This window comes from Streptomyces sp. NPDC051322 (assembly GCF_040689485.1).
GTDB lineage: Bacteria > Actinomycetota > Actinomycetes > Streptomycetales > Streptomycetaceae > Streptomyces.
Genome location: NZ_JBFBAK010000018.1, coordinates 1 through 57,671 on the forward strand (window position 1 = coordinate 1; position 57,671 = coordinate 57,671).

Annotated in this window: 39 protein-coding genes and 10 pseudogenes (1 of these 49 running past the window's edge); 30 read left to right on the forward strand and 19 right to left on the reverse strand. The window is 66.7% G+C overall.

The window, feature by feature from the left end:
• The first annotated feature begins 215 nt into the window (after positions 1-215).
• Positions 216-1,577, forward strand: a pseudogene (locus AB0436_RS29050) (IS1380 family transposase).
• 1,271 nt (positions 1,578-2,848) lie between these two features.
• Here the strand turns inward: AB0436_RS29050 and AB0436_RS29055 are convergent.
• The 3 genes from AB0436_RS29055 to AB0436_RS29065 form a co-directional block, all read right to left on the reverse strand.
• On the reverse strand, positions 2,849-3,475 hold the full coding sequence (locus AB0436_RS29055; protein WP_366470929.1) for an MBL fold metallo-hydrolase: 627 nt from the start codon (positions 3,473-3,475) through the stop codon (positions 2,849-2,851).
• A complete protein-coding gene (locus tag AB0436_RS29060; protein WP_366470930.1) occupies positions 3,475-4,560 on the reverse strand; it encodes an S-(hydroxymethyl)mycothiol dehydrogenase in 1,086 nt (361 codons plus the stop codon). Before AB0436_RS29060 ends, AB0436_RS29055 begins: the two co-directional genes overlap by 1 nt.
• 267 nt (positions 4,561-4,827) lie before the next feature.
• On the reverse strand, positions 4,828-5,484 hold the full coding sequence (locus AB0436_RS29065) for an SDR family oxidoreductase (RefSeq protein WP_366470931.1): 657 nt from the start codon (positions 5,482-5,484) through the stop codon (positions 4,828-4,830).
• Positions 5,485-5,838: 354 nt separating this feature from the next.
• Between AB0436_RS29065 and AB0436_RS29070 the strand changes: the two genes are divergently transcribed.
• The 5 genes from AB0436_RS29070 to AB0436_RS29090 all read left to right on the forward strand — a co-directional run bounded on the left by AB0436_RS29070 (position 5,839) and on the right by AB0436_RS29090 (position 10,175).
• A complete protein-coding gene (locus tag AB0436_RS29070; protein ID WP_366470932.1) occupies positions 5,839-7,017 on the forward strand; it encodes a cytochrome P450 in 1,179 nt (392 codons plus the stop codon).
• Between the two features lie 65 nt (positions 7,018-7,082).
• Positions 7,083-7,832: a CoA transferase subunit A gene (locus AB0436_RS29075; RefSeq protein ID WP_366470933.1), complete on the forward strand. Its 750-nt coding sequence runs from the start codon at positions 7,083-7,085 to the stop codon at positions 7,830-7,832.
• On the forward strand, positions 7,829-8,479 hold the full coding sequence (locus tag AB0436_RS29080) for a CoA transferase subunit B (protein WP_366470934.1): 651 nt from the start codon (positions 7,829-7,831) through the stop codon (positions 8,477-8,479). Before AB0436_RS29075 ends, AB0436_RS29080 begins: the two co-directional genes overlap by 4 nt.
• A gap of 251 nt (positions 8,480-8,730) precedes the next feature.
• Complete coding sequence (locus tag AB0436_RS29085) at positions 8,731-9,405, forward strand: TetR/AcrR family transcriptional regulator (protein WP_366470936.1); 675 nt, start codon at positions 8,731-8,733, stop codon at positions 9,403-9,405.
• A gap of 185 nt (positions 9,406-9,590) precedes the next feature.
• Positions 9,591-10,175, forward strand: a complete 585-nt coding sequence (locus tag AB0436_RS29090) for a TetR/AcrR family transcriptional regulator (RefSeq protein WP_366470937.1) — start codon at positions 9,591-9,593, stop codon at positions 10,173-10,175.
• Between the two features lie 101 nt (positions 10,176-10,276).
• Here AB0436_RS29090 and AB0436_RS29095 read toward each other — a convergent pair whose 3' ends face one another.
• From AB0436_RS29095 to AB0436_RS29125, 7 genes and pseudogenes are all read right to left on the reverse strand, one after another.
• Positions 10,277-10,711 carry a cupin domain-containing protein gene (locus tag AB0436_RS29095; RefSeq protein ID WP_366470938.1) on the reverse strand — a complete coding sequence of 145 codons (435 nt, stop codon included), beginning with the start codon at positions 10,709-10,711 and terminating at the stop codon, positions 10,277-10,279.
• Positions 10,712-10,799: 88 nt separating this feature from the next.
• The gene (locus tag AB0436_RS29100) at positions 10,800-11,621 is read right to left on the reverse strand and encodes an SDR family NAD(P)-dependent oxidoreductase (protein ID WP_366470939.1); all 822 of its coding nucleotides are present in this window, start codon (positions 11,619-11,621) and stop codon (positions 10,800-10,802) included.
• Between the two features lie 50 nt (positions 11,622-11,671).
• Complete coding sequence (locus tag AB0436_RS29105) at positions 11,672-13,027, reverse strand: APC family permease (RefSeq protein ID WP_366470940.1); 1,356 nt, start codon at positions 13,025-13,027, stop codon at positions 11,672-11,674.
• Positions 13,028-14,118: 1,091 nt separating this feature from the next.
• Positions 14,119-15,348: a serine hydrolase domain-containing protein gene (locus AB0436_RS29110; protein ID WP_366470941.1), complete on the reverse strand. Its 1,230-nt coding sequence runs from the start codon at positions 15,346-15,348 to the stop codon at positions 14,119-14,121.
• A 40-nt stretch (positions 15,349-15,388) separates the two neighbouring features.
• Positions 15,389-15,696, reverse strand: a pseudogene (locus tag AB0436_RS29115) (SDR family oxidoreductase).
• 40 nt (positions 15,697-15,736) lie between these two features.
• A pseudogene (locus tag AB0436_RS29120) lies at positions 15,737-16,123 on the reverse strand (SDR family NAD(P)-dependent oxidoreductase); the annotation flags it as partial.
• 726 nt (positions 16,124-16,849) lie between these two features.
• Positions 16,850-17,509 carry a TetR/AcrR family transcriptional regulator gene (locus AB0436_RS29125; protein WP_366470942.1) on the reverse strand — a complete coding sequence of 220 codons (660 nt, stop codon included), beginning with the start codon at positions 17,507-17,509 and terminating at the stop codon, positions 16,850-16,852.
• A 507-nt stretch (positions 17,510-18,016) separates the two neighbouring features.
• Here AB0436_RS29125 and AB0436_RS29130 point away from each other — a divergent pair.
• Positions 18,017-18,931, forward strand: a complete 915-nt coding sequence (locus AB0436_RS29130; protein WP_366470943.1) for an alpha/beta fold hydrolase — start codon at positions 18,017-18,019, stop codon at positions 18,929-18,931.
• Between the two features lie 275 nt (positions 18,932-19,206).
• The gene (locus tag AB0436_RS29135; RefSeq protein WP_366470944.1) at positions 19,207-19,356 is read left to right on the forward strand and encodes a hypothetical protein; all 150 of its coding nucleotides are present in this window, start codon (positions 19,207-19,209) and stop codon (positions 19,354-19,356) included.
• A 30-nt stretch (positions 19,357-19,386) separates the two neighbouring features.
• Here the strand turns inward: AB0436_RS29135 and AB0436_RS29140 are convergent.
• Positions 19,387-20,360 (reverse strand): annotated as a pseudogene (locus AB0436_RS29140) (site-specific integrase).
• A gap of 206 nt (positions 20,361-20,566) precedes the next feature.
• A pseudogene (locus tag AB0436_RS29145) lies at positions 20,567-21,487 on the reverse strand (IS256 family transposase); the annotation flags it as partial.
• A gap of 547 nt (positions 21,488-22,034) precedes the next feature.
• On the opposite strand from AB0436_RS29145, the gene AB0436_RS29150 reads away from it, so the two are divergent.
• The 5 genes from AB0436_RS29150 (at position 22,035) to AB0436_RS29170 (ending at position 26,636) form a co-directional block, all read left to right on the forward strand.
• Positions 22,035-23,210, forward strand: a complete 1,176-nt coding sequence (locus AB0436_RS29150) for a cytochrome P450 (RefSeq protein WP_366470945.1) — start codon at positions 22,035-22,037, stop codon at positions 23,208-23,210.
• A complete protein-coding gene (locus AB0436_RS29155; RefSeq protein ID WP_366470946.1) occupies positions 23,207-23,428 on the forward strand; it encodes a ferredoxin in 222 nt (73 codons plus the stop codon). Before AB0436_RS29150 ends, AB0436_RS29155 begins: the two co-directional genes overlap by 4 nt.
• Positions 23,425-24,210, forward strand: coding sequence for a glucose 1-dehydrogenase (locus AB0436_RS29160; protein WP_366470947.1), 786 nt, complete (start codon positions 23,425-23,427; stop codon positions 24,208-24,210). Before AB0436_RS29155 ends, AB0436_RS29160 begins: the two co-directional genes overlap by 4 nt.
• A 67-nt stretch (positions 24,211-24,277) precedes the next feature.
• Positions 24,278-25,966, forward strand: coding sequence for an FAD-dependent oxidoreductase (locus tag AB0436_RS29165; protein WP_366470948.1), 1,689 nt, complete (start codon positions 24,278-24,280; stop codon positions 25,964-25,966).
• Positions 25,967-26,039: 73 nt separating this feature from the next.
• Positions 26,040-26,636 carry a TetR family transcriptional regulator gene (locus AB0436_RS29170; RefSeq protein WP_366470949.1) on the forward strand — a complete coding sequence of 199 codons (597 nt, stop codon included), beginning with the start codon at positions 26,040-26,042 and terminating at the stop codon, positions 26,634-26,636.
• Positions 26,637-26,740: 104 nt separating this feature from the next.
• Here the strand turns inward: AB0436_RS29170 and AB0436_RS29175 are convergent, their stop codons facing one another.
• Positions 26,741-27,859 (reverse strand): IS110 family transposase, encoded by a 1,119-nt coding sequence (locus AB0436_RS29175; protein WP_366470950.1) that lies wholly within the window; start codon positions 27,857-27,859, stop codon positions 26,741-26,743.
• Between the two features lie 710 nt (positions 27,860-28,569).
• Positions 28,570-28,890: pseudogene (locus AB0436_RS29180) on the reverse strand (IS110 family transposase); the annotation flags it as partial.
• Positions 28,891-29,280: 390 nt separating this feature from the next.
• Here AB0436_RS29180 and AB0436_RS29185 point away from each other — a divergent pair.
• A complete protein-coding gene (locus AB0436_RS29185; protein ID WP_366470951.1) occupies positions 29,281-29,703 on the forward strand; it encodes a transposase in 423 nt (140 codons plus the stop codon).
• 149 nt (positions 29,704-29,852) lie between these two features.
• Positions 29,853-30,167, forward strand: coding sequence for a putative quinol monooxygenase (locus AB0436_RS29190; RefSeq protein WP_366470952.1), 315 nt, complete (start codon positions 29,853-29,855; stop codon positions 30,165-30,167).
• Positions 30,168-30,169: 2 nt separating this feature from the next.
• Here the strand turns inward: AB0436_RS29190 and AB0436_RS29195 are convergent, their stop codons facing one another.
• Positions 30,170-30,430, reverse strand: a complete 261-nt coding sequence (locus tag AB0436_RS29195; RefSeq protein ID WP_366470953.1) for a hypothetical protein — start codon at positions 30,428-30,430, stop codon at positions 30,170-30,172.
• Positions 30,431-30,956: 526 nt separating this feature from the next.
• Between AB0436_RS29195 and AB0436_RS29200 the strand changes: the two are divergent.
• A pseudogene (locus tag AB0436_RS29200) lies at positions 30,957-31,046 on the forward strand (hypothetical protein); the annotation flags it as partial.
• Between the two features lie 266 nt (positions 31,047-31,312).
• Positions 31,313-31,552, forward strand: a complete 240-nt coding sequence (locus tag AB0436_RS29205; protein WP_366470988.1) for a hypothetical protein — start codon at positions 31,313-31,315, stop codon at positions 31,550-31,552.
• A 575-nt stretch (positions 31,553-32,127) separates the two neighbouring features.
• Here AB0436_RS29205 and AB0436_RS29210 read toward each other — a convergent pair.
• Positions 32,128-32,499: pseudogene (locus AB0436_RS29210) on the reverse strand (IS110 family transposase); the annotation flags it as partial.
• A 431-nt stretch (positions 32,500-32,930) separates the two neighbouring features.
• Here AB0436_RS29210 and AB0436_RS29215 point away from each other — a divergent pair.
• Positions 32,931-35,339 (forward strand): SpoIIE family protein phosphatase, encoded by a 2,409-nt coding sequence (locus tag AB0436_RS29215; RefSeq protein ID WP_366470954.1) that lies wholly within the window; start codon positions 32,931-32,933, stop codon positions 35,337-35,339.
• 161 nt (positions 35,340-35,500) lie between these two features.
• A pseudogene (locus AB0436_RS29220) lies at positions 35,501-36,777 on the forward strand (NF041680 family putative transposase); the annotation flags it as partial.
• Between the two features lie 43 nt (positions 36,778-36,820).
• On the opposite strand, the gene AB0436_RS29225 reads toward AB0436_RS29220, so the two are convergent.
• The 3 genes from AB0436_RS29225 to AB0436_RS29235 all read right to left on the reverse strand — a co-directional run bounded on the left by AB0436_RS29225 (position 36,821) and on the right by AB0436_RS29235 (position 40,802).
• Positions 36,821-37,108, reverse strand: coding sequence for a transposase (locus tag AB0436_RS29225; protein WP_366470985.1), 288 nt, complete (start codon positions 37,106-37,108; stop codon positions 36,821-36,823).
• 153 nt (positions 37,109-37,261) lie between these two features.
• The gene (locus AB0436_RS29230; protein ID WP_366470955.1) at positions 37,262-38,788 is read right to left on the reverse strand and encodes an APC family permease; all 1,527 of its coding nucleotides are present in this window, start codon (positions 38,786-38,788) and stop codon (positions 37,262-37,264) included.
• A gap of 868 nt (positions 38,789-39,656) precedes the next feature.
• On the reverse strand, positions 39,657-40,802 hold the full coding sequence (locus tag AB0436_RS29235; RefSeq protein WP_366470956.1) for a Gfo/Idh/MocA family oxidoreductase: 1,146 nt from the start codon (positions 40,800-40,802) through the stop codon (positions 39,657-39,659).
• A gap of 196 nt (positions 40,803-40,998) precedes the next feature.
• On the opposite strand from AB0436_RS29235, the pseudogene AB0436_RS29240 reads away from it, so the two are divergent.
• The 11 genes and pseudogenes from AB0436_RS29240 to AB0436_RS29290 all read left to right on the forward strand — a co-directional run.
• Positions 40,999-41,217: pseudogene (locus AB0436_RS29240) on the forward strand (SDR family NAD(P)-dependent oxidoreductase); the annotation flags it as partial.
• 224 nt (positions 41,218-41,441) lie between these two features.
• Positions 41,442-43,199 carry an IlvD/Edd family dehydratase gene (locus AB0436_RS29245; protein WP_366470957.1) on the forward strand — a complete coding sequence of 586 codons (1,758 nt, stop codon included), beginning with the start codon at positions 41,442-41,444 and terminating at the stop codon, positions 43,197-43,199.
• The gene (locus tag AB0436_RS29250; protein ID WP_366470958.1) at positions 43,181-44,239 is read left to right on the forward strand and encodes a D-2-hydroxyacid dehydrogenase; all 1,059 of its coding nucleotides are present in this window, start codon (positions 43,181-43,183) and stop codon (positions 44,237-44,239) included. Before AB0436_RS29245 ends, AB0436_RS29250 begins: the two co-directional genes overlap by 19 nt.
• Before the next feature lie 242 nt (positions 44,240-44,481).
• Complete coding sequence (locus AB0436_RS29255) at positions 44,482-45,852, forward strand: APC family permease (RefSeq protein ID WP_366470959.1); 1,371 nt, start codon at positions 44,482-44,484, stop codon at positions 45,850-45,852.
• Positions 45,853-46,021: 169 nt separating this feature from the next.
• Positions 46,022-49,072, forward strand: a complete 3,051-nt coding sequence (locus tag AB0436_RS29260; protein WP_366470986.1) for an FAD-binding and (Fe-S)-binding domain-containing protein — start codon at positions 46,022-46,024, stop codon at positions 49,070-49,072.
• A gap of 260 nt (positions 49,073-49,332) precedes the next feature.
• Positions 49,333-51,120, forward strand: a complete 1,788-nt coding sequence (locus AB0436_RS29265; RefSeq protein ID WP_366470960.1) for a helix-turn-helix domain-containing protein — start codon at positions 49,333-49,335, stop codon at positions 51,118-51,120.
• Between the two features lie 215 nt (positions 51,121-51,335).
• Positions 51,336-52,283: a C-terminal binding protein gene (locus tag AB0436_RS29270; RefSeq protein ID WP_366470961.1), complete on the forward strand. Its 948-nt coding sequence runs from the start codon at positions 51,336-51,338 to the stop codon at positions 52,281-52,283.
• Between the two features lie 18 nt (positions 52,284-52,301).
• Positions 52,302-53,579, forward strand: a complete 1,278-nt coding sequence (locus AB0436_RS29275) for an aminotransferase class III-fold pyridoxal phosphate-dependent enzyme (protein WP_366470962.1) — start codon at positions 52,302-52,304, stop codon at positions 53,577-53,579.
• Between the two features lie 13 nt (positions 53,580-53,592).
• A complete protein-coding gene (locus tag AB0436_RS29280) occupies positions 53,593-54,471 on the forward strand; it encodes a fumarylacetoacetate hydrolase family protein (protein ID WP_366470963.1) in 879 nt (292 codons plus the stop codon).
• Positions 54,472-54,547: 76 nt separating this feature from the next.
• Positions 54,548-56,644 (forward strand): hydantoinase/oxoprolinase family protein, encoded by a 2,097-nt coding sequence (locus AB0436_RS29285; RefSeq protein ID WP_366470964.1) that lies wholly within the window; start codon positions 54,548-54,550, stop codon positions 56,642-56,644.
• Between the two features lies 1 nt (position 56,645).
• Positions 56,646-57,671 carry the 5' portion of a hydantoinase B/oxoprolinase family protein gene (locus tag AB0436_RS29290; RefSeq protein WP_366470965.1) on the forward strand. 735 nt of this gene lie beyond the right edge of the window, so only the first 1,026 of its 1,761 coding nucleotides appear in the window; its start codon is at positions 56,646-56,648; its stop codon lies off the right edge, out of view.

Sequence of the window (57,671 nt, forward strand, 5' to 3'; positions counted from 1 at the left end):
AGCCTCACCGACCCCGTCGCCAACATCGTCGCCGCCGCCAACTACGCCGCCGACAAATACGGCTCCATGGACAACGTCAACTCCGCCTACTAACCTGGGGCTTTCACGAGGTGGGTGGTCCGTTGCTTGATCAAATAAGCGGCGAGCGCTCCTGACCTGCAGCGATGGGACTTGTCTAGGGTCCTTTTGGCTGCATGGAAAGAAGCACTCTCCAGGTGAGTAAGCGTATCGGGTTGTACCCGCGTGTCCGCGTCGAGGGCGGTGGCAGCGGGGCGGTGCTGCTGGCCGAGACGGTCCGCGAGTGGGGCCTGGACACCGCGATATCGACGGCGTTGGCGCCGTGGCGCAAGCCGCGGGCGGTGCACGATCCGGGCAAGGTCTTGCTGGATGTCGCGCTCGCGACGGCTCTGGGCGGGGACTGCCTCGCCGAGGTGGCCATGCTGCGGTCCGAACCCGACGTGTTCGGCCCGGTGGCATCCGACCCGACGGTCTCCCGGCTCATCGACGCCCTTGCCGCAGCCGGGCCGAAGGCACTCACCGCGATCCGCTCGGCGCGGGCCGAAGTACGCTCGCGGGCCTGGGAACTGGCCGGGGCGAACGGTCCGGCCACCGACGGCTCGGTGATTGTGGACATCGACGGCGTGCTGGTCCTTGCGCACTCCGAGAAGCAGGACGCCACCGCGACCTGGAAGAAGACCTTCGACCATCATCCGCTCGTCGCGTTCGTCGACCACGGCCAGGCAGGTTCCGGCGAGCCGGTGGCCGCGCTACTACGGCCAGGCAACGCAGGCTCCCACACGGCCAGTGATCGCATCGAGACCGCCCAACTCGCCCTGGCCCAACCGCCCAGAGCCTTGCGGCGAGGACGAAAGACCCTGATCCGAACCGACTCCGCCGGCGGCACCCACGCATTCCTCGACTGGCTCTCCAAGCCGGGCCGGTGGCTGTCGTATTCCGTCGGAATGACCATCACCGACGCCATCCACCAGGCCGTTCTGAAGATCCCGAAGAAGGGATGGACACCGGCCTACGACGCCGACGGCACCGAGCGGCCCGGCGCCTGGGTCGCGGAGATCACCGACATGCCCGACCTCTCTCCCTGGCCGAAGGGTATGCGGCTGGTCGTCCGCAAAGAACGACCACACCCCGGCGCCCAGTTGAGATTCACCGACCTCGACGGACTGCGGCTCACCTGCTTCGCGACCAACACCAAAGGCGGCCAGCTCGCCAACCGCGAACTGCGTCACCGCCGCCGGGCACGCTGCGAGGACCGCATCCGAAACGCCCGCAAGACCGGCCTGCGCAACCTGCCCCTCCACGACACCGCCCAGAACCAGCTCTGGCTCGAGATCGTCTCCCTCGCCCTCGACCTCCTCGCCTAGATGCCGATGCTCGCCCTGACCGGCACCACCCGCCGCTGGGAACCCAAACGGCTTCGCCTACGACTGTTCTCCGCCGCCGCCCAACTGGTCACCACCGGCCGCCGCCGCTTCCTCCGCTTCACCGCCCGATGGCCCTGGACGGATGTGATCATCCACGCGATCCAGCGACTCGCCGCCCTGCCGAACCCCGACTGACCAGCAACTCCGATCGCCCCGACGAGCCATAGCAACATCCCGGAACAGTGGAACCCGGCGCCCACCCGACGCGACAGCCGGGCCGCCAACCTGCCCCAACCCCGAAAGACCGCACCTCGCAAGCACAAAGCCCCCGCCAGCGAACCGACGAGGACTCATGAACGATCGAGGCTAACCCGCCCAACCGACCACACACCACCCCAACCACCTGAGTCCGAGGGACGGCTGACCTCCAGGAACAGCAGGACTCAGGTTCTGACGAGGGCCGGAACCGGTACACCCACCCGTTCGGGCCCTCGCCCATTTTCCTCCCCGCCACCCCCCAGCTCTTCCGTTCTCGTTGCTCCGCTCCCGAGTCCACCGTTACCCGGCACGCAGCGCAGCGGTACTTGCCAAGCGGCATTGAGGCCTTCAGCTGCCGAGCTGGGTCGACGCGCCCTCGCGGCTGAACCAGCAGACGGTCCGCGTAAGGGAGCGGTCGTCCACATGCAGGTGCCCTGGAGAGTGAGCCGGGTCGTGAACATCGCGCGTTCCCTTGCTAGTTGTACGTGTAAACGGGCCAATCACGGCTCGCAATCGGGCCTGGGAGAATCTGGGGAGTTCGGTCCCGCCAGCTCGTGCACCTGATCTGCGAGCAGGCTATCGATCGCCCGTCGCCCCTTGCGACCCGCCTCCGGCATGAAGTGCGCGTAGTGATCGAGGGTGATGGTGGGTGACGCGTGCCCCAGCCACCTGGCCAAGGTCACCACCGACTCCCCTGCCTCAAGGACGAGGGAGGCGTACGCGTGCCGCAGCACATGGAAGCCGTCCCTGGGCGCCGCCTGCCACTGCCACGGCTTGGCCCCCTTGGCGCGTGGCGGGATCACGCCGGACCTGGCCAGTGCCGGCTTCCAGATCTCCGTGTTCCAGGTGTTCGCCGACGACGGCGTTTCCGTACATCGTGGTGAGAACGAGGGCGTGCTTCTTCATCTGCCGCTCCGGCTCCGGGCCGCCCCAGGGGAGCTCAATCTCCACCGATGGGTATGCCTTGGCGTGCTTGGCCAATTCGCCCGCAACAGATGCCGGCATGTCCACCAGGCGCGTCTTGCCTCCCTTCGGGAGCGCGAAGTATTTGTGGCCGTTGATGATCTGTACCTGCCTCTTGACGTGTATGACACCGCGCAAAAGGTTCCAGGGCAGGAACCGGGCCGCAGCAGCACAAGGGATCCGCGGAGCACGTCTTCGACGGACGGAGGCCGGCCGGTGGACGGCCGATCGCTGGACGGGGCAGCTCAGTGGCGGGCTTGCCACTCCGGCAGGTGCGGGGTTTCCGCACCGATCGTCGTGGAGTCGCCGTGCCCCGTGTGGACCACGGTGTCCGGCGGGAGTGTCAGCAGAACGTCGCGCACCGACCGAATGATGGTGGGGAAGTCGGAGAATGACCGGCCCGTGGCCCCCGGCCCACCGGCGAACAGTGTGTCCCCGGTGAAGACGGTGCCGAGCTCGGGCGCGTACAAGGAGACCGCCCCGGGCGTGTGTCCCGGAGTGTGCAGCACGGTCAGTTCGAGGCCTGCGACGCTCAGCCGGGACCGATCGCTCAGGAAGCCATCGGGGGCACGGTCGGGATAGGTCCGCTTCCACAGCAGCCGGTCGTCGAGGTGCAGCAGGATACGTGCCCCCGACCGTGCGGCCAGGGCAGGCGCGGCGCCGATGTGGTCGTCGTGCGCATGGGTGCACACGATAGCGGTCAGGCGCCGCCGGCCGACGGCGGCTTCGATGGCATCGGCGTCATGGGCGGCGTCGATGACGATCACTTCGTTGTCGTCGCCGACGATCCACACGTTGTTGTCGACGTCCCAGGTGCCGCCGTCCAGGCTGAACGTGCCACTGGTGACGAGGTGTTCGATCCTCGCCGCCATCAGAGCAGCACCACCGAACGCAGCACATCACCCTCGTGCATTCTGGAGAACGCCTTCTCCACGTTGTCCAGCCCGATGGTCTCGGTCACGAAGGCGGCGAGGTCGAGACGGCCCTGCAGATGCAGGTCGACCAGCATCGGGAAGTCACGTGAGGGCAAGCAGTCGCCGTACCAGGACGACTTGAGCGCGCCACCACGTCCGAAGACGTCCAGGAGGGGCAGCTGGAGCTTCATCTCGGGGGTCGGCACCCCGACGAGCACGACCGTGCCGGCCAGGTCGCGGGCGTAGAAGGCCTGCTCATAGGTCTCGGGACGGCCCACGGCGTCGATGACCACGTCCGCGCCGTGCCCGCCCGTCAGATCACGGATCACCTCGACGGCGTCCGTCGTACGGGAGTTGACGGCATGGGTGGCGCCCATCGCCCGCGCGGTGGCGAGCTTGCCGTCATGGACGTCGACAGCGATGATCTTCGCGGCTCCGGCCAGACGCGCTCCGGCGATCGCGGCGTCCCCCACGCCTCCGCACCCGATCACGGCGACGCTGTCGCCGCGGCCGACGCTTCCCGTGTTGATGGCGGCTCCGAGGCCGGCCATGACGCCGCAGCCGAGCAGGCCCGCCACCGCGGGTGCCACCGCGGGGTCGACCTTGGTGCACTGTCCGGCCGCGACCAGCGTCTTCTCCGCATATGCGCCGATCCCCAGGGCCGGCGTCAGTTCGGTGCCGTCCTTGAGCGTCATCTTCTGCGACGCGTTGTGGGTGTCGAAGCAGTACTGCGGTCGGCCCCGTCGGCACGCACGGCACTGTCCGCACACGGCACGCCAGTTGAGGATGACAAAGTCTCCCGGGGCGACCTCGCTCACCCCCGCGCCGACCGACTCCACGATGCCTGCGGCCTCATGACCGAGCAGGAACGGGAAATCGTCGTTGATCCCCCCGTCCCGGTAGTGCAGGTCGGTGTGGCACACGCCGCACGCCTGGACCTGGACCACGGCCTCACCGGGTCCCGGATCGGGCACGACGATCGTCTCAACCCGCACCGGCTGCCCCTTGCCGGGTGCCACTACGGCGCGTACTTCCTGACTCATGACGGTGATTCCCCTCAGCACGAAGGCGGAACGACGGCTGTACGTACGACGGCGAAATTCAGCGTGCGGACACACGAGGTCGCCAGATGCGGGGCTACACGCGCCCCGGGTGGACCCTCGAGGAACGGCCTGACGGCGCAGGCGCTCCGGTCAGATCGGGTTACGCGCCCCAGCCAGCCAGCCGCCGTCGACGACCATGGCGCTGCCGTGGATGAACTCGGCGTCCTCGCCGGCCCGGGAGACCGCCATGCGGGCGATCTCCCGGGGCTAGCCCCAGCGCCCGGCCGGCGTGCGGGCGATCTCGGCCTCGCTGTCCGGCAGCGTGTCGGAACCGCCCTCCGGGGCCGCGAGATTGGTGTAAGTGGCACCGGTACAGATGGCGTTGACGCGGATGCCGTGCTTGCCGTAGTCGAACGTCAGCTGCCGGGTCAAACCGAGCACGCCGTGCTTGGCGGCGGTGTAGGCGGTGCCGCCACCGGCCGCACTGAACGACGAGATAGAGGCGGTGTTGATGATGGCACCCTCGGAATGGGGCAGCACGCTGGTGCGGATGACCGCGCGTGACGTCAGGAACGGGCCGGTCAGGTTGACCGCGAGGGTCCGATTCCACTCGGCCGTGTCGATTTCGTGGGCCGGACGGAAGCTGTCGATGATGCCCGCGTTGTTGCAGAGGACGTCGATGTGGCCTGCCCATGCGAGGATCTCCGCGACACCCACGTCGACGGAGGCCTCGTCCGCGATGTCCACGGTCACGGCGATCGCCCGGTCACCGACCGCGTGCTCCTCGACGACCTTGCGGACGTTGGCCGCGTTGATGTCGACGGCGGCGACGCGCGCTCCTTCGCGGAGGAACTCGTCCACCATGGAGCGCCCCATGCCCGAGCCCGCGCCGGTCCCTACGACGATCTTGTCCTGAAGGGACATTGTGGCGTACACCTGCCGTTCATCTGCACAGTCGAGGGAAAGCCGGCCGCGGATGCGGACGGTGTCGCGGAAGGGCCCCGCTCAACAGCGGGAAGCCCGAGACGAACGCTCACTAACTAACATTAGTTAAACGACTCCCGTCAAGACCTCTCGCAACATCTGCGTAACGCGACATCGGTCATCACGAGTGATCCACGCCACATCGCGGCCCCGCAGGCTTGCCCGCCCCGGCCACGACGTGGTCCATTGCACTAACTACCGGTCGTTAGCGAAGGTTTCCGTCGTCCGACCACCCGGCTCCCCCTCACGTTCCCCAACAGCCTGATATCTCCGGCGCTACCCAGGAGGCGACCCGTGAGCCTGTTGAGCGAAGACACGTATCTGCCGTGGCAGAACCCTCAGTTCAGGACCGATCCCTACCCCTGGTACCGCAGACTGCAGCACGACCACCCCGTCTACGCGCTGGACGGCGGCTACGTCGTCAGCCGCTACGAGGACATCGTCCGGTACCTGAAACTGCCGATCATGAGCGTCGAAACCGCCTGGGCCAGCCAGGGGCCATGGTCGTACGTCGGCGACACGATGCTCGGCGTCGACCCGCCCCGGCACACCACCCGGCGACGGCACACCAACAAGTGGTTCACTCCCAAGCTGGTCCGGCAGTGGGCGAAAACCACGGCCGAGGCGGCCGGGCTGGCGCTGGACCGTCTCGGCGAGGACGGCGTGATCGAGGCCTGGACGGACCTCGCCGCGATCCCGGCGCACGCCACGATGTGCCGCGTCCTCGGCTTCCCCGACGACGACGCCCACAGCATCGTCGAGGCGATGTTCGGCGCCATGCAGATGATGAGCGCCGCCCCGAACCCCGGCGACGAGGAACTGGCCGCCCAGTCCTTCACCTACCTCGAAAAGCGAGTGCGCGAGATGCTCGCGGACGTCCGGTCGGTGGACGACAGCGGGATGGCCAGGGCCCTGCTCACCGCCTCCGAGGCGGGACAGCTCACCCCGCAGCAGGCGCTCGCCACCATCACGGTCTTCTACGGCCTGGGACACATGGACGTCGGCTATCTCGTCGCGGCCGGACTCGACCAGTTCGCACAGCGGCCGGAGGTCTTCCACGCGTACAAGCACAACCCGGAGCTGCGCGGCGCAATCGTCGACGAGATCGTCCGCATCGATCCGCCCGAGCTCTCGGTCGTGCGATACCCCACCGAGGACGTCGAGATCCGCGGTGTGCACATCCCGGCGAGCACTCCCATCCGCTTCATGATCGCGGCGGCCAACCGCGACCCGGAGGTCTTCATCGACCCGGACACCTTCGACTACACCCGCTCACCCGAGGCGGGCCGCAACCTGAGCTTCGGCCTGGGCGCGCACAGCTGTGCCGGACAGGTCATCTCCCGGGCCGAGGCCGAGGCGGTCTACACCGAGGTCGCGACACGCTTCGATCACGTCGAACGCGCCGGTGAACCCGTCCGCGCCAACCACGACTTCGCACGCTTCTACTGGTCGCTCCCGCTGCGACTGTCCTGAGGCCAGGGCGCGACGTCACGAAAGGACAGAGGAACCCGAATGTACGACAGTAAGAGGCGGTGGCCATGTCGGCGAAGCTGAGGATGTCGGCCGCCGACGCGGTGGCCGACATCCCAGACGGAGCGTCACTTGCCGTGGGGGGCTTCGGCCTCTGCGGAATTCCCGGCCGCCTCATCCAGGCCGTGGCGGACCGGGGCACGACCGACCTGGAGGTCTACTCCAACAACTGCGGCGTGGACGACTGGGGGCTCGGCATCCTCCTGGCCGCGGGCCGCATCCGCCGTGTCACCGCCTCGTACGTCGGCGAGAACAAGGAGTTCGCCCGGCAGTACCTCGCCGGTGAACTGGAGGTGGAACTGACGCCGCAGGGCACGCTCGCGGAGCGCCTGCGGGCGGGCGGCGCGGGCATTCCCGCCTTCTACACACCGGCCGGCGTGGGAACCTTGGTCGCCGACGGTGGTCTGCCCTGGCGCTACGACAACACCGGCGCGGTGGCAGTGGCCTCACCCGCGAAGGAGACCCGCCGCTTCGGGGACCGTACGTACGTCCTGGAGGAGTCCATCGTGGCCGACTACACGCTGGTCCACGCCACGGCGGGCGACACCCACGGCAATCTCGTCTTCGACAAGACCGCCATGAACTTCAACCCGCTCGCCGCGATGGCCGGACGGATCACCGTCGCAGAGGTCGAGACGCTGGTGGAGCCGGGCGAACTTGACCCGAACACAGTGCACGTACCCGGGGTGTTCGTGCAGCGAGTGGTGCACGTGGGAGTGCAGGAGAAGCGGATCGAGAAGCGGACGGTGTCCCGATGAGCTGGTCCCGTGACCAGATGGCCGCGCGGGCCGCGGCCGAGATGACCGACGGAGAGTACGTCAACCTCGGGATCGGGCTGCCGACTCTGATCCCCGGCCATCTGGCCGACGATGTCCATGTCGTCCTCCACTCCGAGAACGGGATCCTGGGCACCGGCCCGTACCCGACGAAGGACGGGGTCGACCCCAACCTGATCAACGCGGGCAAGGAAACCGTGACGGTCAACCCGGGTGCCGCCTTCTTCGACTCGGCCCTGTCGTTCGGGATGATCCGCGGCGGACACATCGACACGGCGGTCCTCGGCGGCATGCAGGTCTCCCGTACCGGCGACCTGGCCAACTGGATGGTTCCGGGCAAGATGGTGAAGGGCATGGGCGGCGCCATGGACCTGGTGCACGGGGCCCGTCGGGTGATCGTGCTCATGGAACACACCGACCGCGACGGCAACTCGAAGATCGTCGACGAGTGCACCCTGCCGCTCACCGGCCAGGCCGTGGTGCAGCGCGTCATCACCGACCTCGGAGTCATCGACGTGACCCCGAACGGGCTGATACTCCGGGAGCTCGCCCCTGACGTCTCAGTCGAGGAGATCGTCGCGGCGACCGACGCGGAACTCACGCTCGACCTGGCGGCCCCCGACCACTGACGTACGGCGCAGGGGCCAGGCGGCCACTGCCACTTGTCGAAGGCCAGGCCGTCCCGCCGAACTCCCCTGGGAAAGTGGCCCACCGGACTTCCTGGTGGGCCACTTTTCGTAGGTTCCGAACTAGCTAACGTTAGTATTCGAGCGAAGGCGCAACACATCGGAACCTGAGACCTACATCGGCAGCGCAGCCGTCCCCTCCGCAAGCGGTCGGACATCCATCCCGGGGCGACGCCGACATATTTGAAGTGGTGATGGAAACGGAAACAACACCGTGCGCGAGGGCCACCGAAGAGCTCCGGCGCTACCTCGAGAAGCTGAACTGGTCCGCCCTGACGCCCGGCCGCCGTCGCATTCTTGACGCGTTCATTGAACTCGCATCGGTGGAGGGCTACGCCGCGGTCTCGATGCGAAGCTTGGGCAAGAAGGTCAACATGAAGGCCCCCAGCATCTACTCCCACTTCCCCGGAGGCCGGGACGAAGTGCTCGCCGAGGCCTTCCGCTGGCACTTCTCCCAGTTCGCCGGGGCGGTACTGAAGGCCGTGGAAGGCGCGAAGAGCGCGGCCGACTTCTGGAACGCCATGGTCCGGGTCCACCTGACCAGGCAGCTCCAGTCCCCGGAGTACGACGCGTGGGACATCCTGCGCGCCCTCGACCGCCTCAACCCGTTCCTCGAACCGGAGACACGCAGCGAGCTGGACGAGTGGGTCGCCCTCTACGAGCGGATGTTCGCCGCCGCTGCACACGAGCTCGGCCACGAGCACGGGGAGGGCGAGAAGCTGGCACGGGTCGTGGTGAAGATCCTCGACAGCGCCAACAGCTGGTGCGGCTGGGACGGGCAGGAAGACCACCTGGACGTCTGTGTCGGCGAGGCCGTCCGGATCACCCGGGCGTTGATCACGGTCGACCTGCGCGCACCCCGGACCTGATCACGAGATGCCGGTCGGGGAGGGGCAGCAGCACCCACATTTCATGAACGTTAAGGTAATTGAGAACACTCGGTGACCTCGGCCAGACTCAGCAGGACATGGACCGATCCGACGCGGAGCAGGGAGATGGTGTGGCGGCGAAACGGGCGGGGCGCCCAAGGGAGACGGTCGGCCGAGATCGGGTCATGGAAGCCGCCCTGCAGATGTTCCTGCAGAACGGTTACGCCGGCACCAGCCTGAAGGCGCTGGCCCAGGAGCTCGGCATCTCCGCACCTGGCCTGTACTGGTACTTCTCGTCCAAAGAAGACCTGTACGCCTCCGTGATCGAAGCAGCCATGAACGACTTCGTGGCGTATGTCCGTCAGTCCATCACCGATGACGACCCGGTCGTCCGGCTCGGGCAGATCGTCCGCGCACACGTCACGTGGCAGCTGCAGAAGGCAGACGTCGCCCAGGCTTTCGACTTCGCGATGATGCGCAAGGGCCTGGGCCACGAGATCCCGAGCGACCGGCTGGAACCCATCGTGAAGATGGAGATCGAGTACATCAAGGAGCTGAGAGATGTCCTCGCGGCGGGCACGGATCAGAGTGTCTTCGAGGTCGATGACGTGAAGTCGACAGCTTTCGCGATCGTCACCATGTGCGAGTACGTCAACACTTGGTACCGAGCGGACGGCGAGCTGTCGATCGCCGCCGTGGCCAACCGGTACGACGGTCTGGTGAGGCGCATGGTGGGTGCGCACTCCTCGAATCAGGCTGATCGACGGTAGAGCCACGGACAAGCAATCCGTCTGCCCTGACGTCGTCGAACGACGTCAGGGCAGACGGCGGGACGGCTCGATGTGCCCGGAGCCCTCATATCGGGGTTCGGTCAGGCGCTGTCGTCCGTCTCCGTGGTGGTCCCGCTGTCGCCGATCTCCCAGTACTCCAGGTATTCGGAGGCGGCGCCATCGGGGTTCGGTCCGTAGATGGCCACCATGCGGGCGTAGTGGGGCGCCCAGTACCGGCCGGTGCTGCCCGCGGGCACGTCGATCCAGTCACCGGCACGGCCGACCACCTCGACCCCGTTCACTTCGACATGCAGTTCCCCGGCCAGGACGAGATTCGTCTCGTCGTGCGGGTGCAGATCCATGAAGCCGGCCGCGCTCAACTCCCACTCGGAGATCGCGTAGCTGTCCCAGCCACTACGCTCCGGCCTCTTGATCCACCGCGATCGCATGCGAGGTGTCTTCGACGAATGCGGCCGCAGTGGACCGACAGCCACCAGACCGGGCTGCGTCTCCTCGCCATCAACAGCTGCGGACATACCACACCCTCCTTCGGGTTCTGTTCGCTTCCGGGCCATGAGTGAGGTGCACGGGCCCATCGGTGCGGGCCCGCGCGGTCGGTGTCCGTCACGAGCCGAGCGGGATCGCCGGCTCGGGGAGCGTTTCCATGACGAAGAGATTGGCGGTCAGGCCGCCGTCGACGACGATGTTGCTGCCTGTGATCGCGGAAGCGTCGTCGGACACCAGGAACGAGACCGTCGCAGCGATCTCCTCGGGCTCGACAAGCCTCCGCATCGGGACCCGGGTGAAGTCGTGGAGCATGTGCTCCAGGACGTTGGGCGTCGAGGTCTTGTGGACCATGTCGGTGTTGACGAAGCCTGGCGCCACACAGTTGATCCGCACGCCGTGGGGCGAGAGTTCCATGGCCATGGTGCGCGCCATGCTGACGACGGCCGCTTTGCTCGCCGTGTACGCCGTCACCGGGCCGTCAGCTCCCAGAGCGTCGATGGACGAGATGTGCACGATCGAGCCGCGGCGGTTCTTCACCATGCCGCGGGCCACGGCCTGGGACATCAGGAAGGTGCCGATGACGTTGATGTCGAACGTCCGCCTGAACGTCTCGGCGTCCACGTCGAGAAACGGAGGCTCGTCGAAGACCGCGGCATTGTTGACGAGCATGTCGATGCGGCCCCAGCGCTGCACGGCCTCGTCGACGACGGCCGTGACGTCACCGACGTCGGAGATGTCGCCGGCCATCGCCCAGCCCTCGCCGCCTTCCGCCTCGATGGCCTTGACCGTGTCCTCCAGTGATTCGAGGGTGCGACCAACGACGAGCACCTGGGCGCCGTCCGCGGCCAGCCGCTGGGCGATGGACCGGCCGATGCCACGTCCGGCGCCGGTGACTATCGCTGTGCGGCCGCTGAACCGGGCGGTGGTGGACTTGCTCATGAGAGGGGGGTCCTTTCGAGAGGGGTGCTGTGCTGCTCTTGGTGTCTCGGCTATTGACGTCCGATACGCAAGTAGATGTCCGGTCGCTTGGCCCGGTAGACGAGTGCGACGAGAACTCCGACGCCGTAGACGCCCCAGAGCACCGCTTGCAGAATGACCGCCGCGGTCATGGAACCGCCGGTCATGGTGGTGAAGTTGATGGTGGCCAGGTAGATGACCCCCGCCAGACTCAGGGCACTGACCGTGGGTGTGATCACCCGGTGCCACAAGGGCACCTTGGCCTCCGGACGTCGTCGGAAGAAGACCACGACGCTGACACTCGTGAGGAACATCAGGACGAGAATCGCGAAGCCACCGGCTCCGGCCAGCATCCCGTACAGGTGTGCCGGATCGCTCCCGATGTTGGCCAGCAGGGTTCCCAGGAGGATCGCGCTCACGGTCATCGACGCGATGCTGGGCGATCCGTGCTTCGGGTGAGCGCGCCCAAGCACGGACGGGAGGACCTCGTCGACCCCGAGTGAGTACACGTAGCGCGCGAGGATGTTCTGTACCGAGAGCAGACAGGCGAATGCCGAGGTCACGACGAGGACCTGGACGACGTCGCGCGCCCAGACGCCGACGAACGACTCCATCGCGGCGTTGAACATTCCCGCGTAGTTGTGGGTGGCCACGCCCTGCGCGGCGGACGGACCATATGCGGTGACCAGCGCCCACACGCTGACGATGTAGAAGAGGCCGATACAGATCACCGCCGCGTAGGTCGCTCGTGGCACGGTGCGGTCGGGGTCCTTGGTCTCCTCGCGGAAGACGGCGGTCGCCTCGAACCCGAGGAACGACGTGGCAGCAAAGAGCACGGCGAGGCCGATCGATCCTGAGGAGAACTCACCCCAGCTGAACGGGGCCACGGTGCGCCCTTCGGGTCCGCCGTCCCCGAAGACGGCAACGTCAAACACCAGCACGATGGCCGCTTCGGCCGACATGGCGAACAGCAGTACCTTGGCCGACAGGTCGATCCGGAAGTACCCGAGAATCCCGGACCCCAGCAGACACGCCACCGAGCAGTACTGCCACGCGATCTCCGGGCCCCGAAACACGTCCGCCACAAGGGCGCTCGTGGCGACGCCGAACAAGCAGACTGTGCCGACCGCCATGAGGACGTACCCCAGCATCGCGAAGAAACTGGCACCGAACCCGAGTGTCCGGCCGATGCCCGCGGTGATGTAGGCATAGAAGGCGCCGGCGTTCGGGATGTAGCGGCCCATCGCGGTGTATCCGACGGCGAACAGCAGGAGTATGGCCGCACCCACCACGTACGCGAACGGGGCGCCCGCGCCGTCGTAGGTGATCACGAAGGGGGCGAACGACGCCACGACGACGATCGGCGCCGAGAACGCCAGAACCGTCATGACGAGTTCTACGGTGCCAATCTTGCCCCGCAGCATGTGCGGTTCCGCTGGGGCTGCAGGAGCGGCGGGGTGGTGCAGTTCTAGCGCTGGAGCATGCGAGGTGGCTTCTTCACTCATCGTTGTCTCCGGGCGGTGTGGATGCGGCTCCCCCGATGAGGAGCGTGCCGCGACGGGCAGAACGTGGCCGCCACGCGACGGGACGCGGGACAGCCGATGACCAGGCACTGAGTTCGTTTTCGCCTCACGTACTTCGTGCGGACCGCGTCGATGCGGCCGATGCCAGGTGCCGAGCACGGGGCTCTCGGAGTGCGATGGGGCGCCGACGTTGATCACGATCGCGATGCCGGCATGTGCGCTATGAAGGCACCACCGGAGGGACTGTCGCTAGTGAAGAGAGTGTCCGGTGACGCGGGCAGACACGTCCCGCCTGGGGTGTGGCGCGGCGTGTGTATACGGCGTGCTTCGGGTCCGGTGGCTCACAGGACCGCTTCGTCGGCCAGTTCACGGTCGGAGTGGGACCTCCGCCACAGCGAGTGACCCTCGGGGTTGGAGGAGAACCTGGGCGCCGGTCAGAGTGGCGTGAGCGTGAGTGCAGACGATCGCGTCGCACGGTGCCCGTCGTCCCTCCCTTCGATGGCAACGGCGTCGTAGGCAGGATCGGCAACGGTCACCTCACGGTCGTCGGGCGACGAGCCAGGTGGTGTCGCCCACGTCCCAGACACGGCTGTCCATGGCGAAGGCCCCTTCTGTGACCGGTAGGTCGGTCCGGGCCGTGACACGCAGGTGGGTGCTCCTGCCAGCCGCTGCACCGGCTCCCCCGCAGCCGATGACCGTTCCGCCGTCATCACCCGTCGCCACCCCGGTGTCGATCGCCTCGCCCGGACCGGCCTTCGCTCCGGATCCGAGGAATCGCCCGCTGTCGGTGTGGTCTTGGCATATGCCTTCGCGAACTGGGCGACTCCGATGACGGCCTTCGGAGCGGGCCCCCATCCGGTCGCCGCACGCTCAGGGGTTCCCCTGTCCCTGGCAACCACGCCTTGCACTCTCTGTGTCATCAGTCGGCCTCTCTTCGTGCAGTAGGGGACGAGCCGTCAACAGGCCTGGCTGGAGGTCCCGTTCGCGGAGGCAGCGGCCAGTTCGTAGACGTGGCGCTCGAACTCGGTCTGCAGTGCCACCACACCCTTGTCTCCGGACGGCAGCATCTGTGTCATCAGGACAGCGGCGACACCCGAGGCACGGTCGACCCAGAACTGCGTGTTGAAGATGCCGTCCCAGCAGCCGGAACCCGCCCTGCGCATACCGGGAGTGTCATGGCGTGCCACGTGCAGCCCGAGCGCGAAGTCGGTCGCCCCAGGAGGAAAGGAGGCCTCTTCCATCAAAGCCTTGTCCACCGACGTGATGCGGTCCGGGAAGCGGATCGGCCAGAGTCCGTCAGTGAACATCCGGTCCACCGACTCCGGTGTGAGGATCACGGCTCCGTCCAGTTCGCCGCCGCGCAGCAGCGCGCACGCGAAGCGCGCGTAGTCGAGCGCCGTCCCGTAGGCGCCGCTGCCACCCGAGTCGAACGCGGAGTCTTCGTCCAGGATGTCGGCACGGACATGGAGGTTGCCGGTTCCGGAGTCCCGTCCATGCACACTCATGAGCCGCGCCCGCTGCTCCGTGGAGGGCCGGAACGTCGTGTCCTCCATACTCAGCGGCTCGAAGACGTTGGCCCGCAGGTACGCGTCGAGCCGCATCCCGCTGACCGCCTCGATCACGAGGCCGAGGTGGTCGGTGCTGACCCCGTACTCCCAGACGGTTCCCGGATCCGCGATCAACGGGGCGGTCAGTGATGTCACCCCGTTCAGTGCGCCCACGCCGAGCGGGAGACCAGCCACTTCGTGGTAACGCCTGATGCCGGGATTGCTGAAGAAATACCCGAGCCCCGACGTGTGGTTGAGCAGCTGTCGCACGGTTGCCTGCCGTGCCACAGGCCGCAGCCTCGGGCCGTCGTCATCGAAGCCGTCCAGTACCTGAAGGCGGCCGAAGTCCGGCAGGATCGAGGCGACTTCCTGGTCGAGGCGCAGTTGTCCGCGTTCGACCAACTGCAGCGCTCCGACCGTGGTCAGCACCTTCGTCATCGACGCGTAGCGGAACATCGTGCCGGCGCTCACCGGGGTGCCACGCTCGACGCACTCCAGCCCTGAAAATGCGGAGTGGAAGGCCCCGTCCCGGGTGACGAGCGCCGCTGCGGCACCGGGTACGGCGCCTGCGATCACGGCCTCGGTGAGGAGGTCCCCGAGTTCCCAACTTGTCTGCGTAATCGCGCTGTTCGATGCCATGGGTGTGTCCCTCTGCTGGGGCGGGCAGGCGTGGGGCTGATCAGATGATGGTGTAGCCGCCGTTGACCACGACGTCGGAGCCCGTCGTGTACGACGATTCGTCGCCGGCCAGACGAAGGACGGCCTGTGACAGCTCCTGCGGCTTCGCGAAACGGCCGAGTGGGATGCCGTCGGTCGTGAGCTCTCCACTGTCCAGCTGAGCAGCGGTCATGGGCGTCTCCACGTCCCCTGGGTGAACGCGTTGACCCGGATCCCGTAAGGAGCCAGTTCCGCAGCCGCCGTCTTGGTCATGCCGCGCACAGCCCACTTGGTCGCCGCGTAGGAGAAGCAGTCGGGAAAGCCCACCATGCCTGCGGTGGAGCCGATGTTGATGATGGATCCGCCGTCCGGCGCGGCGCATGGCCGGGACGACGGCCTGCATACCGAGGAACACACCTATCTGGTTGACCTCGAGGGTGCGGCGGAACTCCGCTTCGGTCGCCGCTTCCATCCGGTTCGTCAGGAGGATGCCCGCGTTGTTCACGAGTACGTCCGGAATCCCGAACTGCTCCTCGGCACGCTGAACGACGCGGCTCCAGTCCTCGGCGCTGGTGACGTCGGCTTCGACGAAGATCGCAGAGTTGCCGAGCTCCTTGGCGAGGGCGACGCCTTCTTCGACCAGCCGGTTGGTCAGGACGACACGAGCACCGTGCTCGACGAACAAGCGGGCGTGCGAGGCACCCATGCCGCGTGCGCCACCCGTGATGATCGCAGTCTTACCGTCGAGCGAGGCCATGGTCAGCTCCTGTCTGGGAGGTGAGAGGTGATGCGCTCGGCGAGCCGACGGCACCCGATGCGCACCACCCGGAACGGGCGGAGCCCATACGCGGATCGTGTGTCGTCAGGCGATCTCCCCGACGACCCGTCGGGAGTGAGCTGGCACGGCGCGGCGGTCCAGCTTCCCGCCGGCCGCCCGGAGCACCGAGCACCGAGCACCGAGCACCGAGCACCGAGCACCGAGCACCGAGCCGACGATGCCGATACGTTCGGGAACGGCATGGTGCCCGCGGGCTGCCGGTAGCCGAGATCGTCCACGGACATGACGAGCGCCTGCTTCTCCGGGCGACGACCGCCCGACGGTTCAGCTCCCGCGGCCGAGTCGCGACGGGAACAGGTCGGACGTCCATGTGCTGTTTGATCACAGTGCTCCTCACGGACTCATCCAGTGCACCGACCGGCACACCAACATGACGCCTTATTTAACTTACGTTCGTGAGCCTTGACAAGACAGTGCGCGTTACTGAGCGGAGTCAGGTGCGTTAACTGGTAACCGCGCCGTTCCGTACGTCACCGTTCAGTTTCCGGGCTCAGAAAGCCTCCGCTGCCGACGGCGAGGCGACGCCTCGGGCAGCACCGCCGAGACCGCCGCCTACGCGTGGCCGACACCCCCCTTGGCCGATGGCCACGACCGACACGACGACACGACGACAGAACGGCATGAAGCGGCTGAGGCCCCCGCGCCTCAGCGGCCCAGCATGCGCAGAACCAACTGCAGGTACTCCCTCTCGATGGCCTCGGGCGATCCCACCCCGGTTTCGGGGTGCGGCTCGTTGCAGGTCGAGTTCAGCAGGGTGATGACGGCGTGGGTCAACACGCGGGGTGAGCCACCATCGACCTGGGAAGCCCGCGCCACTTCCCGATGAAGGCGTGCGAAGTACGCCTCGTGCGCACTGCGCAGGAGAGCCACGGCTTCGGGCTTCATCTGGCCGACGACCTCGTCGTTCGACATCAGCACGTCCGTGGCACGCGTCTCCGCGGGATGCGTGACCATGTGAAAGCGCATGTGGCGGCGGCACAGCCCCTCCAGTCGGGCCGTCTCGCCGCCCTCGTCCGGCGGTACCACCACGGCCACAAGGAACTGCTGCCAGGCCCGGGCCATGGCAGCCACGAGGATCTCCTCCTTCGAGGAGAAGTGGGCGTATACGGCACCAGGAGTGATGCCGACCCTCGCGGCCAGGGTCCGGATCGTCGTGGCGCGGAACCCGTCGCTGGAGAAAGCCGTCATCCCGGCACTGAGGAGACGCTCACGGGTGTCGCCCCGCTCGTCGCCACGGCCGGCGCTGGCCACACTCAACCGCTCTACGAGCTCAGCGAGTTCGCCCCTTTTTATCCCGGCGCTCATCTCGACGTCTCCGTCTCTCCAGGGGCAGGCCGCAGCGCCCACTCCTCAGTCACCTTGCTCCCGCCGACCAGCCGTCGACCGGTCTCGCGACCAGGACGTTACATGGCCTTACCGAATCGAAGCCGCCCCCGACTTCCCATTTACCTAAATGAACGTTTAGTTTGATTGCCTGCGAGGCGCGCTGGTCCTCGTACAGGCAGGACCAGCCGTCGGCGCGCGTATTCGGCTCCGTCGAAGAACAGCCCACTCTCGGCTCACCACCTCTGAACCTCGCGTGTCCCCGAAAGGCCACCCCATGAATCACCCGGAGTCTCCGACGGTCCGTTCGCGGGTTGCGGTGCAACAGGCAACGGGACTCATGGGGGGCGACATCACCAGCGGAGCAGAGGCGACCTACACCGAAGGCCATGTCCACAACCCGAACACCGGGTCGACCGTGGGCTCCCTCCGTAGCCCCTCAGAGCACCGCGCACGACAGGCTGCCCGCATCAACAGCGAGGAGATCCGATGACCCCTCAATCCGTAATCAAGCAGCAGGTCATGTTCCCGGTGGAGGGCACCACCGTACGCGGCACGCTACGTCTGCCTCCCGGCCCCGGACCGCACCCCGCCGTCGTCCTCGGGCATGGCTGGAGCATGGTCGCCGGGGGCAACCTCGAAGACTTCGCGCTGGCTTTCGTCAGCAGATCCACCGCCACGCTGAGCATCGACTTCCGCCATCTCGGGCTCAGTGACGGTCTGCCTCGTCAGGACCTGGACCCCTGGCGGCAGATCGAGGACTACCGCATGGCCATCACCTACCTCGGTGGCCTTGAGGAGATCGACAGCGACCGCATCGGCGTCTGGGGCACCAGTTTCAGCGGAGGACACGTCCTCGTCGTGGCTGCGACAGATCCACGTGTGCGTGCCGTCGTCTCCCAAGTCCCGACGATCAATGGGTACCAGGCGTCGCTGCGCCGGAACTCGCCCGCCACGCTGAAGCGCCAAGCCGCGGCGTTCCAGGCGGACCGGGAAGCGCAGCTGCGTGGCGAGACACCCGCCGTGATCGCCACCGTCACCTCTGATCCATCGGCCCCCGCGAGCTATCCCGACGCCGAGTCGTTGTCCTACATGTCCGGCGAAGGCGAGCGCACCGGCACCTGGCTGAACTACACCACCCTGCGCTCCGCCGAGCGGGCGCGGGCTTACGCGCCGGGCGAGTTCGTCCCGCGCATCGAGTCCGCGCAACTGCTCATGGTCGTCGCCGACAGGGACGTCGTGACGCCCACGGACCTCCAGGTCGCGGCGTACGAGAGCGCCCGGACCGTGAAGCGTCTCGTCGTCGTCCCCGGAGGCCATTACGCCCCGTACCACGAGCAGTTCGAGACCGCGTCCACCGCTGCGGCGGACTGGTTCGAGCAGATCCTCACCCCTCGCAGCTGACAACCGACAACCTCGAGCCACGGCCTCGGCCTGCTATGGGCCCCTGCCGTGCTGCCCGATTTCGGAAGGATCACCATGCCCACGATCACCCCTCCCCCCTCCACCCCCTGCCCTCGACATCCCCGAGCACCGGCTCCGCCCGATTCGCGACCCCTACCTCCGCGTCCGAGTTCGCCAAGGCGAAGAAGTACATTCCCGGCGGCCTCGTCTCGCTGATCTCCGACGACTTGGCGGCGCACGTGAGCTCAATCCCTTCAGCCGCCGATCGCCTTTACATGGAGAGCGCTGTCGCGACGATGCGCCAGACAGTGCTCGGCAACATGGGATTTGAGGCCGTCGTCCGCGACGATGTCCAGACCGTTCTGGGGCGTCCCGGAACCACAGTGGAGGAGTGGGCGCGGGAGAACCTCGGTCCAACGGCCTGAGTCCGACGATCCGGTGCCAGGCGTACCCGTTCAGCGGCGGACGTCGCCCGGAGCCAGAAGGCTGGTCAGCTCGGCGATCGCCTCGGGTGACGGCTTGAAGTAGCGGCGGACGTTCTCCGGCTTCTTGTGCCGGGACTTGGCCATCAGCATCAGCAAGGAGGCGCCCTTGCTCACCGAGGTGGGTCAGGGCGGAGTGGCGGTACTGGTGCAGGTCCCAGCCCGTTCCTGGCCCGCGTACGGCGGTGTGCTCGTCCAGTAGGGCGCAGGCCTGGCCGTAGGAGAGGCGGGCCAGGCTCGTGTCCGGGCACGCGTCGCGCGGGCTGACGACCCTCCCCGGCACGGGGCGGCGGTGGGTGACCAATACCGGACCGCGGGAGCGGCCGCGCAGCAGCCGGGGCAGGAGCCAGGTGGTGCCGGCATCCCAGTACACCGTCTCCAGGACGAAGTCCTCGCGCGCCTGCCTGCGGCGGCGGGCCTTGCTGCGGGCGCCCTTGGCCTTGACCGGGCAGCGGCGTGCGGCGAGGTCGAGGTCCTCGATGTTCACGCTGAGGATCTCCTCGGACCTCCCGGCGGTCTCGTAGAGCATCTGCCACAGCGTCTTCTCCCGCAGGTGGACCTCGCGGCGGGCGATGAGCCGGTCCACGGACATCTTCGAGCGGGCCGGTGCCTCGGAGTCGGGCACTGCCAGCCGCTTCGTCCAGGCCGGGACCGCAGGGCCGTCATACCCGTACGACGCGCACCAGCCCAGCCAGGAGCACCGCCGCCCGGCGGGCGTTCCAAATGTTGACCGCCGCGGTGCCCCACAGCAGTTCCAGGGCCTCGCCGATCTCGTCGTCCGAGACCGACCCCAGCGGGCGGGCCTCCCCGAGCCGTTCGGCGGTCTTGCCGACGCCGACTCCGTAGCTGCGGATCGTGTTCGGGTTGCGGAGCGACCCGAGGAAGCCGTCGGCCGCCGCGCGGACGGTCAGTACCTTCCCTGCCGGCAGTTGCACGACGGTGGGCACCGCTTCCTCCTTGCCACGGATAACAGGGCCGCTTCATGTACGGCCCTGAGAACAACACCGCAGGTGACGAACCAAGCTCCCACAGATAATAGGGCGTTGTCCGTGGAACACCCTCAGACGGGCCCGGTCGCCGACACTCCGTCAGCCGCCCGCCAGGGACGACGAGGGCTTAGCGCCGGTTTCCGTTCCGATGTTCCTCAAGCCCCGACCCTGGGAAACTGCTGGCCGAGCATGTCGGCGACGGTATCGAGCTGGGTGCGCACCAGCTCGGCGGTGGGCTGGGTGAAGATCGTGCGGATCGTCGCGGCGACCATCTCGCCGGAGTCCTTCTCGATCACGCCGAAGACGTTCCGTAGAAATTGAACCCTGCACCTTTGCCAGGAGACGCCGAGCATGACCTTGCGCACTGCGGCGACCAGTCCCGAGTGCTGATCGGTGACGACCAGGCGGACCCCGGACAGGCCCCGCTCACGCAGGGAACGCAGGAACTCTTTCCAGAACGCCTCGCTCTCGCTGTCGCCGACCATCAGGCCCAGCACCTCACGGTTGCCGTCCTCGGTGATGCCGGTGGCGACCACCACGGCCCGCGAGACGATCTGATGGTTCACCCGCGCCTTGCAGTACGTCGCGTCCAGGTAGACGTAGGGGAAGCGGACATGCTCCAGGGGCCGGGTGCGGAACGCAGTCAGCGGCTCGCCCAGGGCAGCGCAGATCCGTGAGACCTCGGACTTGGAGATCCCGCTGTCTCCGCCGAGGGCTTTGACCAGGTCATCCACGCTGCGAGTGGAGACGCCGCGCACGTATGCGTCCATGATCACGGCATAGAGGGCTTGATCTATGCGGCGCCCTCGTTCCAGCAGCGACGGGAAGAAGCTCCCGGTGCGGACCTTGGGGATCTCCAGGTCCAGATCACCGGCCAGCGTGGTCAGCACCTTCTCCCGGTGACCGTCGCGGATGTTGGTCCGCGTCGGCGTGTGCTCGTTCCACTCCGCGCCGATCTGGGCACTTGTCTCGGCCTCGATCAGTTCCTGCACCATGCGCTCAGCGATGGCGCGGATCAGCTCGGTTCCGTCGGTTCAACGTAGTGACTCAAGGAGCCGTATCAGCTCAGACTGAGACAGGGCCATCGTGTACTCCTCGTGGTCGAACGCCTGTTTACCAAGAAGAGTTACGCGGCGGCCCGCCCCGTGTTCAGGGAGCGGTACCCACCCGCGGAAGTGCGCCCTGGGCAGACGCCCGCGCACCCCCGGCCACCGATCCCCAACACAACGACAAGGGACGCGATCCTTCTGGGTCGTGACGGACTCCGCCCTGCGGTGGGTGGCGCGCCGGGGAAGAAGCGTTGCCCCCACCTTCGTTGCTCGCCTTCCCGCGGTTGCCTTCGTCACGGGACTCGTCGTGGGCGCCGCGGTCAAAGCGCGCGCTCCGGCCAGTGGTAGGCGCTACCTCGGTCCCCCACCGCAACAAACATTGATTGAACGTTCGTTAGGGGTTGTGGAGAGGGCGCGTGGAGGTCTAAGGTTTTTCAAGTCGTACAGATGTACAGATTCATGCCGCCGCAGGGCAACTTGGGATTCGGACGCCCCCTGCTGATCGATGGTTTCGGTGGAGTGGGTTGAAACATCCGAGCGCATGAGAGCGGGACGGCGGTCTCCAGGACTAGGAGTGGGAGCTATGTCATTCGATCCGTTCGACTTCGAGACCCAGAAGGACCCATATCCGGCATACGAGTGGCTGCGAAACGAATCGCCGGTCTACTACGTCGAGAAGCACGACCTCTGGGTCCTGTCACGATACGAGGACGTCCAGTCGACCATCCGGGACTGGGAGACCTACTCCAACCGGGAGGGGGTCGACATTGACAAAACCGACTCCCTGCTCAGCCCCGGCAACATGGATGAGAAGGATGGTCGGGAGCACGACGTGTATCGGCGTCTGCTGCAGCCGTGGTTCAGTCCCAAGGTCTTCCAACGCCGACTCCTTGAGCCCGTTCGCGCCGAAGTCGCGAGACTGGTTGGTGACCTGGTGGCGCAAGGTTCCGGTGATGTCACCGAGATGATTGCCTGGCAGCTTCCTACGTTCGTCGTGGCGCAGATGTTCGACGTCCCCGAGGAACGCCGGCCCGAGATGCTGTCTTTCATGAAGCCCGTGTTCGCGCGGGTTCCGAACGATCCAAACCCGCCGCAGGCAGCGTTCGTTGCAGGCGAGCACATCGAAGCGTTTTGTCGCGAGATCATCGTGCAGCGGCGTCAAGAGGACCCTGAAGGCCGTGATGACATCATTAGCCATCTGATGCGGTCCGAGTTGGAAGGTAGCTCTCTGAGCGACGAGCAAATCCTCGGGATGATCGCTCACCTGATCGTCGCCTCCAGCGGAACGACGCAGGACCTGATCACCAACGCGATCTGGCTGCTTGCCGATCACCCGGGAGAGCGCGCCAAGCTGATCGAAGACCGAAGCAAGATCTCCGCCGCGATTGAAGAGTGTCTGAGGTACGAGTCCGTCGTGCAGTCGGTATCTCGAGTTTCGAACGTTGTCACCCAACATCACGGCACGAACATTCCGGCGGGAGCGACGATCGTCAACCTGCTCGGCTCAGCCAACCGCGACGAACGCTACTGGGAAGACCCCAAACGGTTCGATATCTCGAGGAAGCCCGGACGGCATCTCGCTTTCGCTGACGGCATCCATCATTGCATCGGGGCTCCGGTTGCACGGCTTGAGACGCGACTCGTGCTGGAGGAGCTTCTGACTCAGATGCCCGAGTACGAGCTTGCTGTTCCGCCGGTCCGCGCAATTTCTCATGTGGCGCGCGGATTTGAGCACGTCGAGATTCGATCGGGGGCATGACGGTGTCGAAGGACGCACAGTACGCCGTGGTCACGGTTGACTCGAGTCTTTGTCAAGGACACGGCGAATGCGAGCGGGTGACTCCGGATGTCTTCAGCCTGAGCGATGAGCTCACCGCCCAGTGCGCGCCGCGGCAGCCCTTGTCGCTGCTCGATGTGCTCGAACACGCCTGCTCCGCTTGCCCGGCCGGCGCCATCAGTGTGGAGGTCCGCCCATGAACCGCGGCACGGCCTCAGACTCCAAGACTGCTGCATCGCACGTCGCTGCGTCGCTTGAAGGCAAAGTCGTCGCAGTGACGGGCGCGGCTCGGGGAATGGGTATGGCGCACGTGCACGCGTGCATCGAACTCGGCGCCCAGGTGCTAGTGCTCGACGTGCGTGACGAACTCGGAGTTGAGGTCGCAGACCGTTACGAGGATAGAGCGTTGTACGTCCACACTGACGTCACCGACGAGCGTGACTGGGCTCGCAGCGTTGCGGCGGGGCTGTCGGCTTTCGGAAGGATTGACGGCTTGGTCAACAACGCTGGCATCCTAGTTGCCAAGACACTGCTGGACACATCAGTTGAAGAATACGAACGCGTCGTAGCTGTCAATCAGCGGAGCGTTTTCCTCGGGATGAAGGCTTTCGTCCGCCCGATGCTGGAGTCGGGGGGTGGCTCCATCGTGAACATCTCCTCGACCGCCGGTCTGGTGGGCATCGCGGAGTGCTTCGCATACTCGGCCAGCAAGTTCGCTGTCCGGGGAATGTCGAAGGCGGCAGCGATCGAGCTCGCACCCTTTGGCGTGCGGGTGAACTCGGTGCATCCCGGTGACACACTCACCCCGATGATCCAGGAACTCGGTGACACCGACGCCGTGCCCGACACCTCGATGATTCCTCTGCAGAGATACGCCAATCCATACGAGATCTCGTCGGCGGTCTGCTTCCTCCTGTCGGACAGCTCGAGCTACATGACCGGTGCCGAACTGGTTCTCGACGGCGGGTATACCGCCAGCTAGGCCTACGGACGTCCTCTCAAGTAGACCACGCATGTGAGTCTCCAGCCCCAGGCACAAGGAGCACACTATGGCACACATCATCACCCAGAGTTGTTGCAACGACGCCACCTGCGTTTCGGTGTGCCCGGTGAATTGCATCCATCCGACGCCGGGTGAACCTGACTTCGCCACCGCTGAGATGCTCTACATCGACCCCGATGTGTGCATCGACTGCGGCGCCTGCGTCGCCCCCTGCCCCGTGAGCGCCATCTATCCGGACTACGAACTGCCGAGCGCGTTCACGGATTACGAGGAGCTCAACGCGACGTACTTCGTGAACCGCGACAACGCAAAGCCGGCTGTTCCGCGTTTGGTAGCCAGACGCGCTTGGGACGACGGCACAGAGCTCCTCCGTGTGGCCGTCGTGGGGGCAGGACCGTCCGCGTTCTATGCGGCCGAAGAGCTCCTCACGCAAACAGGCCTGAAAGTCGAAGTTGACATGTTCGAGCGACTTCCGGTCGCTGGCGGCCTTGTCCGTTACGGCGTAGCACCAGACCACCAAGCGACCAAGGGTGTGCTGAACAGCTTCAGCGAGACGATGCGGCGGCCGGGATTCCGGCTCTTGGCCAACGTCGAGGTGGGTCGCGACGTCTCCCATGCTCAGCTCGCAACGCGCTATCACGCGGTCGTCTACGCGGTCGGGGCGATGGGGGACCGAGGTCTGGGCATCCCAGGCGAATCCTTGGCCGGTTGCCACTCTGCGACGGCTTTCGTGTCGTGGTACAACGGCCATCCGGACTTCGCAACACAGGAGTTCGATCTTTCCTGTCCTCGCGTCGCCATTGTCGGCAATGGAAACGTCGCCCTCGATGTCGCCCGGATTCTGACGACTGACATCGACCACCTCCGGAAGACGGACATATCAGACAATGCCTTGGCCGCCCTTGCGGCCAGCAAAGTAGAAGAAGTCGTCATCATTGGCAGGCGATCGCCCGCCGAGGCTGCATTCACCACGCCGGAGTTCATGGGTCTCGTCGCGGCTCCCGGCGTCAGCGTCGTGGTTTCCCCCGACGAGGTCGATCTCAACCGGGAACGTTCGGGGCACGCCGCCCGGTCCTCTCCTGGTCAGCTGAAGGCTGAGCTTCTCGCCCGTCATAGCCGGCGGGAACCCGGGAGTGGGCGACGCGTCACCTTCAAGTTCCTTCGCACCCCCGTTGAAGTTCTTGGGCGCGAACGCGTGGCAGGTATCCGGCTTGGGTGCAATGACCTCGTCAGCGAGGATCGCGCAATGGTGGCCAGGCCCACCGGAAGGACAGAGGATCTCGAGGGCGGGATGGTTCTACGTGCGGTGGGATATCGAGCCGATCCGCTACCCCAGCTCCCGTACGACAGGCACAACTCTACGCTGCCGAACGACCAGGGACGAGTGGTTGACCCTTCCACTGGTCAGCCGCTGTCAGGCGTCTATGCGACGGGCTGGATCAAGCGAGGTCCCTCGGGTGTGATCGGGACGAACAAGCAATGCGCCAAGGAGACGGTCGCCTGTCTCCTGGACGACTTCGCTGATGCACGCTTGCCTCGACCTGCAGAGGAAGAGGATGTGGCCGCACTGCTACCTCAGGCCGTGAACGCTGAGGGTGCTCGGGTCATAGACGCCCACGAGCGAGCCGCGGGGCGTGCGGGCTTCCGGCCACGCGTCAAGGTCCTGCAGTTGGACGAGATGATACGAGTCGCAAGCACGGTCGCGCCGACTCCCGGGCCAGGGCGGTCTCGATGAAGGTGGTCGCACCCACAAACTGCCTCGTGCGCTGTCGGAGAGCTCGAAGATCTTGCTGTCGTAGGCTCGTCAGGTGACCACGAAGCGGCGCGACCGTACCCAACGGCGCGGAGATGAACGCAAAGCCTTGATAGCGAGAGCCGCTCTCGCCGTCATCGAGCGGCACGGCGTCAGTGGACTGACGCATCGCCGCGTGGCGACGGAGGCCGGCGTCTCCCTTGGAACGACCACTTACCACTTCGCGACGCTCGACGACATTCTCGAAAGTGCCTTCGGTGTCGCGATGTCGGAGGACATGGACGGACTGACGCAGTGGTTCGAGTCCTTGCCTGCTGGGTGCGACCTCCCAGAGGAGCTAACACAGCTGGTTCTGCGCAAGACCTCCCAGGAGAAGGGAAATGTGTATGTGAACTTCGAGTTGGTCCTCGCGGCGGCGCAGAGGCCGAGCCTCCATGTGAAGGCTCACGCATGGGCAACATTCCTCGCCAGACTGTTCGAGCGCTACGTGTCGGACGAGGCAGCCGAGGCAGTGGCGGTGGTCTACGACGGCACCCTGCTCCGGCAAACGATCACAGGAAGCATCGGTGGCGCCGATGAAATCGCGACAAGCTTCCGCCGGGCTTGCGGTGAGGAAGATCGACTCACCGTGCAGGCCACCTCGGGCCGGTAAATGCTTCCTGCGTGGTCGAGATGAATTAGCTCAACCAGCTCGGATACCAAGTCACCCTCAACTCGACGGAGGCCGCCTGACCTGGCGGAACGGGGATTTTCGTGTCAGCGGGCGCCGAGGAAGGTGTCGGTCTTGGCGGCGGACATCGCGGCCTCGCCCAGGGCCCGTTTCGGCCAGGTGTTGCCCTTGCCGGTCTTGCCGGAGGTGTTCTTCGTCCCGGACTGGATGGTGCCTGGGGAGAGTTTCGCCCGGGAGGCCAGATGGTCGGCGGTGGGGAAGACGCTCATGTCGCAGCCGAGTTCGGCGATGACCACCTGGGCGATGCCGGGTCCGATCCCGGGGATTTCGTCGAGGCGCTCGACCAGACTCATCCCGCCACCGCCACCGCCACCGTCGTTGTCCGGGGTGGGGAGTGCGGCGATGACGCGTTCGACGTCGGCGGTCAGGCGGTCGATCTGGGTGGTGAGGTGGTCGACGGTCTGCAGCAGGATGGTGATCAGGCGGGCGTGGTGGTCCTCGAAGTTGCCCTTCAGAGCCTCGGCGAGGGCGTCCTTCTTGGTGCGCATCCGGGCCCGGGCCATCTCGGCCAGGACCTTCGGGTCGCGTTCACCGGCCACCAGGGCGTCAAGCATGGCGCGTCCGGAGACGCCGAAGATGTCGGTGGCCACGGAGGAGAGTTTGATCTGTGCGTCCTCGAGGATCTTCTCCACGCGCTGCTTGTGCCGGGAGCGCTCGTCGGTGAAGACGGTGCGGGTGCGGGTCAGGTCCCATAGCTGCCGGATGGGTTTCGGGGGCACGAAGGAGGGGCTGAGCATGCCGCGTTCGGTGAGTTTCGCCAGCCAGACGGCATCCAGCTTGTCGGTCTGGGGCCGGCCGGGGACGTTCTTGACCTGCCGGGCGTTGACCAGCCAGACCTCCAGTCCGCGGGCCTCCAGGAGGTAGAACCAGGGCTTCCAGTACGCCCCGGTCGCCTCCATCACCACCCGGCTGACGCTCTGGCACACGAGGTGATCGGCCAGATCCAGGATCGTGTTCGTCGTGGCCGGTAGGGTCCATGTCCGCTGCACCCGGCGCCCGGCGCCCGGCGCCCGGCGCCCGGGGAGACTGTCGTGCGGCAGCCGCACGCACACCATCCCCGACGCCTTCGCGATGTCGATCGCGCACACACGGGAGACGAGTTCCTCGGACCGATCGACTTCTTCCAGCGGCGGCGGTGTATCCACGGTTCCCTCCCTGCGCATGCGGCTGCGGTGAACGGGGGCCATCTGGGGAACTGTGAGGATGAAGCGGGAATCTGAATCCGCGGGCTCGAAGCGTCAGGGCGTAGCTCCTCGGTCCGGCTCCCGGCGCCAGACTGACTCACGGCCTCACGATGCAAGGAGCGACCGGCGTCAGCAGACGGACCCCGCCCCATTTTCACGGCCGCGAGGCGCCGCCGTCAGGCGGACGCGGGACTGCCGCGACCCGGGCGACCGTTCCGTCGTCCTGGTCTTCCCTCGTCTCCTCCATGGCCTTCCTCCCCTTGCACGTGTGCGGGCGGGGGCCACCCGGGGAGTCTGAGGGGAAACGGAGAAGCTGAACGGCGTGCTCGAAGCGACAGTGTGCGGCCCCTCGGACGACTCCCTCACCAGACTCCTATGCGGGCTCAGCGGCCCAAACATCAAGCGGTGTCGGCGGACAGCCCCCATACCGATTCTCACGCCCGCGAGGCGTCATCCGCAGGTGAACGGCTGACTCCTAATGTTGGTCAAGCGCTGAGGAGCCACTCGCGGTATGTACCGGCGAAGGTGTCGTCCCGGCGCAGGCCGCGCTCGATGTTGGAGATGACGGCGGGCCAGACGCTGAAGTGGTTTGCCGCGCTGGTGAGGGTGATGTTCTTCGATTGCCGGGTCTGCCGCAGGTCCGCGACGTCGGGGACACGGACCGGGGTGGTCAGCAGCCGGAAGACCTCACGGTCGATGGCGCGCTTGAGCAGCCGGATGATCTCCTTTTTCGTACGGCCGGCGTCGGTTTGACGCTCGACGTAAGCACGAGTGCCTTGGTCGCGGACCGTCCGGACGAGCGCGATCCGGTACAGAGCCGCGTTGGCCGCGCGGTCGCCACCGCGGGAGAGCCGGTGCCGGTTGGTCTTCCCGCTCGAGGCCGGGACGGGGGCCGCACCGCACAGCGCGGCGAAGGACACTTCCGTGCGCAATCGTTCCGGGTTCGCCCCTGCTGTGATCAGCAGCTGGGCGGCGGTGTTTGGGCCCACGCCATAGGCGGCACGCAGGCCGGGGTTGAGCTCGGTGACCAGCGTGTCCAGCTCCGCGGTCAGAGCCGTGCGTCTGCAGAGGCTGTGCCTGACATGCTGGAGGAGCCTTCCTTGCCGAAGGTAGCTCCGGCCGGACAGGGCAGACAGGACAGTCAGGGGCCTCTGGCCAGGCTCTCCTGACTTGTTCAATCGAGCCCAGACGCTCGGTCTGCAGCCGTAGCGTCCAGGGTGTCGGCCGGCACGGGCCCGCAGTGCTCCTTGCTGCCCTCGGGCTGGCTCACTGATAGCGTGCCGCCGCTGGCCGACACCCGCGCGGTGTGGCTCGACAGAGGCATGAAGGTGACACGGTGACAAGTCAGGGTGCCCACCGCACTCCCCTTGCTGTCTCATCGAGTGCGAGGCCAGTCTGTGATCCTGATCGGTGTCGATCCCCACAAGTCGTCCCACACCGCCGTCGCCGTCGACGCCGCAGGCCACCAGGTGGCCCAGCGCCGGTTCGTCGTCAATGCCGGAACCTTCCGCCAGCTGATGCGCTGGTGCGAGCAGTGGCCCGAACACCGATTCGCGGTCGAAGGAGCTGGCGGTCTGGGCCGCTCGCTCGCCCAGCAGCTGGCCGCCGCGGGCGAGAACGTCGTCGATATGCCCTCCACCTTGTCGGCCCGGGCCCGGCTGCTGGCGTCCGGCGGGGATCGTCTCGCGCATCGCGGGGATCGGCGACCAAGATCGAGGGGATCAGCCGTGGAGCCCAGTTGCGCCGGCGATGAAGGGATGGGCGATGATGTCCGGGCAGGCACGGGTCTCGCTCGGTTCTCATGAGTCTCGACAACCACATGATCACCGGCACCGTGCGTGCTCTGCTCTCCCGGGCCTCCTGCCGCACAACGGAGATGACGCCACGTCACTCACGAGACCGGCGAACCCGGACCAATCCCAAGCACGCAACGCCCCTGACCCCAGGAGGGACAATGCCAGTCACAGTCGTGGCCGCCATCAGACCACTACCCAAACACCGTGAGGAGGTCCTCGCAGCGGTCATCACATCGATCCCGGCAATACACCAAGAGGAAGGGTGCCTGCTATACACACTTCACGATGGGGGGAAGGAGTTCCTCATCATCGAGCAGTGGGCAAACGAGTCTTTGCTGGAACAGCACGGTGCTAGCGAGGCCGTTGGACAGGTCCAAGACGCACTGGAGGGAAAACTCGAGGAACCCGTGTCGATCACTGTGGCGACGCCTGTGCCCTGTGGGTCAGCTGAGAAGGGCCAGCTCGTCGGTTGACCTCAATGCCTTGGCTGAGCACCGGCAGCGGTGCGACACCGGGCACGGCACGCAGCAGACCCGAGCAGCGGGTGGGTGGCTCGCTCGGTGAAGCGGCTGAGCCTCATGACGGCTCCGCCCGCACTTCCGACGAGAACCGCCAGGCGGAAGCCGGCGACGAGTACGGTGAGGCTGGGCTCCAGGTTGTGCAGGCCCTGGCCGCTCAGCCAGTCCTGCCTGAAGCTGTCGAGGATGTAGCGCAGGGGCGGGAAGTAGATCGACATCGAGTAGCGACTGGAGATCCACCACAGGGCCAGGAGGACGACCGGCAGCCACAGCTCCGTCGACGACCCGTTCCGCGGCGAGGGCTCTCTCGGCGCCGAGGCTCGGGGCGCCGCTCTGCCCGGCGAGGCGCTGGCTACGGGCCGGCGGAACCGGCCGGGTTGCTGCAGGTACGCAACACCGCGTCGGTGCCGGTGAATGACCCAAGGCCGGGTAGTTAACGTTTTCGCAGGTCACGCAAGCCAGTTGAAGGATTTCCGACGCAAGAGCAACGGAGCTCGTTGGTACAGGCAGTCGTCCAAGACAGCTTGTACTTGAGGAGCTCCGTTGCTGTTTCATAATGTCCTGCCGGCCTCGGTGATGGCCATCACCCGTACGGTCACGGTGGCGCGGGCCGGTACGCGCCCGGGCATCTGGGCGAGCTGACGGCCGTCGTGCCGTTCGAGCTGGTCGACGCGGTCCTGGCGGAGACCCGCTCAGTAACTGCGTGCTCTTCCTTCGAGGGTCGGGATCTACTTCCTGCTCGCGATGTGTCTGTTCCCTGAAGTCGGCTACCGGCTGGTCTGGGACAAGCTGACAGCCGGGCTGACCGAAGTGCCGGTAGCCTCCCCGACGCCGATGGCCCTGCGCGATCTGCGCCGACGCCTGGGCAGTGCCCCGGTGCGGGCGTTATTCGATGTTCTCGCAGGGCCTCTGGCCCGGCCGACGACACCCGGTGTGCGGTTCGGGCCGTACCGGACTGTGTCATTCGACGGCTGCAGTTCCCAGAAGGTCCCCGGCTGCGGGCGAAACAGGGCCCTGGATGGGGCGAACCTCCCATCAAGGCTATCCCACACTGGAGTTAATGACGCTGGTCGAGACCGGCACACGTGCCTTGCGGCGCGGTGTTCGGGCCCACCGCTGAGGGCGAGACCAGCTATGTCTCGCGCCTGCTGCATCTGCTGCGGCCGGACATGCTCGTCCTGTGGGACAAGGGCTTCGACGGCAACGACTTCCTCGCCTCCGTCACCGCGCCCCGCGCCCAGTTCCTGGGCCGACTCCGCAGCAACCGGCGTACCCCCGTTCTCACACGTCTCGCCGCGGCTCATACCTGTCGGTCATCGCCGCCGAGAAGGTACGTGTGATCGACGCGAACATCACGGTGACTGCGCGGACGGCACCGTCTTCACCGGCTCCTACCAGCTGGTCACCACCTTGACCGACGCCTGCCGCTACCCGGCGGCCGTGCTGGTGGGCCTCTACCACCAGCGCTGGGGTGCGACACGAAGTCGCACGAGATTGAGTGAATTACCTGATCGGAGGATCGGCTTGATGTCGACAGCGTAGTTCCCGGCCCATGCTCAAGGCCCGTCCCCACTTCGACATGCGTCAACGGTAACGGCGGGGTGTGGAGCTCGAAGGAGAAGCCCAAGGGCCCCCGTTCCATCCGCGGGCCACAGGCAAGGGGAAGACCGGACGGGTGAACGCAAGTGAACCCTGATGATGCTTCGTGATCGTGGGCTCCGCCGATGGATTGCTTCAGCGGGGTGCAGGACTGGCCGCTGAGAAGCGGCAGGCGCCGGCTGAAGACCCAACGTCAGCCGGGAGAGCATCGCCGTCCCGGAGTTTAGGGGGCACCCACCCCGGTCGTATCTCACTCGTGCGGAACGTGGAAAGCCCGCTGGGGTCCGGGCGCGACAGCGTCCGGTCAGCCCACCGTGCGCAGGGCGACGGCGATCTCGTCGCCGGGCCGCAACAGGCTCAGGTCCCGGCGCATGCGGGCCTGATCGGTGATGACGAAGGCGTCCTTGGCGTCGGTGTTGCCCTCACCCCGGTAGGTAGCCGAGGCGCGGTGCACGGTCAGGCCGGTGATGTAGACCATCGGCTGGTCATGACTGAGCAGCAGCCCGATCAGCAGAGCAGCACCGCCGTGGTTGAGATCGACCGCCCACAGCACGTCGGTATCCAGCGCCAGGACGTCGGCGATCAGTTCCAGCAGTGCTATCTCGTCGCTGAGGACCCGGCGGGACAGCAGCCGCTCACCGTCCGCATCGATCACCACGCAGTGGTGATGTTCCTTGCCGATGTCCACTCCGGCTCATATCTGGGGCACGGCCACCTCCGCCAGCTCGTCGTCGTACATCGATCCCGCAGACGACCTCGCCGACGTTGCCCTACACAGCGATCGAGTCGCATCTCCCAATTGGCGGTCGAGTCGTCGCGGGGCTCCGGGCGGCCAAGCCTCTCCAGCCATCGGACGGCTAACGCATGACAGCCATACCCGGAGCCCCTGGGTCCACCGATCTACGAATGACCAGTTCGAACCCACGACAAGAAAGTAGGACATGCCATGACTCTGAGTTACAACATAGAATCAAACGTTCATTCAAATCGAGCGCTCGGATGCCGCTCGACCAGAAAGCGACGATGGTTCGACGTCGCGGCTCGACCATCCGAAGCCTCATATGGTGGCCTAATCGGACATACTGAATCGTAGTGGCGATCGGTTGGGAGGTGCGCAGAATGTGGTCTTCGTCCCGGCAGGCTGGCGCCTGGCCGTCCGTGTTCGACGAGATCGCGACGGCTGTGATCGATCGTCGGGGCACGGTGCTGTGCTGGTCCCGCGCGGCCGAGGAACTACTGGGCCAAAGGGCAGGGGAGGTCTGTGGGAAGCCGGTCCGGGACCTGCTGGCCAATGCCTCCGAGCGGTGTTGCCGAGCCGAGGCCGGGGAGATCGGGATCCCGCACGCGGGGCGGGCAATGCTGCGGCACTGCTCCGGCCAAACGATCGAGGTCGCCTTCCAGGTGGTACTGCCGTTGCAGGCCGCCTCCTACCTGGTCCTGGCCGCCCCCGCCCACCGCATGATCGACTGGATGCAGGGTGCGGCCTTGCTGCGTGCACTGATCGCACAGGAGCGGATCGGGATTGGCATCCATGACTCAGACCTGACCGTTGTGCGGACCAACATCCCACCCGAGATGTTTGGCGGCCCCGGCCAGCCCATCGGCAGCCGACTGATGAAGGTGTTTTCCTCGCAGGATGCCGAGGCCGCCGAGACGGCACTGCGCCGGGTGCTCGATACGGGCGTGCCGCTGGTCGAACAGGAGCAGCAGATTCGCTCGCCGCAGGTTTCCAGCCGATGGTCGTCCTTCTCGCTCTCCGCCTTCCGGCTGGAGGATATCCAAGGACACACCAGCGGCTTGGCCACGCTCTGCACGGATGCCACCGGGCAGCTTTGGGGCCGCCGGGAGCTGGAGCTACGACACCAGGCCTCGGTCCGGATCGGCGCCTCCCTCGACGTCCAGCGCACCGCCCAGGATCTCGTGGACGTCCTCGTCCCTGCCTTCGGGGACCTGGCCTCGCTGGATCTCGCTGAGGCTGTGCTCGCAGGGGACGAGCCCGCCAAGTTTCTTGGCGGAGGAAATCTACACCTGCGCCGGGCCGCGGTGGCCTCAGCCGCCGGACCCTGGCCGGCCGCACTCCTTCAGCCCGGTGAGGCGCTCCCCCCGTGGCCGGACCACCCGATTCTCCGGAGCTTCCAGCAGGGTGAGGCCGTCATCCAAGACCGAGCGAGCTATGTCGATGCAGTCGGCACCCCGGAGATTCTCCGCAGATTTGTCCCCGAGCGCGGGCAGTCGCTAGCCGCCGCCCCGCTGTTTGCGCGCGGCATGGTACTTGGCTCCATCGACGTCTGGCGCACCGAGCAGCGCGAGCCCTTCGACCAGCTGGACGCGGACCTGCTGGCCGACATCGTCTCCAGGGCAGCGCTCAGCGTGGACAACGCCCGCCGCTTCACGCGCGAGCATCGCGTGGCCGTCGCCCTTCAGCAGCGCCTGCTCCCGCAGCCCACCACTCACTCCCCGGCGGCCGACACCGCGGGGGTGTACCTGCCCGCTGGTGGCGGTGCCGAAATCAGCGGCGACTGGTTCGACGTGATCCCGCTACCCTCACTGAGAACCGCCTTCGTCGTCGGCGACGTCATCGGCCACGGCCTGCCAGCCACCGCCACCATGGGCCGACTGCGCGCCGCCATTCAGACCCTGGCCGACCTGGAGCTAGATCCCACCGAACTCCTCACCCACCTGGACGAACTTGTCACCCGCATCGCCACCGAGGCCGGCCCCGAACAGCAGGACACGACCGGCGCCACTTGCCTGTACGCCAACTACGACCCCTTCACCGGCCGCTGCACCCTGGCCTCCGCCGGTCACCCACCACCGGTTGTGATCCAGCCCGATGGCACCCCCCAAATTCTGGAGGAGCTCTCCCCCGGGCCTCCGCTGGGCGTCGGAGGCATGCCCTTCGAAACCACCGCGATCGACTTGGCCCCGGGCAGCATCCTCGCCCTATACACCGACGGGCTGATCGAGCGCGCCGACTACAGCGCGGACGACGGTCTGCAGCATCTGGCCAACCGCCTGGCGGCGCACCATCGCCCAGGCCGTCCCCTGCAGGAAACCGGCCGTGCTCTGCTCGCCGACGCCGCCAACCCTCCACCGCGCGATGACATCACCCTGCTTCTGGCCCGCACCCGCGTCCTGCCGCCGCATGCCACGGCGGCGTGGGAGTTCCCCGCCGACCCTGCCGTCGTCGCCGCCGCCCGGGAGGCCACCTCCCGCCAACTCGCCACCTGGGGGCTGGACGACCTCGCGTTCACCACCGAATTGGTGGTCAGCGAACTGGTCACCAACGCCCTCCGCTACGCCGGCGGCCCCATCGGCCTGCGGCTGATCCACGAGCATGTACTGGTCTGCGAGGTCACCGACCCCAGCAACACCCAGCCCCGCCTGCGCCGCGCCCTCTGCACCGACGAAGGTGGCCGCGGTCTGTTCCTCGTCGCCCAACTCACCGCCCGTTGGGGCAGCCGCTACGACCAATCCGGCAAAACCATCTGGGCGGAACAGCCCCTGACCCGCACCAGCGCGGCGTGAGCTTGATCTTTAATCTCGCACGTCACCCGACCTGCTGAGATTCGCTGTTTCCGGGGACACGTGACGCGGCCGTCCTCCACGCTTCGAGATGTCGAGTAACGCAGCGTGAAGGAACGGCCGTTGAGTATGAGTTCCCTGCCGATGTCCCCGCCGTCGAGGCGCTGGGAATCTTGTCCCGCTTTCGGGTGGAGTTCTATGAGTGCCTGTAGGCGCGCGCGGGCACGCTCTTCGAGCTGGCCGACTCGGTGTTGTGCGCGGACGGCCCGGTGACGTCGCTGGTCGAGCTGACACTGACGGCCGAGCATCGGCGCGGGCATGGCGCGATGTACGACGCGGTCAATCACGGCTGGCTGGAGCCGCGCCGTCTGCAGCGGCTGCTTGCCTCCACGCCGTTGCCGAGGGCAGCCGACGGGCGGATCGTCCTTGCGGTGGACGTGAGCAACTGGCTGCGGCCCGATGCTCCGGCCAGCCCGGACCTGCTGTTCTGCCATGTCCACGGGCGAGGACGCAGCGCTGACCAGATGATTCCCGGCTGGCCCTACTCCTTTGTCGTGGCCCTGGAGACGGGACGCACCTCGTGGACCGCCGTGCTGGACGCGGTCCGGCTGGGTCCGGTCGACGACGCTACCGCGGTGACCGCCGGCCAACTGCGCGATGTCGTCGTCCGGCTCGTGCGAGCGGGGCAGTGGAAGCCTGGTGACCAGGACATTCTCATCGTCATGGACTCCGGCTATGACGTCACCCGCCTCGCCTACGTCCTGGCGGACCTGCCCGTCGAGCTGGTCGGCCGCCTGCGCTCGGATCGGGTCATGCTCCGCGACGCCGGACCCCGACGTTCCACTCCGCGCGGCGGGCAGCCCCGCAAGCACGGCGGTGTCCTCACCTTCTCCAAGCCGGACTCCTGGCACACCCCCGACCAGACCACGAGTTGTGCCACCAACCGTTATGGCAAGGCCGAGACCTTGGTCTGGGACCGGATGCACCCGCGTCTGACGGCGCGCGGCCCGTGGCTCGACCACTGAGGTGAACTACCCCTGATCCACAGCACGTTGACCAGGCTGAAGGTCGAGCACCTGCCCGGCGACCGGGACCCGAAGCCGGTGTGGTTGTGGTCCTCGCACACCGAGATGACCGGCGCGGACGTCGACCTTCGCTGGCAGGCGTTCCTCCGCAGATTCGACCTGGAGCACACTTTCCGACTGTTCAAGCAGACCCTCGGCTGGACCGTGCCGAAGGTCCGCGACCCGGCGACCGCCGACCTGTGGACCTGTGGACCTGTGGACCTGTGGACCTGTGGACCTGGCTGATCATCGCCGCCCACACCCAGCTCCGCCTCGCCCGCCCCCTCGCCGAGGACCTCCGCCGTCCCTGGGAACGGCCTGCCGAGCCCCGTCGGCTCACCCCCGCCCGAGCCCGCAGGGGGTTCCGCCACATCCGCGCGAAGACCACGAGACTGTCGCACGGCTCCTGCCCCGTGAAGGTCAAGAGCGCTTCCTGGGCGTGTGATTGATGAGCTTGTTGAGGTTGTGCACCGTGCCGAGGAGCTTGATCTCGGCGTCCACCGCCGGGCGGCCGCGGTAGTTGAGGTGTCGTCTGAAGCGTTGGAAGATCTGGGCGGATCCCGGCTCGACCAGGGCGCTGCGTGGACGGTACTGGGCCCGTTCTGTTGGGGTGGCGAGGCGGGCCGCCATGTCCTGCTGGTCGGCAGGGGCCTGCTGACGTTTCGCTGGGAAACCTGCCTGGTCGGCATCGCTGGTGACCGAGACCAGTAGCGGGAGTCAGCGAGGGCCTCGAAGGACGCGGCGGAAGCGTACCCGCTGTCAGCGAGCCGGATTCGTGACCAACGGTGCTACCACGTCACACCTCCAGTGACCACGACGGCCTGGCAAACGACATTAGGAAGCGTTGCAGTTCCGCGGAAATCACAGCTCCTGCCGACCGATTCGCTGGTAAACCTCAGGGCGCTTCACGCGCAGGACGTGGGCTACCAGGATTCCAGCCAGGAAGAGGACGAAGGTGAGGATGAGGAACACCACCCCCAGCACACCGCCGGCGCCGATCAGGTCGGAGTAGTTCACGACGGCGAGATACGTCACGAGCCCGAGCCCTGCGGCTGAGAGCAGCGGAGCGACCATCGTCTTCCACGGCGAGACAGACGTGCCCGAGCGGTTCGAACGGAAGTAGGCGAATACGGCGATGCTGGTAATGAAGAGGAGCAGGAGAACCGCGAAGGTGCCAATGCCGCTGGCCTTGGGATAGAGCGAGTCGGGCGGGGTGCCCGCGATCGCGAAGAGCATGATGGCGACCGTCCAGAGCCCGCCGATAAACGAGGCGGCGAGATACGGTGATCCGTGCCGGGGGTGAACTCTGCCGAAGACCCGGGGCAGGATTCGGTCGGTGCCGAGCGAGTACAGGTATCGGGTTGCGACGTTCTGGATCGAGAGCATGGACGCGAGGATTGAGGTCATCAACAGGACGGTGACGATGTCGACGAAGATCTTCCCCACAAGGGCCGTCAGCACGACTCCGAAGATGCCTGCGTTATTCGCCGTCGCTGCGCTCTGCACGTGATGCGCACCGAAATAGGCCACGTACGCCCAAGCAGCGATCGCGTAGAACAGGCCGATGCTCGCTACCGAGATGTAGGTTGCCCGGGGAATCGTGGCCTCCGGGTCCTTGACCTCCTCCCGATAGATGACGGTGGCTTCGAATCCAAAGAAATTTCCCACCACGAAGAGGAGCGCCAGGCCGATGTTGCTGTCGTTGACCGACGGCAACCTAATCGATGCTCCACCGCTGCCAGTTGGCGCGCCGTGCAGGAAGGAAGCAACATCGAAAACGACGACACAGATAGCTTCGAGCACCATCACCACGGAAAGCACCCGGGCCGACAGGTCGATCCGGTGGTAGGCCAGGGCAGTCGTCACAGCTGTGATGGCCAGTGCGTAGCAGTACCAGGGGATGTTGGGGCCGCCGAGATCGTGCGTGACGTAGCTCTGTATCGTCACCGCGAAGAATGGGGGCGCGAAGAACCCGATCACCGCGTAGCCGAAGGTGGCGATAAACGCCCCGCCGAGGCCCGCCGCCCGGCCCAGGCCAGCGGTGACGAACGCGTAGAACCCGCCGGGGTTGGGGACCCTCCGGCCCATGGTTATGAACCCGACCGAGAAGACAATGAGTAGCAGGGTCGAGACGATGTAGATTGCCGGGCCGGTGTTTCCACCGAACATCAGGAGCACTGGGATGAATCCAGCGACAGTGGTGAGCGGCGCGGAGAAGGCGAGCACGCTCATCGCGAGCTCACCCACCCCCATATTCCCCTCCAAGCGCTGTGCGGGCACTGGGGCGGTGATCTCCGATGCTGTCATTGACGTTTCCTCTTCGTGATAGATCCCCGGCTTCCACACCAGAAACGCGACCACCGCATTGAGGACGGCATTGTTGTGCATTCTTGTCCGCGAGTATACTCGCAAGGTGAGCTGGAGAGATCTGAATTGTGTCTGGAAAGCCGGTCAGTGCGCTGTCCTGCGATGCGGCGCATGGTCCGGTAGGTGACTTTCTCCGAGTTGACGCGCAGGAATTCGTAGACCTTGAATGTGTGATGTTGGCATGGCCACCCGGGCGGCGGGGCCTGCGGCAGCTGCCGTCAAGTGGCCCCGGGGACTCAGTTCCGCAGGCCCTCCGGGCTCATCCCGATCTCGCTGTCAGGCACCTTGATCGAGCTGCGGCCGTTGAACCTCGCCGTCCGATAGGCGCAAACCGTACCCCGGCCCGGGGTAACGGCCCGACCAGCACCCCGAACAAGGCCCCGCACCGGTGCGCTGCCGAATCTGCCGCGCAGATCGCGTGGCGCTTTCGTGCTGGGGCAGACGATCGGCCTCCGTGGGGAACAGGCACATCGCCAGGAGAAAGTAGATGTCCGGAGCAAACCGGCCCGTGGCCTCAGTCTCCGTCCGAGCGATGACCCCCAGCACCGACGGCGAGATGTCTTGGTCGAGCGCCTGTACCAACGAGCTCCGTTGCTCCATGGCAAGAACCGGTCAACACTCCCGCCGTGACCTGCGGGAACGCTAAAGCCCAGCCTTGGAGTTTCCCCTCTGATCTGGACAGATTCGTGACTGGCTGTCGGCGAGATCGCTGATCGAGACTCCCGATCGACCCGTACCGACCATGATCGGAAAGGCAACCTATTCGGGTAGCCGGGGCATGGCAACGTGACGCGGCTACCAGACTGAGAGGCTGTCTGCGCAGGGTCGCGCGGACAGAAGGGGCGGAGATCGGGGGGGGTGAACTCCGCCCCTTCTGCGTGCATGCGCTCTATGCCTGCGTCGTGGTTACTCCGGTAACGGTGGGGATAGCGACCCACTGGCCGGAGTGAGCGCTGCGGACGGAGGCATCGACCAGCTCGGAGGCCGACCAGCCGTCGGCCGCCGACGGTGCGAGCTGCGTGCCCTCGGCAACCGAGCGCAGGAACTGCGCCGCCTCGATCGTTTTGAGGTCGTTGAACCCGATGCCGGGACCAGCGTTCGGTTGGAAGCGCCCGAACTCCCCGAATGACGTGCCGGTCATGATCGTGCGGTAGCCGCTGCCGTTGTCGGCGACCTCGAGTTGGTTCATGCGATCGAAGTTCCAACGTAGCGAACCCTTGGTGCCGTAGACCTCGATGATGTACTCGGCGTGAGGGCCAATGGCGACTCGGGTCGTCTCGAGGATGCCGATGGCGCCGCCGTCGAAGCGGGCGAGAAGCGCGGCGTAGTCTTCGTTCTCGACCTCGCGGGTGGAACCTCCTGGGAGCGGACGCTGCGGGATGAAGCGCTCGGTGACCGCGTTCACCGAGGTGATCGGGGCCACGAGGAACTGCGCCAGGTCGAAGCCGTGACTCAGTACGTCCCCGAGCACCCCGGTGCCGGCCTGCGCCTGCTCGTACCGCCAGGTGAAGCCCTGGTTGGGGTCGGAGGCGTAGCTGGTGATCATGCGGATCTGCAGGTTGGTGATGCGCCCGAGCTCGCCGGAGCGGATCAGGCGGCGTGCCTCGGCGACCGCCGGAGCGTGACGATAGTTGAAGCCGACCGCCGTGAAGAGTCCCGCTGCGGCCGCGCCCTCCGCGATCTCTCGGGACTCGCGGGCGCTGCGGCCCATCGGCTTTTCGATCCAGAAGTGCTTGCCGGCGTCGATGGTCGCCAGCGCGATCTCGTGGTGCAGGAAGTTCGGCGAGCAGATGGACACGACGTCCACATCCGGATGCGCGAGAAGTTTGCGGTAGTCGGTCGTCGTCTCGCGGAATCCGAGCGCTTCTGTCGCGTGGGCGCGTCCCTTCGGATCCGGGTCGGCGGCGATCACGAGTTCCGCGCGCTTCGGCAGCTCCGGAAAAATCTGCTGACTCTGGAGGTAGGAGCGCGCGTGGAGCCGCCCCATCACTCCGACGGAGATGAGGCCGACTCCGATGTGGTTCTGGTCTTTCATGCGACTCCTTCGTCTGACGCGGGTCTCGTGGATGTTCCGACCGGCGCTCCCGGGAGGGATTCGGGGGCGTCGTCAACGCAGCCTAGGAATGCCGACCCGGGAAGCAGTGTGTCAATCTGGAACATCGGTGGCCCTCGCCGTGCTGCTGTACTGACTCGCATCAGTCCTGATGAGTCACGAGGGAGTTCCGGCGACGATGAGCAAACGGGTGCATCACACTGACCCCGAGCACGCGCGCTTGCTGATCACCGGTACTACCTCCGGCGTGGGTGAGGCCGCAGCGAGGCTTTCCGCCGCGCGTGGGGCTGCCGTCGCGCTGCTCGGCCGGCGTGCCGGGGAGTTGAGCCGCGTGACTTTCGAGATCGGCGACCGCTCCCACATATTCCGCACCGATGTCTCCGACTCCGCGTCCGCAAACGATTCCGTGGGAGCTCGGTGGACTCGACGTGGCGAGCATCGCATGGGCTGTGTCGCTCGAAGAGCTGGCCGACGGGTTGTGGCGATCGACGGCGCCTTCGCGACCGGCACCAGCATGGCCCTCGCGGTGGCAGCACCGAGGCCTGACGCACACGTTCATCCAGGACGTCCCGCACCCGCGCGGACTATTTCGCACTCCGCCGTTCAAGGAGCACCACACTCATGTCCGACCCGAACACCAGTGAACTCCGCAGCGCGCGGTGGTTCGGCCCGCACGATCTCACGGGATTCATCCACCGAACCGCCATCCAGGCGGAAGGCTTCTCGAAGTTCGCCCTCAAGGACCGGCCGGTCGTCGGCATCGCGAACTCCTGGTCGGAGTTGGTGAACTGTAACATCCACTTCAAGCTGCTGGCTGATGCGGTCAAACGTGGGGTGCTGATGGCGGGCGGCCTGCCGCTCGAGTTCCCAACCATCTCGCTCGGCGAGAGCCTGATGAAGCCGTCGGCCATGCAGTTCCGCAACCTCATGGCCATGGACGTCGAGGAGTCGGTCCGGGCCTACCCGCTCGACGCGATCGTGCTGCTCGGCGGCTGCGACAAGACGGTTCCGGCGCAGCTCATGGGCGCGGCGAGCGCTGACGTCCCGACGATCATGCTCACCGGCGGGCCTCAGGAACCCGCCTACTTCCGCGGTCGTCAGCTCGGTGTCGGTACCGACACCTGGAAATACGCCGACGAGCTCCGCGCGGGAACCATCACACAGAAGGACTTCAACGAGCTTGAGGCCAGCGCGAAGCCCACCGCCGGGCACTGCAGCGAGATGGGCACGGCCTCGACCATGGCCTCCCTTGTTGAGGCGCTCGGCATGTGTCTGCCCGGAACCGCCTCGATCCCCGCCGTGGACTCCCGCAGAGCCTCGGCGGCCGAGGCCACTGGTCGACGAGCGGTCGAGATGGCGCTTTCGGGACCCAGGCCGAGCGAGGTGCTTACCGAGCAAGCATTCGATAATGCCATCACCCTGCTCATGGCCGTCGGCGGCTCGACCAACGCGGTCGTGCACCTGCTCGCGCTGGCGCGGCGGGTTGGCTACAAGCTACAGCTCGACCGTTTTCACGAGATCTCGAAGCGCACCCCGCGGATCGTGAATGTGCGCCCCTCGGGCGAATACCTCATCAAGCAACTATTCAACGCCGGCGGCATCTCCGCCGTGCTGAAGGAGCTCGACCCCCTGCTGTACGGCGACGCGATCACCGTTACCGGCGAGACGCTGGCCGACGGCTACCGCAACGCAGACGAGCCGGACGGCCAAGTCATCAGCAAGCTCGAGCAGCCCTTCGACGCCACGGGCGGCATCGCGGTCGTTCGCGGGTCGCTCGCCCCCAATGGCGCGGTCATCAAGCGGAGCGCCGCGTCGCCCGAGCTGCTGAAGCATCGAGGGCCGGCGGTTGTCTTCGAGGACATCTACGATCTCGGGCGCCGGATCGACGACCCCGGCCTCCCCATCACCGAGGACTCGGTGCTGGTGCTGCGCAACAGCGGGCCCGCGGGTGCGCCCGGCATGCCGGAGTGGGGCATGCTGCCGATCCCCGAGCGACTGCTCCGCCGCGGGGTACGTGACATAGTGCGTATCTCGGACGCACGTATGAGCGGCACCGCGTTCGGCACCACCGTCCTCCACGTCTCGCCCGAGGCCGCGATCGGGGGACCGCTTGCCGCCGTGCGAGACGGTGACCCCATCGTGCTCGACGTGGAGAACCAGCGCCTCGATCTCGACATCCCGGACGAGGAGATCGAACGGCGCCTCGCGGACGTTGAGCTGCCGGCCCCGAAGTACCGCCGCGGCTACGGCCGGCTCTTCATCGACCACGTCACACAAGCCGACGAGGGATGCGACTTCGACTTCCTGGAGAAGCTGCCGGATGAGGAGCCGCAGCGGCTTCCGTACGGCCTGACCAGCGGATGGCAGGGCGGCTGGTAGTCGCACCGATGAATTGGAATGCGGCGCCGCGGAACGGGACGCCGCTCGAAGTGGGAGAAGATATGTATCGCCCGAAGGTCATCGTCATCGTGCCTCAGGGAGGACAAGTGCCGCCGCTCGCGGCGGTGGAACCCGAGGCGGAGGTCCTCGTCGTGCGCACGGCCGAAGAGCTGCGGGCCGCCCAGGAGAACGCCGAGATCCTATTCCTCAACGACTTCCGCAGCACGCTGCTGCGCGAGGTCGGGCCGGGGCGGCTACGTTGGATCCACACCTCCAGCATCGGCATGGATCCGCTCCTGACCGAATCGATCGTGAATAGCGATGTCGTGGCCAGTAACTCGCGAGGGGTCTGCGAGCGTCCGATCGCGGAGTGGATCCTCGGCGTGCTGCTGATGTTCACCAAGGACCTGCGCCGCACGATCGAGCTGCAGCACGAGCACCGCTGGCAACACAGGGAGACCGAACCGATCCTGGGCCGGAAGGTGCTGGTCGCGGGACCCGGCCCGGTGGGACGGGAGACCGTACTGCTCCTTCGTGCCGCAGGAATGGATGTCACCGTGGTGGGCCGTACGGCCCGGCAGGACCCGGCGCTCGGTGCCGTCGCGGCCATCGCGGATCTCGACGAACTGCTCCCCGAAGCAGACGACGTTGTGTTGACCCTCCCGCTCACCGAGGACACCCGCGGCCTGTTCGATGCGTCGCGACTGAACAAGATGCGACGGGGCGCCCGGTTGGTCAACGTCGGACGGGGCGCTGTGGTCGCCGCAGACGACCTACTCACCGCTGTCGATGGCGGTCACCTCGATGCCGCGGCCCTCGATGTGTTCGAGCAGGAACCTCTGTCGGCCGACAGTCCGTTCTGGAGCCGACACAACATCCTCGTGTCGCCGCACGCGTCGGGTGACCTGGTGGGCTGGCGCAGTCGCGTCGTCGACCGCTTCGTCGAGAACTTGCGCTGCTGGAAGGCCGGCGAGCCGCTGCGCGACGTCGTCGACCTGCGCAAGCTCGGAGTCACCGCGCAAGCGTCGACCGCCCACTGAGTTCGCGACGCGGAAGGCCGGCTCGCCCGACAGGCGAACCGGCCTTCCGGCATGCCTCGGCGACTCCGGCGGAGTGTCTCACCCTGGTACAGAAGGGTGTGAAGCAGCGCACCTAGTGTCGTGCCATTCCATAGCCATTCAACGATTGGGTCCACATGGTCGGCACTACCGAAGCAACGGCGCAAGTACCGGCGACCGAGGGGCTTCGGCTCCGGGGCAATATGGGAGTCGGAGAGCTCGTTATGAGCGTGCTCGCGTTCGCCTCGCCCCTGGCAACCGTGGCGGGCACCATGCCCGTGCTCCTGGTATTCAGCGGTAAGGCCGCGCCGGGCATCTACATCATCATGACGGTGATGCTGCTCATCTTCTCCGTGGGCTTCGTGAAGATGAGCCGCTCGATCGAGAACCCCGGTGGTTTCTACTCGTTCGTCACCGCCGGTCTCGGCAAGCCGGCCGGTCTCGGCGGCGCGTTCCTAGCGTTCGTCGGCTACGTCTGTATCGGCTTCTTCGCGCCACCCTTTTTCGCGGCCACGATGCAGGGGTTCGTTGCGAAAACCCTCCATGGACCCGAGGTCCCGTGGTATTGGTACGCGCTTGCGATCATCGTCGTCACCACCCTCCTCGCCTACTGCCGCATCGACCTCTCGGCCAAGGTGCTCACAGTCGCGATGATTCTCGAGGTCGTGATCGTCCTTGTTTTCGACGTGGTGTCGTTCTCGACCAGCGGCGACCGTGTCGCACACGGAATCGGGTTCTCGATGCCGTGGTTGACGGACGCCGGGCTCGGGCTGGCGCTCCTCTTCGCGATCGGCAACTTCTTCGGCTTCGAGGCGACCGTGATCTTCCGTGACGAGGTCAAGAACCCGGATCGCACCATTCCGCGTGCGACGTATCTCGCCGTCGCAGGCATCGGCGTGTTCTACGTCGTCGCAGCGTGGGGGTACGTTGCGTTCCTCGGCGCGGACAGGGCGCAGAGGGCCGCACAGACGAACACCGTTGGTCTGTTCAACAACTCCGCGGAGCAGCTGGTCGGAACGGTCTTCGCCGACATCGTCTCAGTGCTCCTGTTCACGTCGGTCCTTGCGTCGATGCTCTCGGTTCAGAACATCGCCGCCCGCTACAGCTTCTCGCTCGCGAAGGACGGGGTGCTGCCGAAGTTGCTCGGCCGTGTGCACAAGCGCCATAGCTCTCCCTACATTTCGGCGTTGACGGTCGGCGTCATCTGGGCCGTAGCCACGATCGTGTTCACCGTGGTCCGGGTCCGTCCCGACGCCCTCTACGCGATCGCCAGCGGTAGCGGAACCTTCAACGTGCTGCTGCTCATGTTCCTCGTGTGCCTCGCAGTGCTCGTCTACTTCCTCCGCCGTCGGCGCAGGAATCCCGAATCACTGTGGAATACGGTGGTCGCTCCGGCTACCAGCCTAGTGTTCCTCGGCGTCGTGACCTATCTGGCCATCGCGAACTACTCCGAACTCATCGGAGGGTCGACGCGGGTGACGGTAATTTTCATGGCGTTCACGTTTGCGCTGTTCATAGGTGGTGTGCTCTACGCCCTCTACCTGCGCAAGAAGCGTCCCGAGATCTACGCGAAGCTCGGGCGCGAGAGAGTCTGATTGGCCCTGGCTCACACAGTCGAGCGAGCGCCTGACTATCCTGGGCGAGCCGGCCGAGATGCCAGCCGAATCCAGGGGCATCGTTGCCACACAGTTCCCCAGGATGAGCAGGTGGAGTACCGCTCCACGTTGTCCTTCGCGCCGATCGGGATCGTCATCGGCCTTGAGCGTGTCGAATTGGGACATTCCTGCGTCAGCGCGCGTCCATACGCTTTCGGTGGCCGAACCGAATGGAGTACATCTGATGTCGAGAGCCGTTGGCGTCGCTGCCGACATGAAGCAGTTGATTCGCGAGCTTCGGGATCGAGAGATCGACATTGACGACTCCACCCGGCGCCGATGGGAGTACTCCTACGACGCATCGAATTACCGAGTCCAGCCCGCAGCGGTGGCGTTCCCGAGGCGCGTCGACGACGTCCGCGAGATTGTGCGGCTCTGCACCGAGCACCAAGTGCCTATCGCCACCCGCGGCGGCGGCACGTCAATGGCGGGCAACGCCGTCGGCGAGGGCCTGGTCATCGACCTCTCGCGGTGGATGACAGCGATGGACGAGGTGGACATCGACTCGCGGACTGTCTGGGTCGACGCAGGGGTAGTGCTCGGAGAGCTGCGCAGTGCGGTCGAAAGGCAGTCGGCAGAAGAACTGACCTTCGCGCCGGATCCGTCGTCTGTCTCGCGCGCGACGATCGGGGGATCCATCGGTAACGACGCGTGCGGAAATCACTCCGTGGCGTACGGGCGCATGACACATCATCTGCAGGAGATAGAGCTCGTCACCGCTGATGGAGCGTACCTTCGCGCCGGGCGCGAAGGACTCCGCGCCGTGGAGGCACGAGACCACGAGTCGGCCGTACGCGCCGCTGAGCTCGATGCAGCGCTGCGCTCGCTCGCGCGGAAGCACCTGGCGCCGATCCGGACGGAGTTGCAGAGGATCCCGCGCCAGGTCTCCGGATACCACCTGGGCGAGCTGCTGCCGGAGAACGACTTCAACGTGGCACGCGCACTCGCCGGCAGCGAGGGGACCTGCGCGATCATCGTGCGCGCACGGGTCGCCCTGGTCCCGAAGCCCGGAACGACCGCATTGCTGTGCCTGGGGTATGAGGACACCGTCGAGTCGGCTCGGGACGTGATGCCCATCCTCGCGGCGAGGCCGACGGCGCTCGAAGGACTCGACCTGTCGATCGTGGACATCGTGCGCCACCGGCGAGGCGTGGCGAGCGTCGACTCCCTGCCGCGCGGCAGCGCCTATCTGATGGTCGAGTTCTCGGCCGACACGATCGAGCGCGCATCGGCGGACTGCGGGCGGCTGCTCGACATTCTGCGCGCCGATGGGCGAGTGCTCGACCACAGGATCCTGACCGACGCCGACGAGCGGGCGAAGCTGTGGAAGGTGCGCGAAGACGGCGCCGGCCTGTCGTCGCGTCGCATCGACGGGGTTCAGACCTGGCCCGGCTGGGAGGACTCAGCAGTCGCGCCCGAGCGGCTTGCCGAGTATCTCGCCGAGCTGCTTCCTATGGTGCGCAAGTACGGCTACACCGCTTTCATGTACGGCCACTTCGGTGCCGGATGTGTGCACATGCGACTCGACTACGACCTGCGCAGCGAGACGGGCCGCCAGGACTTCCAAGACTTCACCCGCGAGGCGGCCGCACTCGTCGTGAGGCACGGCGGCTCGCTCTCCGGGGAGCACGGCGACGGCCGGGCGCGCAGCGAGTTGCTCGAGGTCATGTACTCGCCCGAGATGATCGCGCTCTTCCGGGAGTTCAAGCACAGCTGGGACCCCGCCGGGCTGCTGAATCCTGGCATCATCGTCGACCCGGAGCCGTTTGCAGTGTCTCTGGCGCTCGACGGACTTCCCGAGCCTGGGAGGGGCGCTGGGGGAGCAGCCGCCCGGAGCAGCAAGGTGCTGCTCGGGCTCTCGATCCCCGCTCAGGGCGGTGCCAGGAATTCGTCCGGTCCGTTCGCAGGGAACACGCACGCGTGCATCGGCGTGGGGCGGTGCCGTGCGACCGCGGGTGGTTTCATGTGCCCGAGCTACCGGGCGACGAAGGACGAGAAGGACTCGACCCGGGGACGCGCGCGCGTGCTGCAGGAGCTGACGCGCACTAAGGACAGCAACCTGAGCGGCTGGTCGAGCCCAGAGGTGCGGGAAGCCCTCGACCTCTGTCTTTCGTGCAAGGCGTGCTCGAGCGACTGCCCCACTGGTGTCGACATCGCCGAAGCCAAATCGGAGCTCGTGAACGAGCACTATCGCGGCAGGCTGCGCCCCTTCACCCACTACTCCATCGGGTGGCTGCCGAGGTGGCTCCCGCTCCTCACCCGGATCGCGCCCCTCGCCAACATCGGGGCGAACAACCCGATCGCACGCTCCATCGGCGAGCGTCTCGGGGTAAGCGCACGACGGCGTCTGCCAGCGTTCATCTCAGCACGTGCGAGACGGCGCCACGTCCGTGAGGCGCGTTTCTCCGACGATGCAGACGTCCTTGTTTTCGCCGACAGTTTCACCCGGGCGTTCCGCCCCGAAGTGATTTCTGCCGCAGCTCGCGTGCTCGGTGACGCCGGAGGGACGGTCGGCTGCACTGCTGACGCCTGTTGCGGACTGCCCTGGATCTCTACCGGCCAGCGCGATGGCGCGCGACGCCGGCTCCGGCGCTTGATCAACCGCTTCGACGACGGGACTGACCGGCCGATCGTCGTACTTGAGCCGAGTTGCGCTGCCACGATCAGAGACGAGGGCCCGAAGCTCGTCGGCGGCGCCGCGGCTCAGCGGGTCGCCGCTCGCGCGCGGTCCTTCGCCACCGCAGTGGACGAGGCGCTCGCAGGCGGATGGAGGCCGAGCGCGCCGCCCCCGGAGCGCGCGGTCCTGCAGACGCACTGCCATGAGCACGCGGTCTTCGGCTCGGACGCCCAGCGTCGCGTACTGCAGCGCTGGGGCGTCCTGGACGTCGCGGTGTCCTCCTCCTGCTGTGGTGTCGCCGGAAACTTCGGCTTCGAGGCCGAGCACTTCGAGGTGTCAATGCAGGTGGCCGAGCATTCGATCCGGCGGGCCATGGATGCCTCGGTCGACGCACCGGTGCTTACTGACGGCTTCAGCTGCGCAATGCAGGTGAGCCAGATCGACGCGCTACGCGGCAGCAGCCATCTCGCTTCGGTCCTGGACCCCGCTCGACCGGCGGGCTCCACAGCAAAGAGCCCCCGCATCGCCCTCGACGATGGCTGAGCGGCAGCGTAAGCTGCCGGAAACGCCAACAATACGATCGCCCTACCTTGCAGAGGTACTCGCGGGGATCGGAAGGGGCGGCATCGCGATCCAGCCTCGGGATCACTCCAGCACGGCCCTACGCTCGGCCTCCAGGAGCTTCAGTACCTCCCCCTCATCGATGGCTGCCCCGAACTAGATCGCTCTGACCAGCACGGTCACAGGCCCAATACAGACAGTTACAATCATGCCCCGCACTCACAGCCGACGAGGAGGTCCCCATGGTGTCACTCGCTTCGCGCCCGTCGAGCGTTTCGTCGGCGCCCCACCGTATGGCTAAGATCCGAGAACAGTTCCTGAGCCGCGCCACCGACGATCTCTCGGATCTCCGTCCGGTGGTCGCCCGCTCGTGGCGGCGCAGTCGCGCTGCGGGCGTCGACTCGCAGGCCGATCGCGGCTACATGGATGAGGGACGTGTCGACGAGCGCACCATGCTCATCGCTGAGCCGCACCTGCGGAAGCTGGACGAGGTCGCCCAGGACATCGGTGGCCACGTGAGCCTGAGCTCGCCGAATGGCGCGCTGGTCAAGCCGCCCTTCCTGAGGGAGGATATCGACTTCGCGCCGGGATACTCGCTGTTGGAGGCGAGCTGCGGCAGCAACGGCGAAGGCGTCGCGCTGGAAGAGGGGCGTGCCGTCTGGCTGTCGCCCGAGGAGCACTTCCGCGAGGATATGCGCCGCAACTGGTGTTTCGCCTCGCTCATCCGCGACCCGTTCCACAACCGAGTGCGAGCGGTGGTCGGGCTGACGCTGCCCGCCGCCCGGGTGCAGGGACTCGACCCGTCGTCCACGCTCCTGATGCTCGAAGGGGTCACGTCGCGGATCGAGCGTGAAATCGAGACGCACATGTCGCCGCGAGAGCGCACGCTTCTGCGGGAGTACCTCACCATCTCGCGCCGGCGGGGGAAGGCCGCGGTCGTGGCGACCGACGGCAAGCACTCGTTCATGAACTCCGTCGCGACGGCGTCCCTGGAGGGACCCGATTTTTCCGTCGTCACCGGCTATGCCAAGAGTGTGATGTCCTCGGGACTCGGTATAAGCGTGGAAGTGATGCTGGTGGGCTTCGGGCCGGCGAGCATCGAGGTCTTGCCGGTGGACCTGTCCACCTCGGGCTTCGGCGCTGTCGCCGTGGTCCGCCCCCTTGCTCGCCGGGGCCGGACGCTCGACGCGCCGACGGTCTCGCGGCACGACACCTCATCGTCTGCTGATCAGCTGCTCGAGCGCCTCGACGGACAGAGCATCGCGTTGCAGCGGGCCGTCGACTCGGCCAGGACCGTGGTCGAGCAGCGCCGGTCCGTGGCCATCATCGGTGAGCCGGGTAGCGGAAAGACGCGGCTTGCCGAGGCGATCGCCGCCGTCCACGGCAATGTGATCCAGATTGACGCGCGCCGTACCGACGCCCGTGCCCGGATCGATCAGGCGCGCGAGCATGCGGACACGGAGTCCGATCTGGTCCTCTTCATCGCTCACGCCGACGAGCTCTCACCCGCGGAGGCCGGCGACGTGGCCGCTCATCTGCGAGGCGGCATGCGCCACACCGTGATCTTCACAGCCGCGAGCGTCACAGATGCGAGCCGCGCCATCGCCGACGCCGGCGGGGCGCTCGAGATCTCGCTCGCCCCGCTGCGCAGACGGCGCGAGGACATCCCACTGCTGGCCCAGGCGATCGCGAGTGAGGTCGGAGATCGTCGGCTCTCGCGAAGGCTCGTTGCCACCCTCACCAACGCCGATTGGCCGGGCAACATCGCCCAGCTGCGCCAGATCGTCTCAGATGCGATCGAGCGGTCCCGAGGCATCGAAGTCTCCGATGACGATCTGCCCGAGAGCTTCCACCGCGTGCTGAACAAGGGGCGGTTGTCGCGTCTCGAAGACGCGGAGCTGGCCGAGATCCGCAGTGCCCTGCGTGAAGCGAAGGGCAACCGACGACTTGCCGCCGAGATCCTTGAGATCGGGCGTTCCACCTTCTACCGACGCATGGACTACTTCCGCAGCCGAGGCTTCGACCTCTGACCAGCCGACGAACGGCCCGGACCCGCTTGGGTCCGGGCCGTTCGTCGTGTCCGAAGGAGGTCTGTCGAGTGTGTCGATCTGGCACGGATGGCCCTGCTCGCACCGGGTTTTAGTTGAGTCAGTGCCCCGGAACCGGCCTTGATCAGGGCTTGGGAAACGGGCATAGGCCGCACTCCGGCGACGACGAGAACACGACGTGAACAGGACGACACGATATGAACGGCGATGAGCCGGGGACCATCCTGGTGGCCCCTCACCACTTCCCGGATCTGAATCGCGAGCATGCACTCGCCGATGAGCTCGACTACGAACTCGTCGCGGCGGCTGACGTGGACGCGTTCCGCGCGGGACTGCCGGACGCCGAGATCGTGATGGTCACGCCCTACGCGCGGCTCACCGCCGAGGAGTTCCCGATAATGAAGAAGTGCCGCGCGGTGATCCGCTACGGCATGGGCTACGACAACATCGACGTCGGCGCTGCCACGAAGGCCGGGATCCCGGTCGCCATCGTCCCGGGCACCGCCTCGGAAGAGGTGGCTTCGCACGCCTTCGCGATGGGCGTCGCGCTCGCGCGCCGGCTTCCGACCGGCGACGCTGCCATCCGCGACTTCGGCTGGGCCGGGGTCATCGGCTATGACACCCCCGTGCTCTCTCAACTTGAGGTCGGCGTCGTCGGCCTGGGGCGCATCGGTCAGCATGTGGCGCGGATGTACTCGGCGGTCGGTGCGCGAGTGCGAGGCTACGACCCCTTCATCGCCGACGGACCTGTAGAGCTCGGCAGCCTGGGAAGCGTGCTCGAGAACTCCGACATCGTCTCGCTGCACCTCCCCCTGAACGACGACACGCGGCACCTGGTCGATGAAGACGTGCTCGCACGGATGCGCAAAGGAACCGTGATCGTGAACGTGTCGCGCGGGGGACTGATCGACGAGGAGGCGCTCGCGGCGGCCCTGAAGTCGGGGCATATCGCGGGCGCCGGCATTGACACGTTCTCGCAGGAGCCGGTCGCCGCGGAGAACGCGCTGCGATCCGCGCCACACACGATCCTCACCCCGCACATCGCCTGGCGTTCCAACCGCTCGACCGGAGCGCTGCAGGACGGCGCGGTGGAGCGGGCGCGGCTCGCGCTCACCGGGCGGCCCCTGATCGACCTCGTGAACTGATAAGTGGAGAAGACTGACGTGGCGACAAATATCCAGAAAAACCGTGTCTCAGGCAGCGCCCCCGCGGAGGATCCGCACCTGCGCCGGGGTCCGCGCGGCTATCCGCTTCTGCCGGGCGGCTACGGTCGATCCACCTATTACACCGGCGCGCCCAGCCCCTACGCCGTTCGCGGCGAGGGCTACCGCGTCTGGGACGACCGCGGCCGCGAACTGATCGACGCGAACAACAACTTCACCTCGCTCATCCACGGCAACGCCCACCCGGACATCACGGAGGCAGCGACCAAGGCCCTGTCGGCCGGGGCGAGCTGGGGGATCCCCAACCTCTACGAGTGGGAGCTGGCCGACTCGCTGCTCTCGCGGCTGACCGAGCTCGATCAGGTGCGGTTCACCAACTCCGGCACCGAGGCCGTCATGTCCGCCATCCGGATCGCCCGCGCCAGCACTGGCCGTGAGCGCGTGATCGTGACCAAGGGCGGTTACCACGGCACGTCGGACATCGCCCTCGTCCCCGGCGGCCCGACCTATACCCGCGGCGTACCCCAGGGGGTGATCGACGACGTCACTCCCGTTCCGCTCAACGACGCCGAGTTCCTCCGCCGTTCGATAGAGGCAGCGCCCGACGCCTACGCGGCGATCATCCTCGACCTCCTGCCGAACCGCGCAGGGCTGTTGCACATCTCCGACGAGTTCGTCACCACGGCACGGGAACTCGCGACCCGCTACGGAATCGTCCTGATCATCGACGAGGTCATCAGCCTGCGGCTCAGCCCGCACGGTCTGAGCGGCGAGTACGGTGTCTCGCCCGACCTGCTGACGACGGGGAAGACGATCGGCGGCGGCTTCGCGGTCGGCGCGGTCGTCGGCCGCGGTGCGCTCATGTCCGAGGTGGACCCGACGCGGCCCGGAAGCCTGCCACACGGCGGCACGTTTTCCGGCAACCCGGTCAGCATGGCGGCCGGCGCTGCGGCGCTGCGCCTGTACAGCGAGTCCGAGGTGCAGCGGCTGAACAAGCTCGGAGACACCGCGCGCGAGTCGGTCATGGCCCGCGTGGCGGACGCCGGCTGGGAGGTGCGGGGGCGTGGCTCGCTGCTCCGAGCCGTTCCTGCGGGCTCAGAGAAGGTCGACGAAGGCACACAGCACCGTCTGTGGTGGGAGTCGTACAACCGGGGCCTGCTCGGCTCACCGGCCAACCTGCTCTCGCTGTCGACCCCGATGGACCAAGCCGTCGTCGACGATATCGCAGACCGCCTCGCGGACGCTGTGCTCGCCGTTGCCGCGCGTACACAGGACTGAGAGGGCAGCAGCAATGCGAATTGTCTCATACCTCCACGAGGGCCGCGTCCGAGGCGGCGTGCTCCTCGACGACACAGTGTTCGACCTGGAGCGCCTGTTGAAGGCGGCCTACACGACGCCGGCCTCGTCCGTCCGGGACTTCCTGAACGTGCACGGCCCTGAGCTCAAGTCATTCTCGACCGGCGTGGCGGGGCTGATCGAGGAGAATCCGCGTACGCGAGTCGGCTCTCGTTCCGACGTCCACCTGACCGCTCCCGTTCCTGATCCGGCGAAGGCGCTCTGCGTCGGACTGAACTACAAGGACCACGTCAACGAGACGGGTCGCGCGATGCCGGAGTACCCCGACGTGTTCGTGAAGTTCGCGTCGACCCTTGTCGGCCCCGAGGACGAGATCCAGGGCGCCGATGTCAGCGCGAACCTCGATTTCGAGGGCGAAGTTGCCGTAGTCATCGGACGCGCGGCGCACCACGTATCGGAGGGCGAGGCCCTCGACTACGTCGCCGGCCTCGCCCCACTGAACGACATCTCGGCTCGTGACCTGCAGTATCGCGGGACTCAGTGGACGGCCGGCAAGACCGTCGACCGCTCGACCCCGTGGGGCCCCGCCCTCGTCACCCTCGACGAGATCGGCGACCCGCAGACGCTCGAACTCGTAACCCGTGTCAACGGTGTGGAGCTGCAGCACTCGAACACCCGGCACCAGATATTCCCGATCGCCCGGATCGTCTCGTATCTCTCCAGTTTCCTCACGCTCGAGCCGGGCGACGTGATCGCGACCGGCACACCGCAGGGGATCGGAGCGAAGCGCACTCCACCGGTCTGGCTGAAGCCGGGCGACACCGTGGAGGTCGACGTGGAGCGCGTCGGCATTCTCAGCAACCGGGTCGCCTAGCAGTGACGCCGCGATGCCGCGCCCGTCCCACGTGGGCGACCACCACTCGCAAGTTCTCGACAGACATGGAAGAAAGATGACCGAGGCCCAGACGAATTCACCCGGCCGCGACGCGAGGTACCGCATCGCCGTCGACACCGGCGGCACGTTCACAGACGTGGTCCTCGGCTCCGACAGCGGTGACATGGCCGTCGGCAAGGCACTCACCACCTACGACCGCGTGTTCACCGGCTTTGAGGCCGCAGTCCGCCGTGCGGCCGAGTCCGTCGGCTGGAGTGGCGACGAAGTACTGCGCGACGCCGACGTGATCGTCTACGGCACCACGCACGCCACCAACGCCGTGCTCACCGGAAAGATTGCCAAGACCGCGCTGCTGGTCACGGAGGGTTTCGCCGACACCCTGCTGCTGCGAGAAGGCGGCCGCCGCGATGCCTTCGACTCGAAGGCCGCCTACCCCGGCCCGTACATCCCGCGCCGACTCACCCATGAGATCCGTGAGCGCATCAACTCCGAGGGCGAGGTGCTCGTACCCCTCGATGAGGAGCAAGTGCGCAGCGCCCTCAAGACCCTCGTCGACGAGGGCGTCGAGGCGATCGCCGTGTCGTTCCTGTGGTCGATCATGAACGATGCTCATGAGGGCCGCCTTGCGGAGCTGATCGAGGAGATTCTCCCGGGCGTCCCATACACGCTCTCGCACCAGGCGAACCCGACCATCCGCGAGTACCGGCGTTCGTCGGCTGCCTCCATCGACGCCTCGCTGAAGCCTCTCATGGCCGACCACCTGGGCAATCTGCGCTCCGACCTGGTGAAGTACGGGTTTACCGGCGACCTGCTGGTCGTTACCTCGGAGGGCGCCGTGCTTGACGTCGCCGACGTACTCGACCGCCCCGTGCTGCTGCTGAACTCTGGTCCGTCAATGGCCCCGCTCGTCGGTGCGGCGGCGGCACCCGATCGTGAAACCGTCGTCGTCTGCGACATGGGCGGCACCACCTTCGATGTGTCGCTCGTCGAAAGCGGAGTCGTGCGCCACACCCGCGAGGCGTGGCTCGGCGAACCCTTCGTCGGCCATCTGACCGGTCTTTCGTCGGTCGCGGTCTCGAGCATCGGAGCCGGCGGCGGCAGCATCGCCTGGATCGACGGCGGCGGACTGCTTCGTGTCGGCCCGCAGAGTGCCCGCAGCACCCCCGGCCCCGCGGCGTACGGCCGCGGGGGTGAGGAACCGACCGTCACCGACGCGTGTGTGGTGCTCGGCTACCTCGATGCCAGCGGCTTCGAGGGCGGGTTCACCCTCGACCGCGACGCCGCCGTGCGTGCCATCGAATCACGCATCGCCGGCCCGCTCGGCATGACCGTCGAGCAGGCGGCGCAGGCGATTCTCGATGTCTCGGTCAACCACATGGCGACGGCGATCCGACAGGCCTCGCTCGAGCAGGGCGTCGATCCGCGTGGGGCGCTCATCGTGGCAGGAGGCGGCGCCGGAGCCATGGTCGCCGCGGCGATCGGAGTGCTGCTGGAAGCCGACACGGTTCTCATCCCAACGACCGCGGGGGTACTCGCGGCCTACGGCGCCCATCGTGCACCCATCGCCACCGAGTTCCTCTCGCCGCTGCACAACGACACCCACGCGTTCGATGCCGAGTCGGCGACGCGGGCCGTCGAGGAGCTCAAGGTGAAGGCGGCCGAGTTCGCTGCCCGCTTCGACGGGGTCGGAACCGCAGCCGAGCTCACCTACTTCGTCGACGCGCGCTACCCCGGTCAGGCGTGGGATCTGCGCGTGCACCTCGACGAGGTGCCGAACATCCGCGGCGGCGCTGCCGATGTCATCGCGCGCGCGTTCCACGCGGAGCACGACCGCCGCAACGGCACCCACGATGCTCAAAGCCGCGTCGAGATCATCACCTGGGGCGTACGCGTCGAGGTGCCTCGGCCGGAGCAGTTGAAGGACGCGGTAGCCGGGAGCGGATCGCCCGAGTCACATCGCACCGATCCGATGACCTTCGGCGGCGCGAGCTTCGACACGACTCGCTTCCGCGGCGTGACGCTGGGCCCCGGCGGCAAGATCGCCGGCCCGGCCGTCATCGACCAGCCCACGACAACCATTGTCGTCCCGCCGGAGTGGGACGCGACGCTCGACGACCGCTCCAACATCTACCTGACTCGTAAGGAGGCGTGACGTGTCACGTGAATTCGACCCGGTCAAGCTCTCGGTGCTGGCGAACGCCTTCGACGGGATCGTCCGCGAGATGACCAGCGGGCTGCTCAGGTCCGCACGCTCCTCGGTGATCAACACGGCGCGCGACTTCTCCTGCGCCGTGCTGACTGCCGACAACCAGCTGCTCGCCGCGGCCGAGGGTGTGCCCGTCCACGTGTTCGGTGCTGGTCCCCTCGGTGAGGACATGGTCGCACTGCACGATGACATCCGCGAGGGTGACGCGTTCCTGCACAACGACCCCTACATGGGCAACTCCCACGCGGCCGACCACTGCATCCTCGTGCCGATTTTCATCGAGGGGCGGCACCTGTTCACCGCCGTCACCAAGGCCCACCAAGCCGACTGCGGCAACTCGCTCCCGACGACGTTCTACGCGACCGCGCGTGACGTCTACGAGGAGGGCGCGCTGATCTTCCCCTGTGTGCGGGTACAGCGCGACTACACCGACCTCGACGACATCATCCGCATGTGCCGCGCGCGCATCCGCGTGCCCGACCAGTGGTACGGCGACTACCTCGCCTCGGTCGGAGCCTCTCGCATCGCCGAGCGTCGCGTGCAGGAACTCGCAGCGAAGTTTGGCGCCGACACGCTCGTCGAGTTCGTCGACGCCTGGTTCGACTACTCGGAGCGCCTCGCGACGAGCGCAGTGGAGACGCTGCCGGAGTGGGCTGTCACCGCCTCGACGTCACACGACCCCTTCCCCGGCACCGGTCCCGAGGGGGTTCCCATTCAGGCCACGATCTCGGTCAAGCCGGCCGACGGCCGGGTCACCATCGACCTGCGTGACAACCCCGACAACCTGCCGAACGGACTCAACCTCACGCGTGCAACGGCGACCGGAGCGGCGCTGGCGGGCATCCTGTCCGGTCTTCCGGAGTCCCTGCCGAGCAACGCGGGCACCTTCCGGCGCTTCGAAGTGCTACTACGTGAGGGCTGCGCCGTCGGCGTGCCAAAGCATCCGTACTCGTGCTCGTCGGGCACGACCAAC

Coding starts and splice junctions, on each gene's coding strand:
- AB0436_RS29155 (WP_366470946.1), top strand. CDS start 23,207: ATGACGGTGTCGAAGGACGCACAGTACGCCGTGGTCACGGTTGACTCG.
- AB0436_RS29265 (WP_366470960.1), top strand. CDS start 49,333: ATGGTGTCACTCGCTTCGCGCCCGTCGAGCGTTTCGTCGGCGCCCCAC.
- AB0436_RS29125 (WP_366470942.1), bottom strand. CDS start 17,509: ATGAGCGCCGGGATAAAAAGGGGCGAACTCGCTGAGCTCGTAGAGCGG.
- AB0436_RS29060 (WP_366470930.1), bottom strand. CDS start 4,560: ATGAGTCAGGAAGTACGCGCCGTAGTGGCACCCGGCAAGGGGCAGCCG.
- AB0436_RS29100 (WP_366470939.1), bottom strand. CDS start 11,621: ATGAGCAAGTCCACCACCGCCCGGTTCAGCGGCCGCACAGCGATAGTC.
- AB0436_RS29190 (WP_366470952.1), top strand. CDS start 29,853: ATGCCAGTCACAGTCGTGGCCGCCATCAGACCACTACCCAAACACCGT.
- AB0436_RS29230 (WP_366470955.1), bottom strand. CDS start 38,788: ATGCACAACAATGCCGTCCTCAATGCGGTGGTCGCGTTTCTGGTGTGG.
- AB0436_RS29195 (WP_366470953.1), bottom strand. CDS start 30,430: ATGTCGATCTACTTCCCGCCCCTGCGCTACATCCTCGACAGCTTCAGG.
- AB0436_RS29165 (WP_366470948.1), top strand. CDS start 24,278: ATGGCACACATCATCACCCAGAGTTGTTGCAACGACGCCACCTGCGTT.
- AB0436_RS29160 (WP_366470947.1), top strand. CDS start 23,425: ATGAACCGCGGCACGGCCTCAGACTCCAAGACTGCTGCATCGCACGTC.
- AB0436_RS29080 (WP_366470934.1), top strand. CDS start 7,829: ATGAGCTGGTCCCGTGACCAGATGGCCGCGCGGGCCGCGGCCGAGATG.
- AB0436_RS29285 (WP_366470964.1), top strand. CDS start 54,548: ATGACCGAGGCCCAGACGAATTCACCCGGCCGCGACGCGAGGTACCGC.
- AB0436_RS29055 (WP_366470929.1), bottom strand. CDS start 3,475: ATGGCGGCGAGGATCGAACACCTCGTCACCAGTGGCACGTTCAGCCTG.
- AB0436_RS29215 (WP_366470954.1), top strand. CDS start 32,931: ATGTGGTCTTCGTCCCGGCAGGCTGGCGCCTGGCCGTCCGTGTTCGAC.
- AB0436_RS29150 (WP_366470945.1), top strand. CDS start 22,035: ATGTCATTCGATCCGTTCGACTTCGAGACCCAGAAGGACCCATATCCG.
- AB0436_RS29235 (WP_366470956.1), bottom strand. CDS start 40,802: ATGAAAGACCAGAACCACATCGGAGTCGGCCTCATCTCCGTCGGAGTG.
- AB0436_RS29245 (WP_366470957.1), top strand. CDS start 41,442: ATGTCCGACCCGAACACCAGTGAACTCCGCAGCGCGCGGTGGTTCGGC.
- AB0436_RS29090 (WP_366470937.1), top strand. CDS start 9,591: ATGGAAGCCGCCCTGCAGATGTTCCTGCAGAACGGTTACGCCGGCACC.
- AB0436_RS29270 (WP_366470961.1), top strand. CDS start 51,336: ATGAACGGCGATGAGCCGGGGACCATCCTGGTGGCCCCTCACCACTTC.
- AB0436_RS29065 (WP_366470931.1), bottom strand. CDS start 5,484: ATGTCCCTTCAGGACAAGATCGTCGTAGGGACCGGCGCGGGCTCGGGC.
- AB0436_RS29095 (WP_366470938.1), bottom strand. CDS start 10,711: ATGTCCGCAGCTGTTGATGGCGAGGAGACGCAGCCCGGTCTGGTGGCT.
- AB0436_RS29250 (WP_366470958.1), top strand. CDS start 43,181: ATGGCAGGGCGGCTGGTAGTCGCACCGATGAATTGGAATGCGGCGCCG.
- AB0436_RS29255 (WP_366470959.1), top strand. CDS start 44,482: ATGAGCGTGCTCGCGTTCGCCTCGCCCCTGGCAACCGTGGCGGGCACC.
- AB0436_RS29085 (WP_366470936.1), top strand. CDS start 8,731: ATGGAAACGGAAACAACACCGTGCGCGAGGGCCACCGAAGAGCTCCGG.
- AB0436_RS29130 (WP_366470943.1), top strand. CDS start 18,017: ATGACCCCTCAATCCGTAATCAAGCAGCAGGTCATGTTCCCGGTGGAG.
- AB0436_RS29110 (WP_366470941.1), bottom strand. CDS start 15,348: ATGGCATCGAACAGCGCGATTACGCAGACAAGTTGGGAACTCGGGGAC.
- AB0436_RS29135 (WP_366470944.1), top strand. CDS start 19,207: ATGGAGAGCGCTGTCGCGACGATGCGCCAGACAGTGCTCGGCAACATG.
- AB0436_RS29280 (WP_366470963.1), top strand. CDS start 53,593: ATGCGAATTGTCTCATACCTCCACGAGGGCCGCGTCCGAGGCGGCGTG.
- AB0436_RS29105 (WP_366470940.1), bottom strand. CDS start 13,027: ATGACGGTTCTGGCGTTCTCGGCGCCGATCGTCGTCGTGGCGTCGTTC.
- AB0436_RS29075 (WP_366470933.1), top strand. CDS start 7,083: ATGTCGGCGAAGCTGAGGATGTCGGCCGCCGACGCGGTGGCCGACATC.